Genomic DNA, 55,462 nt, shown 5'->3' with positions numbered 1-55,462 from the left:
GGCTCTTCAATGCGCGTGATCGTTCTTGGCGCCGGCTTGCTCGGCGTGACCTCGGCATATTTCCTTTCACAGCTCGGCCACGACGTGACCGTTATCGACCGCCAGGGCACGCCCGGCGCCGAAACCAGCTTTGCCAACGGCGGGCAGATCTCGGTGAGCCACGCCGAGCCCTGGGCCAACCCCAGCGCGCCGCTCAAGGTGCTGCAGTGGCTGGGCCAGGAAGATGCACCGCTGCTGTTCCGCATCCGCGCCGACATGCGCCAGTGGCTCTGGGGCCTGTCCTTCCTGCGCAACTGCACACCTGCACGCACGCGCCACAACATCGAGCAGATTGTGAGCCTGGGCACCTACAGCCGCGACGTGCTGCAGCAGTTGCGCGCCGCCACCAGCATCCAGTACGACCAGCGCACACAAGGCATCCTGCACTTCTATACCAACGCCAAGGAGTTCGACGGCGCCCTGGCCCCGGCCGAGCAGATGCGCGCCTTAGGCTGCGAGCGCCAGGTCATCAGTGCTGACGAAGCGGTGCGCATCGAACCGGCGCTGGCTCACATTCGCCCACAGCTTGCGGGCGCCACCTTCACGGCCGAGGATGAATCGGGCGATGCCAACCAGTTCACACGCGAACTCGCCAAACTGTGCGAAGCGGCGGGCGTGCAGTTCCGCATGGGCCACCACGTCACCGCGCTGCGCGAGGCAGGTGGCCACATCGACCATGTGGAAGTGACCAACGCCGAAGGCCGCTTCGAGCGCGTGCGCGGCGATGCCTTCGTGCTGGCCATGGGTTCGTTCAGCCCGCTGTTGGCGCAGCCGCTGGGCATCCGCCTGCCCATCTACCCGGCCAAGGGGTACTCGGTGACCATGCCGGTCAAGGATGCGAGCATGGCGCACCAGGTGAGCCTGACGGATGACGAGTTCAAGCTCGTGTTCTCACGCTACACCAGCGAGCGCGGCGGCGATCGGCTGCGCATCGCAGGCACGGCCGAGCTCAACGGCTACGACCGCAACCTGAACACGGTGCGCTGCGAAGCCATCGTGCGGCGCGTGGAGCAACTTTTCCCCGGCGCGGGCGATGCGACGCAGGCGCAGTTCTGGACCGGCCTGCGCCCCGCCACGCCAAGCAACGTGCCGCTGATCGGCAAGACAAAACTCAACAACCTGTTCCTCAACACCGGCCACGGCACGCTGGGCTGGACACACGCCTGCGGCTCGGGCAAGGCCTTGGCCGACATCGTCAGCGGCCGGATGCCCGAGGTGGACTTTGCGTTCCAGGGTTTGCAGGGGCGCGCACCGGGTGCAGCGCTGCGGCCCTCGCGCACCACGGCCTGACACCGAAGCGCGAGGCGCGGCTCAGGGGCGCTGCGGACTCACGCCACCGTCACGGTGACGGCGTGGTCACGCCAACTGGCGTTGTTGTAGCCGCCCACGTTCTCCTCGCGCTGTTCGGCCTGCACATTGCCCGCCGTGTCGGTGGCGCGGCTGGTCAGCACGTGGGTGCCCGCCTCCAGGCGCACCGGCAGCACAAACTGTCGCCATGCGAAGGGGCCCAGGTCCGGGCCGATGAGCTTGGCCGCCTGCCAGGTCTTGCCCCCATCGGCCGAGACCTCCACGCCCCTGACACCCCGCGTGCCACCAAAGGCCACGCCGTGCACCTGCGCCATACCGGCCTTGAGCGGGCCCTTGTCCGACAGGGGGCTGTTGATCCACGACTTGACGCCCATCTCCCACACCGAAGGCTGGTCGGGGCTGGCCTTGGAGCCTGGGGGCGACATGCGGTAGCCGTGCTGCATGATGCGCGCCTGCGACTGCGCGCTGGCGAAAGCCACACGCTTGACGTACTTGATGTTGTTGACGCCCTGGTAGCCCGGCACCACCAGCCGCAGCGGCCCGCCATGCGCCAGCGACAGGGGCTCGCCATTCATCTCCCACGCCAGCAGCGCGTCGTCCAGCGCCTTCACAGGCACTGAGCGCTCTACCAGCACGGAGAGCGGGTCCACACCCTCGGGCAGCTTCTCGCCGCCCGTGCCGGTGAGGTACACCGCGCCATCGGCCAGCCCACCCAGCGCAGCCACCACGTTGCGCAGCGGCACGCCGCTCCAGACCACGCAGCCTGCTGCCCCCACGGACCAGGGCGTGCCGCTGGGCTTGCTGGGGAAAAAGCCGCGCCCATTGCCCGAGCACTGCAGCACCGTGGCCACGGTTTCCACGCCCAGGGTCTTGAGTTCGGCCAACGCGACGCTGCGCGGGCTCTTGACCCCTTCGATGGCCACGCTCCAGGCATCGCGGTTGTCCAGAATCGCCGCGTCGGGCGCAGGCAGGTTGTTGCGCACATACAGGTGGTTCGATGGCGTAACGACGCTGGTGCCGAACGCCGAGCGCCGGGTCTCCAGCGTGTTGCTGCTGTGCACGATCAGCGCTTCGGGCGACTTCCAGCCCACATAGGCGGGCAGCGGCTTGGCGGGAGATGTCGCCCGTGCACCGCCCGTCCATCCGGCCAGCCCCAAGGCACTCAGGGCGGCGGCGCTTCCCGCGAGCATGTGGCGGCGCGGCAAGGTCATGGAATCTTTCATGGAAACGTCTCCGAGGGTGAAGGAAGGCGGCGCCGACCATCGGCACCGAGCCAGCATTCTGTGTGGCCGTTGTTTCGCGTTGCACATCACATTGCGTTAACAAAAGTAACAAATACAAAACACCAGAAACATTTACACGCATGTCAAAGGGCATGGGCATATTCACCGTTTTCAGAGGCAAAAAACCGCAGCGTTGATGAACACCACCCTTTCCAAAAAATCCTCCCCCCATTCCTTGGTAGTGTTGTTTTGCTGGCTGTGCATGGCACCCGGTGCGGCACAGGCAGAACTCACCGCCATCGTGGCGGTGGAGCCCACCGCGCGCAAAGCCGCCCATTCCATCTTGCGCACGGCGGCCGAAGCGGGCCTGTCCAAGGCCGCCGGGCAAACGGTGGCCCTGTCCACCAGCGACGACCTGGCCGATGTGATGCGCGCCACCCGCAGCGCGGGCTATGACATCTTCATCGGACCGGCCCAGGTGGCAGCCTCGGCCCTGCAACGCGGCTACGAGCTGGTGGGCTCCACCCAAAAGTCCGACAAATACCTGCTGGTGGGGCTGACGCAGATCGCCGCCGTGCCCGCAATGAAAGGCCGCAGGCTCTACCTGCCCCAGCAGGATTCGCTTTATGCCTACATGGCGCGCGGCATGCTCAACGAGGCGGGGCTGTCATTCCAGGACCTGCGTGCCGTGCAGTACGAGAAATTTCCCCAGGCGGGCCTCACGGCGCTGACCCTGGGCATCGCCGACGCCACTGTGGTGCGCGAGGACGACTGGGCGGAATGGTCTGCCGCGCACCCTGGCATCGCACGCATACTGGCCACCTCGCAACCCGTGCCCGGCGGGTTCTCCATCGTGGTGAAGAAGGCCCTGCCCGCCGATGCACGCACCCGGCTGGCCCAGTGGTTTGGCACTGTGCCGCCTTCCATCGGCCTACCGCCTGTCACCGTGCAGCCCGAAGCCGCTGAATACCGCCGCGTGGCGGAGCTGGGCCTCTTCACCCCCACCGCCCTGCCGGGGGTGAGCCGAATCACCGCGCGCGAGGCGCAAACCCTCATGGCCCAAGGCGCCACGCTGGTGGACACGCGCACCGAAAAGGAATTCAAGGCCAAGCGCATCCGGGGCGCCGTGTTCGCGGCCTATGTGGAGAAAAGCCTCAAGGACGTGGCGTTCGACGCCGCGCAGGATGACTTCCAGGCGCTGGACAAGCTGCCTAGCCTGGACAAGGCCAAACCCGTGATCTTTGCCTGCAACGGCGCCGAATGCTGGAAGTCGTACAAGGCCGCCAAGGTCGCTGCCGCCAAGGGATTCAAGTCGGTGCACTGGCTGCGCGGAGGGCTGCCCGAGTGGGATGCCGCCGGGCTGCCCACCGAGGGCGGTTGAGCGCCCTGCGCCGCGTGGGACACAGGGTGTAACGCCCCTTCCGTACAATTGCTTGCTTCTCAACGCCCAAGGGCTCGCAAGGCGCCCTTTGTATGGAAATAGCAATACTGTTCGCCCTCATCTTCCTCAACGGCCTGTTTGCCATGTCAGAGATTGCTCTGGTCACGGCCCGCAAGGTGCGGTTGCAAAAGTTGATTGATGAGGGCGATAGCGGCGCCGCCGCTGCCGTGAAGCTGGGCGAAGACCCCACGCGTTTTCTCTCCACCATCCAGATCGGCATTACATCGATCGGGGTGCTGAACGGCATTGTGGGCGAGGCTGCGCTGGCTGCGCCGCTGGCCGCATGGCTCGCTTCGCTGGGCGTGCCCATGCCCTACGGCAACTACGCGGCCACCGGCCTGGTGGTGGTGTTGATCACCTACTTCTCCATCGTGGTGGGCGAGTTGGTGCCCAAGCGCATCGGCCAGTCGTACCCCGAAACCTTTGCCCGCCTGGTGGCACGGCCCATCAATTTCCTGGCGCTGGCGACCAAGCCGTTCGTGCTGCTGCTGTCTACCTCCACCCGCACGCTGCTGCGCCTCTTGGGCGTGAAGGAAACCAGCGGCAGCCCCGTGACCGAGGAAGAAATCCACGCCATGCTGATGGAGGGCACCACGGCCGGCGTGATCGAGTCGCACGAGCACACCATGGTGCGCAACGTGTTCCGGCTGGACGACCGCCAGATCGGCTCGCTGATGGTGCCGCGCGGCGATGTGGTGTGCCTTGATATCGACGCCCCCTTTGAAGAGACGCTGCAGCGCATCGAAGAGTCCGACCACGCGCGTTTTCCTGTGGTGCGGGGCGGCATGGACAACATCCTGGGTGTGCTCAACGCGCGCCAGTGGATGACGCGCGCCCTGCGCGACAAAGCCCAGGGCCTCACCCAGCAAGGGCTGCAGACCGCGCTGTACGTGCCCGAAACCATCACGGGCATGGAGCTTTTGGATAACTTCCGCCTGTCGGACGTGCACATGGCCTTCGTCATCGACGAATACGGCGAGGTGCAGGGCATCGTCACGCTGCAGGACTTGATCGAGGCGATCACCGGCGAATTCCAGCCGCGCGACCCCGAGACCTCCTGGGCCTTGCAGCGCGAAGACGGCAGTTGGCTGCTGGACGGCCACATCCCCGTGCCCGAGCTGAAAGACCGCCTGAACCTGGAGGCAGTGCCCGAAGAAGAGCGCGGCCGCTACCACACCCTGAGCGGCATGATCATGCTGCTGACGGGCCGCCTGCCCAAAGTGACCGACACGGTGCAGTGGGAGGACTGGAAGCTCGAGGTGGTGGACATGGATGGCAAGACCATCGACAAGATCCTGGCCACACCGTTGACGCCCGAAGAAAAGGCCGAGGCAGGGGACAGCCCGGCAGCCTGATCGGCTCTGCCGTTCAGCCCTGCGGCCCGCCGTCCACAAAAACGGTGAGCACGCCGGTATAGCCGTACAGATGGTGGTGGGCGATCTCGCCGCCTGCAAAAAAACCCGCCAGCGGCACGTCGCCCAGGGCATGGCGCACGATCTGCAGCTCGGCGCTGGGGCCGCCAAAATGCGGGCCGCCCCGGCCTGAGCAGCTCACGTAGATCGCGCCACAAATGCGCTGCTGCGCAGTCTGCAGTGGCACACCCAGGGCCGCCACACCCGGCGCAGCGGCCACACCGCCCCGTGCGCCCGGCGGCACCTCTGGCACGGGCTCCAATTCATCGGGCGACAGTTCCTCGCGGATTTCGGCGCAGATGCGCATGAGGTCGGCACGCGCCGCCGCCACGTTGCGCTGGCAGAACGCCAGGTGCATGCCCGGCTCCACCTGGTCGGCCAGGGCCACGCCCCGGCGCGCGCCATCGAGCCCCACGATGTGGCGCACGCGCGTGTCGGTGCCAAAGTGGCCCGTGCGGCGCTGCCCATGGGGCTGCTCGCCCGCGTTGACCAACCCGGCCAGCGTGGCGCGCACCTTTTGCAAGGCGGGCTGCGGGTCGCCCCCGTCAAGCGACACCTGCAGCGTGTCGAGCAGCACATCCAACGCGGGCTCGCCGTCGAGCGCCAGCACCACGTTGTCTTGTGCAGCGGTGACGCTGTGCAGCGCCCCCACGGGCTGGCAGCCCTGCGTAACGCGCGAGACCAGCGCCACCTCGGGGCCAAACGCCACGCCCGACAGGCCGCCGTCAAACACCCCGCTGGCGGCGCCCTGCCCGGCGATGTTGCCGTCGCCACCCACGGCAAACTGCACGCTGGCCGTGCGGCTGGCACAGAGGCCGCCAAACAGGTAGCCGGTGTCGGTGCGTTCAGCCATCTCGGCCAGCAGTTCGGCCAGATCGGGCGTGTGGCCGTCGGCATGCACCAGGGCCGTGTGGGCCACGAAGCCCGTGCCGGGCTGGGGTGCATGTGTGGGCAGCGGCGCCACGCCCGAGAACACGCGGTACTGGTCGGCAGGCACGTCGAGCAGCATCACCGACAGCGCGGGTTCGTCAAAGTATTCGGCGTTGTTGGCCGACACGCCTACGCCCACGGTGCCGCTCCAGTCGGTCACCTCGGACAGCTCACCGCTCAGGTAGTCGAGCAGGGCCTGTGCATCGTTGGCGTAGTGGTCGGTGATGTAGAGCAGGCCCAGCGTGGGCGCCGAGGCGTATTCGGGCTGGGCCATCTGGGAGCGCAACTGCACCAGCACCAACGCGGCCGCCATCTGCCACTGCGGGTGGGTGGCGTGGCCGGTGGGAAATAACTTCATGGTGGGATCCTCCATGCTGGGGCGGTGTGCGCCCGGCAGCAGGCGTGCGCGCTCAGCCCGCTCGCTTGCGGGCCGTGGTGGCGCTGCGTGTGCTGCCGCTGGTTTTCTTGGCGGCGGGTTTGGCCGCTGCGGTTTTGCGGGCCGCGGGCTTCTTGGCGGCAGCGGCTTTTTTGGGCGCGGCTACCGACGGGGCTGCGCGCTTGGCGCCGCCCTGCATGGTCTGCATGCCTTTGGCGGCGAACTGGCTGGCCATGCCGGTCGCCGTCTTGAGGGCTTCCTTGGCCAGGCCTGTGGCCATGTTCTTGGTGGTGTCGATGGCTGTTTGTTTGGCCGCGTCCTTCATGGCGTTGGCGGCGATCTGCTGGAACTGGCCGGTGAGCGCCCCCCACCACTGCATCGGGTCTACCAAGGCGGGCTCGGCCGCGGCCTTGGTTTTTGCCTTGGGTTTGGCCTTGACGGGCGCGGGGGTGTCATCGCTTTCCGCTTGCGCAGCGTCGTCGCCAGCGCTGGCGCGGCCCGTCACGCGGGCAGCAGCCCCGGCGACGGCTTCGGCCGCGCCGCTCACGGTGTCTGCCGCCTTTTGCACACCGCTCATCACGGTGTCTGCGGTTTTGAGCTTGAAGGCGTTGGCCACGTCGCCCATGCTGAAGTTCATGCCTTTGAGCGTGGCCAGGGTCATCTTTTGCACTTCCAGCGCCTGGATGGTGGCGGCCAGCGCGCGCGAGTTCTGTTCCAGCCAGAACTGCACGGCCTTGAGCTCCTCGATGCGCTTTTCCAGCTCTTCCACGCTGATGGTGGGCGCTACCCAGTTGGAGAGGTTGGGCAACTGCGGAATGCTGCTGGACGCCCCCTTGGCCAGGCTCTGTAGAAAGTCAAAACCGGGGACGAGTTTGCCGAAACCGAAGTTGGATGTATCGCTCATGGCCGCTCCGCAAGAGATAGGTCTGTGGTGAGGCCACAGCTTACCCCAATGCCGTTGCAGCCGCGCGGGGCAATGCCTCAGTGTTTGTGCTCATGCGCCTTGGCTGCGGCGCCCGGCGCGGCGGTGGCCACGGGCACGCTCAGCTCCAGCTTGCTTTCGGCGCCCTTGGCGTCCTGGAACACCAAAGTCACAGGCACCGCGCTGCCCTTGGCCAGGGGCGCCTTCAGGTCGAGCAGCATGACGTGGTAGCCGCCGGGCTTGAGCTCCACGGTCTTGCCTGCGGGCAGCTCCAGCGCTGGCACGGCGCGCATCTTCATGACGTCGCCTTCCATCTTCATTTCGTGCACTTCGGCCACACCGGCGGCGGGCGATTCGACGCGCACCAGGCGGGCGCCGTCCTGGGCGGTGAGGCGCATGAAGGCGCCGGTGGCCTTCTGGCCCTGCACGCTGGCGCGGGCCCAGGCGCCTTCGGCCTTGACGGCGGCGGTCTGCGCCCAAGCAGGAGCGCTGGCCAGGGCGGCGGCCAGCGTGGAGACGAGGGTGGCGGTGCGAAGCAGTTGGTTCATGGGTGTCTTTCAGGTTTCAAGGAAAAGAGGAAGAAAAAGGGGCAGCAGGAGTAACAGGGGAAACAGGCACGTGGGCCTGACTGTCAATGATTGTGGGCCGCTGCGCCACCGGCGGGCAGAATCTCCAGCGCCGCCGCAGGGGACTTCAGGTCGGACAGTTTCTGGCCCGCCTTGGGCACCTCGACCCAGTCGTTGCTGCCTTCGGCGCAGGCCTGGCGCACGGGCCAGTACACGGTGCCGGCCTGCTCGGGCGCCTGGGCCACGAGCACGAATTCGTCGTAGTGCGCACTGGGCAGCATGTCTTGCGCGGTCTTGGCCGTCCAGGTGATGCGGACCACGTCTTCGGTGATGCTGCGGCCGTGGCTGGTGTACGGCTGGGCCAGTTTTTCGCGCTGCACATCGAGCGTCCAGCCCGGTTTGGGCATGGGGCGCGCGCCGCGCATGCCCGCCGGGATGTCCACCGCAACCTGCCGCGTGGGCGACGCCCCGCAGCCGTGGCCGACCTTGAAGCTGGCCTTGTAGCTGGCGCCCGCCGGGGCAACCTGGTATTCGAGCACCACATGGGCAGATGCAGGCATAAAAGCGATGCCAGCGCTTATCCATAAAGCGCAAGCAGCTATCTTTTTCATAGTATTCAGAGACATGGTGTGTTGTCCTTTCAAAGGCTTACCTTCAGCTCAGCCATGTAGGTGCGCTGGGGATAGGGGTGGAAGTTCCAGAACTGGTAGTTGTTGAGGTTGTCGATGCCCACGGCGGCGCTCACCTGCTTGGTGACCTGGTAGCGCACGCGCACGTCGGTGGTGAAGTAGCGGCTCACGCCCTGGTAGACCGCGCCGTTCGGGTCGGTGTTGTCGAGCGTGCCGTACTGCTTGCCGCTGTAGCGCGCACCCAGGGTGTACGACCACTTGTCGTCCGGCCGGTACGTGGCCACGGCGCTGGCGCGCCACTGCGGAATGCGTGGCTGCCACTTGCCCACGCTGGCGGGGAACTTGTCGTTTTTCGTGATCCTGGAATCCGTCCAGGTCAGGCTGCTGCCCAGGTCCAGGCCCCGCATGAGCACGTTGGCCGCCTGGTAGGACAGCTCGATGCCCTTGGTACGGATCGCGTCCACGTTCTGGATGTTGGTCACGTTGGGCGTAACGAGCACATTGGTCTGCGAATACAGCGCGTCGTGGGTGCGCTCGAAGAACGCGGTCAGGCGCAGCAGGCCCTCGCCGCCCCATCCCGCCATGTCCCGCTCGGCCGTCAGCTCAGTGGTCCAGCTCTTTTCGGGCCTCAGGTTCGGGTCGTTGTTGACGAGCGTGCCACTGCCGCTGATGCCGCCCTGGTACAGCTCGGCCACGGTGGGCATGCGCACCGCGCGGCCGGTCGATGCCTTGAGCACCCACTGCTCGCTGGCCTGGTAGGCCAGTGCGGCCTTGGGCGACACATGGTTCTCCGTGCGCTCGGGGTGGCTCAGGGTGGTGGTGGCATTGCCGGTCTGGCCGTTGCTGGCGCTCCAGCGCTCGGCGCGGGCGCCGAGCACGGCTTTCCATCGCGGTGCGATCTTCCAGGTGTCCTGCGCCCACAGGCCGATGAGCTGCGTGTCGCCCTGAAAGGCCTGCCTGCGGGCACCGGCGTCGCCGCTCATCCAGTGGCTGGTGGCGTTCTCGACGGTGCGCAGTTGGTAGCTGTCGCGCTGCAGGCCGAAGTCCACGATGTGCGTGCCCTGCGTACCACCGGGCCGCCAGGTGCCTTTGGCGGCCAGCGTGTTCCAGCCCGTGCCCTTGTTGTTGACGATGCGGCCCGCGCCGCCGTTCAAAGCGGCGGGCAGCGCCACGGTGGCTGCGCGCAGGGTGTCGGTCTGGTAGTCATACAGGCTGGCCGCCACCTCCCAATCAAACACGCCCTGGGTGCGGCTTTTGACCGAAAACCCGTGCATGAAGTGCGTGATGTTCTCGTTGGAGACATTGAAGTCGGTCGGCGCCAGCGCAAACGAGCGGCCGTTGATGTTGACCGTGCCGCCGTACACCGCGTTTCCATTGGCGTCGCGCAGGTAGCTGCTGGGGCGGCCTTCGGACTCGTTGTGCCACCAGCCCAAGGTGTACGCGGCCCGCACGGTGGGCGAGAAGTCGTAGGCCAACTTGGCCTTGATGTGGTCTTGCTGCGTGTGGTACTGCGTGGCCGTGCCCAGCAGGTACCAGGGCTGGTTGCTGCGGTTGTTGCCCGGCACCGCACCCGTGACCGGCGTGCCCGCATTGCCCACGGTGCCCGCAGAAACCAGGCGCGTGGGGAAGGTGAGCGGCTGGCCTTCGCTGTCCGTCTTGTTGAAGTTCAAAAACCACGACCAGTCGCCGTTCTTGTTGCCCACCGAGGCGCTCACCTGCTTGCCTGCGTAGCTGGTATTGGTGCCATACAGGTCGAACGGCTGGTGCTGGTAGCTGACCTGCCCATGCGCCTCAAACTTGCTGGGCATGCGCGTGACGTAGTCCACCACCGCGCCCACCGAGTTGCCTGCATAGGCGGCGGAGAACGGACCGTAGAGCACGTCCACGCGCTCAATCTCCTCGGGGGTGACCAGCATCCAGCGCGGCGCGTTGGTGGGGCCGTTGCCCAGGTAATTGCTCAGCAGAATGCCGTCGGCAAACACCATGGACCGCGCCGGGTTGCCCGTGCCCGAGGCGCGCGTGGACAACACGGCGTGGTTGTAGTCGCCGATGTAGCGCTTGCGCACCAGCAGGCTGGGCAGGTACTTGAGCGCGTCTTCGCTGTCGGTGGCGTTGATCGAATGTTCAATCTGCTCGCGCGTCACGCCCTCGATGGTGGTGGGGATCTGCGTGGGCAGCGAGGTGGGCTGGCCGCCGGTGATGGTGACCACGCCCAACGCCTTGACGGGCGCGTTGGCACTGTCGGCAGTCTGGGCGAATGCGGGCACGGCCCCGGTGAACGTGAGTGTGAGGGCGAAGGGAAAGGCACTGGCCAAGGCCAGCACCATGCGGCTTTTGCGCATGGGAACTCCTGAATTTCAAGCCAAATAGGCCACTAGCGCTTGATGAATAAGCGCAAACAGCTATCAAATAGATAGCAATTTCAGGAGAGGTGCGGGGGCCCGCGCGGGGGCAGCGGCGCGGCAGTGCGCGCAGCGATGTGCGCGGCGGGGATGGGGCGCAGCGCGTGCGCCAGGGGGTGGACCACAGGCGGCGCGGCCTGTGGCGTGGGAGGCGGTGCGCCCACATGCGCGCACAGCGGGCAGTCGAGCGTGTGGCCCTGCATTTCCTGCACGCCGTCGTCGGTCGTGACCAGCACCTTGATGGCGCCCGAGCCCGAACAGATCAGCTCCATCGCCTGCGGGTTGACCAACGGCGACGCCACGGCCACACCGATGGACAACACAAACCACGCCAGCACAAGGCGGGCGAGCCAGCGAAGGCTGCGGAGGGTTTGCAGGGATGCACACATGAAGATCTGATTGTAGGTGGCCCCACCCCCACGACCTTGACCAGGGTCATCTGCGCGACGGATGCCGCGCCCACCGCCGCCTACGATGTGCGCTGAACCCCAACACCTCGGAGACTCCACCATGCTCGCACTCTGCGGCTTTTCGGCCAGCAACTACTACAACAAGGTCAAGCTCGCCCTGCTCGAAAAGGGCCTGCCCTTTACCGAAGAACTGGCCTGGATCGGCGAAACGGACCGCAGTGCAACGCCCTTGGGCAAGGTGCCCTACCTGCGCACGCCAGACGGCCCGCTGTGCGAATCGGCCGTGATGGCCGACTACATCGAAGCGGCCCACCCCGAGCCCGCGCTGATCCCCGCCAACCCCTACCAGGCCGCCAAGGTGCGCGAGTTGATCACCTTTCTGGAGCTGCATCTGGAGCTGGTGGCGCGCAACCTTTACCCGCAGGCTTTCTTTGGCGGCACGGTGAGCGAAACCACCCGCGAGAAGATCGGTGCACAACTCACAAAGAATGTCGCCGCCTTCGGCCAACTGGCGAAGTTCAGCCCCTATGTAGCGGGCGACAGCTTCACGATGGCCGACTGCGCCGCCATCGTGCACCTGCCGCTGGTCAGCGCGGCCACAAAGGCCGTCTACGGCCGGGACTACCTGGCCGACCTGCCGGTGCGCGAATACCTCACCCGCATGGGCGAGCGCGCGCACGTGCAGCGCGTGAACGCCGACCGCAAAACCAGCACGGCGGAAATGATGGCGCGGCCGAAGAAGTGAGCCCTTCGCCCTGAGCGGTGGTGCCAGGTTCGTGCGCTGCGGGGCGCGCACCCACTGAGAACCCTTCAGGGTCGCAGGGCGTCTTTGAGAAAGTCCACCGTCGCCCGAACCCGGCGCGGCATGTGCTTACGCTCTGGGTACAGCAGCCACACTGCGCTGTCGAACTGCCCCGCCGACGCTTCGAGCCCTGGGAACAGATCAACAAGCCGGCCACTGGCGATGTCGGCATCAACCAACCAGTCCGCCAGGAGTGCCGGCCCTATGCCCTGCAGGACGGCCTGGCGCAACGCGCTGGACGAGGAGGCCACAAACCATCCGCCGACAGAAACGGTTTCTTGCGGCACGGCCTCGGCCCCTGGTGAGCCGGGGTCCTGGCGAAAGTGCCAGCTGGAGCGAAAACCCGGCATCGGGAAACGCAGGCACTGGCAGTCGGCCAAGTCTGCGGGCACTCGCGGCGTGCCGTGCGACTTCAGGTAGTCGGGGCTGGCAACCACGCGATAGCGCACTGGCCTCAGTTGCAAACCCACCAATGAACCATTGACCGAAGGCCCCAGCCTCAGCGCCAGGTCCACACGCTGGGCCACCAGGTCCACCACAGCGTCGGTGAACAACAGATCAAAGTCCAGGCCAGGGTGGGCTTGGTGCAGCGTCGGCATCAAGGGAACGATCACCGCCTCGCCAAAGCCCACGGAGGCGGTGATGCGAACCGTGCCGCGTAACTCTCCGGTGCGTTCGCGCACGGCATCGGAAGCATCGTCCAGATCTGCCAGCAGCGGGACGATGCGGCCCAAGTAGTTTGCACCCGCGTCCGTCAGCGACACCTGGCGCGTGGTGCGGTTCAGCAGCCGCGCGCCAAGCTCGTTCTCCAGGGTGGCAACCGCGCGCGTGATGGCCGAGGGCGCGACATCGAGCGACCGAGCAGCCGCGGCGAAGCTTCCTCGCCGGACAACTTCCGCAAACGCCTTGAGCTGTTGGATGTCCATAAGGATGGAGCTTACCGCGCGCCAATGCTGGATCGTCATTGCGAAAAACGCAATGGTCTGCTGCAGCACCAAGGCTGTTCGCGACGCCGTTTGATTTGGACACTGGCATCGCAGCAGAACAAGCCTGTGCGCCCCCATGCACTCGATTGTTCGGCTCGCCAACACCTCATCACATCCCGAATGGAGCCTCTCAATGACCCAATCCGTCCACGAACCACGTCTCTTGCGCCTGGATGCCAGTGCCCGCCATGCTGACTCCGTCAGCCGGAAGATCGCCGATGCTGTGCAGGCGCGCTGGAAAAAGCGGCACCCCCATGGCGTGGTGATCCACCGCGATCTGTCCCGTGATCCGATGGAGCACATCCAACAAGCGACGATTACCGGCTTTTACACCCCTGACTCAGACATGACGCCAGACCTGATCCGGGCCACCGCGCTGTCGGACACGGTGATCGAAGAACTGATGTCGGCCGACCTCGTGCTCATCGCATCGCCGATGTACAACTTCACGGTGCCGTCGGCACTCAAAGCCTGGATCGATCAGATCATGCGCGTCAACCGCACGTTCGCTTTCCGCGACGGGCAGTTTGAAGGGCTGGTCACGGCCCCGCGTGCCATCCTCGCACTGGCCTATGGTGCCCATGGCTACCAGGGACCAATGGCTTCGATGGATTTTCTGCGGCCGTATCTCGTCAGCCTGCTCGGCTTCATGGGCATTGGCCGTGTCGAGGTGGTCACGGCCGAAGCCACAACCATGCCACAGGCGGCCTCTGAACTGGACAAGGCACTGCAGCAGGTCGAAGCCTTGTTCGCACTCTCATCCGACAACATCGATTTGCCGCTCGATGCTCGTCGTGCAAACGCCGGTTTGACAAACACCTGAGCCTAGCCACCCCACTCCACAAACCCTCCCTCTTTGAGGAAATTACATGTCGAACGTCACCTTTCTGGGTTTGGGCGCCATGGGGCAACGAATGGCCGCCCGCTTGCTCAGCGCTGGTCACCATGTGACTGTCTGGAACCGCAGCCCTGCCCCCGTCCAAGCCCTGGTCGATCAAGGCGCAACCGCGGCGCGCACACCACGTGAAGCGGCGAAAGGCGCCGAATTCGTGATCAGCATGGTCACTGACGACGACGCAGCGCGCTCCATCTGGACGGATGCAACAACGGGTGCACTGGCTGGCATGGGTTCGCAGGCCATGGCCATCGAGGCGAGCACCGTGACGCCAACCTGGATCGCCGAGCTCGCGCTCGCCGCCAAGGCCAAAGGCATCGCCTTCATTGACGCGCCGGTGGCGGGCTCCCGCCCGCAGGCAGAGGCCGGTCAGCTCATCTTCATGGTCGGCGGCGAGGCGGCTGAGGTTGAGCACGCAAGGCCCCTGCTTTTGGCGATGGGCTCGGCCATTCACGCGGTCGGTCCGGTGGGGCACGGCGCAAGGCTCAAGCTGGCGGTGAACACCTTGTTCGCAACCCAGGTGGTCGCCATGGCCGAGCAACTGCGTGCCCTGGCCGCTGGGGGCGTGGACACCACGCTGGCCCTGAACGCGCTCAAGACCATGCCAGTGCTCAGCCCTGCAGCCATCGGCGCGGGCACGGGGATGCTGGCGAACACCTTTGCGCCCATGTTTCCGGTAGACCTTGTGCGCAAGGACATGGGGTACGCAGAGGCAACCGCGCAAGCCAACGGTCTTTCGCTGCCACTCGTCGCCGCTGTGGCTGAGCGTTTGAACACGGCCCATGCGGCAGGCCTGGGTGCCGAGAATCTCACAGCCGTTTTCAAGCTGTACCACTGATTCTTCAGGTGGCCCCGCCGCATGGCGGTCGCCCCCTCGGTTGTATGGGCACTTTCGTCATCAAAGGCCCCGCCGCAGCCCTTCCCCGCTGCTATCCTGTGCGGCATGCGCAGCCTTTTTCACCTCGCCTTTCACGTCACCGACCTCGATGCCGCCCGCCGCTTCTACGGCGGCGTGCTGGGCTGCCAGGAAGGCCGCAGCACCGATACCTGGGTGGACTTCGATTTCTTCGGCCATCAGATTTCGCTGCACCTGGGCACGCCGTTTGCCAGCGCCCGCACCGGCCACGTGGGCGACCACCTGGTGCCCATGCCGCACTTCGGCGCCATCCTGGAGCTGCCCGACTGGCATGCGCTGGCCGTGCGCCTGAAGGCTGCGGGCACGGCCTTTGTGCTGGAGCCCCAGGCGCGCTTTGAAGGCCAGCCCGGCGAGCAATGGACGATGTTCTTCCACGACCCGAGCGGCAACCCGATCGAGATCAAGGGCTTTCGCTCGCTGGACACGGTGTACGCGGCCTGAGCCGCCCGCATCCCGCAGCCGAGGCAGCCGAAGGCTCAGCGCCGCTGCAGCAGAGGCATCGAGCCCAGCGCGAACACCGAATTGGGCACCCCCACCCGCGCCATCAGGGGCCGTGGCTTGGGTGTGAGCCGAGGCTTGGATGTGGCGGCAGGCGCGGCGTCTTCCGGCGGCCCCCCTTTTTCAAGCTGCTGGGCCACCAGGTCTTGCAGGGTTACCGACTGCAGGTATTCCATCACGCGCAGATTGAAGGTGGACCACAGTTCGCCCGTCATGGATTTGACCTGCGCGGCCTGGCTCGCACCCAGGTTCTGCAGATCGTCGGCCTTGAGGTTTTCGACCGCCAGGATGATTTCCGCCACCGACACCTGCTCCGCCCGGCGGGCCAGCGTATAGCCGCCGCCTGGGCCGCGCGTGCTGTCCACCAGCCCGGCACGGCGCAGGGCGCTGAACAGTTGCTCCAGGTACGACAGTGAAGTGCCCTGGCGCGCGCTGATGGTGGACAGGGCCACCGGCCGCATCTTCTGGCGCAGGGCAAGGTCGGTCATTGCCGACACGGCAAGTTGTCCTCTGGTAGTGATACGCATCGTTGCTACTCCTTGTGCACGCTGACAGTTCCTCACCATGTGCGAATTTGCCACGGAAAGGGGCCAAGACTTCAATGTAGAGATTTTGACACTTCGCGTATATTCGTTTTATTGAGTTTTATTGCTCGTTTTTTTCGAAGTGTTTCACGGGGCCATACTATGAACTTCAAGCACCTTCGCTATTTCTGGACCGTGGCCAAGGCGGGCGGCGTGATGCGTGCTGGCGAGCAGTTGCACACCACGCCCCAGACGCTGTCTGGGCAGATCAAGCAACTGGAAGAGTGGCTGGGCCACGACCTGTTCAGAAAACGGGGCCGGGGCCTGGAGCTGACCAGCGAAGGCCGGGTCGCCCTGGGGTATGCCGATCAGATCTTTGCCCTGGGCGACGAGTTGGAGAAATCCATCCGCCTGTCGCGCGGCCAGGAAAAGCCGCTGGCGTTCCGCGTGGGGGTGGCCGATTCCATCGCCAAGTCGGTCGCTTACCACTTGCTGGAGCCTGCGTTGGGAATGCCGCAGCGAGTGCACATGATCTGCCACGAGGGGAAGTTTCCCGAGCTGATCGCCCAATTGAGCCTGCACAAACTCGACCTGGTACTCGCGGACGAGCCGGTGTCCAAGAAGATCGGCGTGAAGGCCTTCAACCACCCGCTGGGAACCAGTGGCATGAGCTTTTTGTGCGCCCCCGGCCTGCGCGCCCAATTGGAAGGGCCGTTTCCCCAGTGCCTGCACGGCGCGCCCATGCTGATCCAGGGGCCCATGTCGTCCGTTCGGCAGCAACTGGACCATTGGCTCAACAAGCACCACCTGCAGCCCCGTTTGGTTGGTGAATTCGACGACAGCGCGCTCATGAACGCCTTTGGCCGCGAGGGCCGGGGCGTTTTCACATCTCCCACGGTGCTGGACGAGGAAACCACGGCCCAGTTTGGGGTGGAAGTGATTGGCCGGTCGACGGAATTGGTGGAGGAGTTTTTCGCGATTTCGGTGGAGAGGCGCATCAGCCACCCTTGCGTGGCTGCGATCACCAAGGCGGCGCGGGCCGATCTGTTCGCTGAGTGAAGAAGGGGGAACAGAGCCCCCTTTCCTTCTCAACACCGATCTACCCCGGAGAAACCTGCACCTGGCGCGCGTAGGGCAGCGGGGCCACGGCGCCATAGCCCTGCACGGCGAGTGCCGCAGCGGCATTCGCATAACGCGCCGCCGTAAACACATCGTCGCCCTGTGCCAGGCGGGCCAGCAGGTTGCCACAGAAGCAGTCGCCCGCGCCCGTGGCGTCCACCGGGGTCACGCGCACACCGGCAATACGTTCCATACGACGGCCGTTGCTCACCAGCGCGCCGTCGGCACCGAGCTTGAGCACCACGGTGGCTGCGCCGCGTGCATGGCCCCAGTTGACGATGGCACCGGGGTCGCTCAGGCTGGTCAGTGCCTGCATGTCCTCCAGGCTGGGCATAAAGATGTCGCACAACGCCACGGCATGCGCAATGCAGGCCTGGGCCCGCGCCAGCGGCCACAGTTTGAGGCGCAGGTTGGAATCGAACGCCACCAGAGCGTCGGCCTCGCACGCCATGCGCATCGCCTCAAAGGCTGTATCGCAGGCCTGTGGCGAAATGGCGAGCGAAATGCCCGACACGTGCAGGATACGCGTGGACTGCAGCACCGCAGCGGGCTCGCCGGCCAGCCATTGCGGCGTCATGCGGCTCGCAGCGGAGCCTGCGCGCAGATAGCTGAACTCATGCCCGGCAGCCCCATGCGAGACGAAATAAACGCCAGTGGGGTGCTCGCCATCGCTCTGCACGCCGCGGGTGTCCACACCTTCGGCGCGCCACAGGTCGGTCAGCGCCCGGCCGAAGCTGTCCTGCCCAATGCGCGTGAGGTAGGCCACGCGTGCACCGGCCCGTGCCGCCGCGATGGCCGCATTGCTGGTGTCGCCGCCAAAACCGCGCAGGTACTGCGCCTGGCCGGGGTGGATCTGGTTGAACTCGACCATGGCCTCGCCCAGCGCGACCACGTCGAAGATCTTGCCCACGGAGGGGTTGGCGCACTCAGGCGCGGAGCTTGTAGGCTGTGACATCGATCTCGACCTTGGCGTCGATCATGAGGCGCGACTCCACCGTGGAGCGGGCGGGCCGGTGCTCGCCGAAGCACTCCATGTACACCCGGTTGAAGCTGCCAAAGTCGCGCGCATCAGCCAGCCAGACGCTGACCTTGGCCACGTCGGCCAGGGTGCAGTCCGCCAGCGCCAGGGCATCCTTGACGCGCTGGAACACCTGGCGAGTCTGGGCTTCGATGCCGCCCACAATGACCTGGCCCTGGTCGTCCGTAGGCACCTGGCCCGAGACAAACACAAAGTCGCCAGCACGCGTGGCGGGCGACAGGGGCCGCGCCTGCCGATCGGATGCAACCGGTGACTGGCCCAGCAGTTCAACATGACTCATACAAGCTCCTTATGTAAATAATTTACACATCAAATCAGAAAAAACCCGTTTGACTTTCAAAAAACGTAGATTTACGATGAATCGTGTAATGTTATTACTTATGGAGCCACGATGCAATCCTCATCTATCTGTGACCGATTGACGCCAGCCACACCTCTTCAGGTCGCCCGGCGCAATGTTCTCGGCCTGGCAGCGAGCGCTGCCGTGCTCGTGGCCCTGGGGTCGGGTCAGCCCGCCCTGGCGGCCCCCGCCAAGGGTGGCGCCGCCAACCTGGCCATGGTCGGCGAGCCCCAGGGGCTGGACCCCATGGTGAGCACGGCCGACCTGGTCGGCACCATCATGCAGCACGTCTATGAGCCGCTGTACACCTTCGACGCCAACTGGGCCGTGGCGCCCATGCTGGCCGAGGGCCTGCCTACGGTGTCCAAGGACGGCCTGACCTACACCATCGCCCTGCGCAAAGAGGTCAAGCTGCACAACGGCCGCGACCTGAATGCCGAGGACGTGGTGGCCTCGCTGCAGCGCTGGATGGAGCTGTCGCCGCGCGGCAAGGCCGTGGGCAAGGAAGTGGCCTCGCTCACCGCCAAGGGCCCGCTGTCGGTGGAGCTCACCCTCAAGGCGCCCTATGCGCCGCTGCTGGCCCAGTTGGCCCTGCCCAGCGGCATGGCCGCCATCATGGCCAAGGAGAGTATCGCGCCGCAGCTCAAGGAGTTCATCGGCACCGGCCCCTACAAGTTCAAGGAGCGCCGCCCCGACCAGTTCACGGTGCTGGTGCGCCACGACACCTACAGCGCCCGCAAGGAGGCGCCGAGCGGCTACGCCGGCCGCCGCGAAGCCCTGCTCGACGAACTGCGTTTCGTACCCGTTCCCAATGCCAACACCCGCGTGGAGGGCGCGCTGTCGGGGCAGTTTCAGTATGCCGACCTGCTGCCCGTAGAAGCGGCCAGCCGCATCGACAAGGGCGCCCCGGCCGTGGTGCCCATCGTGACGAAGAATTTCGGTTTTCCTTACATCGTCTTCAACACCAAGGAAGGCGTGCTCGCCGCGCAGCCGCTGCGCCGCGCGGTGCAGACCGCCGTGGGCTCGGGCGAGCTGCTGGCGGCGGGCTTCGGCGACAACCGCTTCTTCGTGGTGGAGCCCAACTTCTTCCCCAAGGGCACCCCCTACTACTCGGACGCGGGCAGCAAGCTGTACAACGAGCGCAACCCCCAGGCCGCCAAAGACCAGGCCGCCAAGGCTGGCTACAACGGTCAGCCGGTGCGCATCATGGCAAGCCGCCAATACGAGTTCCACTACAACATGGCGCTGGTGATGGCCGAGCAGCTCAAAAAAGCCGGCTTCAAGACCGAGCTGCAGGTGGTGGACTGGGCGACCCTGGTGCAGCGTCGCAACGACCCCAAGCTGTGGGACGTGTATTTCACCCACTCGGGACTGTTCCCCGAGCCCATGCTCTCGCCGCCGCAGTTGGGCGACGGCGCACCGGGCTGGTGGGATTCCCCGGCCAAGAAGGCCACGCTCGCTGCCTTCAACCAGGAGACCAATGTCGCCAAACGCGGCCCACTGTGGGGCGCCGTGCAGCAGGTGGTGTACAACGAAGTGCCCTTTATCGAGGTGGGCAAGTTCAACAGCCTCTCGGCCCGTTCGGCCAAGCTGGAAGGCTACACCCCGGCGATCTGGCCGTTCTTCTGGAACACCGGTCTTGCCAAGTAGTCCACCGCAGTAAGAAGGTTCGTTGCCATGCGTTTTCTGATGACCCGCCTGGGCGGCGCCCTGGTGGTGCTGGCCCTCGTCGCGGTGCTGGTGTTCGCGCTCACGCGCCTGGCCTCGGGCGACCCGGTGGCGTTGCTGCTGGGCGACCAGGCCACCGCCGCTGACATCGCTGCAGCCCGCGTGCAGTACGGCCTGGACAAGCCCTTGCCGACGCAGTTCGCGCTGTGGGTGGGTGAGCTGATGCAGGGCAACCTGGGCCAGTCGATCTTCCTGCAGCGCCCAGTGGCGCAGGCACTGCTCGAACGCGCCGAGCCCACGCTGTTCCTGGCGCTGTTCGCGGTGGGCATCGCGGCGCTGATCGGCATCCCGTGCGGCATGGCGGCCGCCATCTGGCGCGGCAGCCCCGGCGACCAGGCCCTGAGCGGCGTGGCCATGCTGGGCGCCAGCGTGCCCAGCTTCTGGCTCGGGCTGATCCTGATCCAGCTGTTCGCGGTCAAGCTCGGCTGGTTCCCGGCCTCGGGCTATGGCGACCCGGCATCGCCGCTGGCCGAGCGCCTGTCGCACCTGCTGCTGCCCGCGCTGGTGCTGGGGCTGCTCAACTCAGCGCTGATCATCCGCTTCACGCGCGCCTCGATGCTCGACATCCTGGGTGAGGACTATGTGCGCACCGCGCGCGCCAAAGGCCTGGCCGAGCGCACGGTGATGGTCAAGCACGTGCTGCGCAACGCGCTGGTGCCCATCGTCACGGTGCTGGGCCTCACGCTGGCACTGATGATCGGCGGCACGGTGGTGACCGAGACGGTATTCAACCTGCCCGGCGTGGGCAACCTGGTGGTGCGTGCCGTGCTGCGCCGCGACTACCCGGTGATCCAGGGCACGCTGCTGGTGATCGCGGCGATCTATGTGTTCATCAACCTGGCCATCGACTTCCTGTACACGCTGGTCGACCCGCGCATCCGACTGGAGGGCCAATGACATGGTGCAACGCCTGATTCACAATTTCACGGACTACTGGCTGCCGCTGGCGCGCCGTCTGTTCTCGCGCAAGGTAGTGCTGGCCTCGGCCATTTTGCTGGCGCTGGTGGTCGCGGTGGCCACCGTGTTCCCCTGGGTGTCGGATGCTGACCCCAATGCCATCTCCATCAGCGAGCGGCTGAACGCGCCCTCGGCCGCGCACTGGGCGGGCACCGACGAGCTGGGGCGCGACGTGATGCTGCGCATCGTGCACGGCGCGCGCTATTCGTTACTGATCGGCGGGCTCACCGCAGCGGGGGCCGTGCTGTTCGGCACGCTGCTGGGCATGTTCGCGGGCTTCTTCCGGCGCCTCGATGCGCCGCTGATGCGCGTGGTGGACGCGATGATGTCCTTCCCCGACATCCTGCTGGGCATTGCCCTGGTGTCCATCCTGGGCGCATCGCTGTGGAACGTGATGCTGGCGCTGGTCATCGTCTACACGCCGCGCGTGGCGCGGGTGGTGCGGGCCAGCACCCTGGTGCTGCGAGAGCTGCTGTTCGTGGATGCAGCGCGGGCGCTGGGCGTGCGCACGCCGCTCATTCTGCTCAGGCACATCCTGCCCAACCTGGTCTCGCCCATCCTGGTGCAGGTGACCTTTATCTTCGCCTACGCCATCCTGGCTGAGGCAGGCCTGTCCTTCCTGGGCGTGGGCGTGCCGCCGGACATCCCCACCTGGGGCACCATGATCGCGGGCAGCCTGGAATCAGCCGACCGCGCGTTCTGGACGATTCTCTACCCAGGCCTGGCCATCGTGTTCACCGCCCTGTCGCTGCAGATGCTGGGCGACGGCGTGCGCGACCTGCTCGACCCCAAGCTCAAGAAGGCCACATGAGCTTTCTCCATCCCACGCAAGCGCCCGCCCCTGGTGAGCGCATTACGAAGGTACCTACCCCATGAACACCCCCACGGCCGCTCCGCGCCTCGAAGTGCAGGGCCTGTCCACCTCGTTCGCCACCGACGCCGGCCGCATCCAGAGCGTGGCCGATGTGTCCTTTGCCATCCACCCGGGCCAGACGCTGGCGCTGGTCGGTGAATCGGGCTCGGGCAAGTCCGTCACCAGCCTCACGCTGATGGGCCTGCACGCCAAGACCTCGCAGGCCCAGGTCAGCGGCCAGGCCTGGTTCACCCGGCGCGACGGCCGGCGCGTGGACCTGCTGACCCTGCCCGAAGCCGAGCGCCGGGCGCTGCGCGGCAACGAGATCGCGATGATTTTCCAAGAGCCCATGACCAGCCTGAACCCAGTGCTGACCGTGGGCGAGCAGATTGCCGAATCGGTGCGCCTGCACCTCAAGCTCGACCGCAAGGCCGCCCTGGCCCATGCCCAGCGCATGCTGGAGCTGGTGGAGATTCCGGCCGCGAAACAGCGTGTGCACGAGTACCCCCACCAGCTATCGGGCGGCATGCGCCAGCGCGTGATGATCGCGCTGGCCATGGCCTGCAACCCCACGCTGCTGATCGCCGACGAGCCGACCACGGCGCTGGACGTGACCATCCAGGCGCAAATCCTGGCGCTCATGGGCCGACTGCAGAAGGAGACGGGCATGAGCATGCTGTTCGTGACCCACAACCTGGGTGTGGTGGCGCAATACGCCGACGCGGTGGCGGTGATGTACGCAGGCCGCATCGTCGAGTCGGCCCCTGTGAACGATCTGTTTGCGCAGCCTGAGCACCCCTACACACGTGGCCTGCTGGCCTGCCTGCCCGGCGTGGCCAGACGCCATGCAGTCGCGGTGGTCGGGCAGCGCCCGCGCCTGGTGGCCATACCGGGTCAGGTGTCGAGCCCGCTCGCACCGCCGCCGGGCTGCGCCTTCGCGCCACGCTGCGAGCGCCGCATCGCGGCCTGCGACGCACTCATGCCAGCCTTGTCCGCACAAGACATCGCAGGCGCAAACCGCCGGGTGCGCTGCATCCGCGTGGACCAGGAGACATACAAAGAGGTGGCCGCATGAGCGCCGTTGCCAACGAGGCCCTTATCGAGGTGCGCGGCCTGCGCAAGTATTTCGGCAGCGGCGCGCACCCGGTGCGCGCGGTGGATGACGTGAGCTTTGCCATTCGGCGCGGCGAGACGCTGGGCCTGGTGGGAGAGTCGGGCTCGGGCAAGAGCACCATCGGTCGGCTGCTGACCCGCCTGGTGGACCCGACGGCAGGTCAGATGCTGTATCACGGCGACGGCGCAGAGACCCAGGATCTGGCGAGCATGGGCCAGGGCCAGTTCCGCCCTCTGCGCTCGAAGATTCAGATCATCTTCCAGGACCCGTATGCCAGCCTGAACCCGCGCATGCGCATCCGCGAGGTGCTGGGCGAGGCGCTCGACACACACAAGCAGGCACGTGGCGCGGAACGCCTGCCGCGCATCCACGAGCTGCTCACGCAGGTGGGCCTGCGACCCGAGCATGCAGACCGTTTCCCCCACGAGTTCTCGGGCGGGCAGCGCCAGCGCATCGGCATTGCACGCGCGCTGGCTGTTCAGCCGAACTTCATCGTGGCGGACGAGCCGCTGTCGGCGCTGGACGTATCGATACAGGCGCAGGTGGTGAACCTGCTGGGCGACCTCAAGGAGCAGCTGGGCCTGACCTTGCTGTTCATCTCGCACGACCTGGACGTGGTGGAGTACCTGTGCGACCGCGTGGTGGTGCTGTACCTGGGCCGCGTGATGGAGATCGCGCCCACCAGCGCGTTGTATGCACAGCCGGCCCACCCCTACACCCGCGCCCTGCTGGCGGCCGCGCCGATCCCCGACCCGGCGCAGCGGCGTACCATCCCCCTGCTGCAGGGCGACCTGCCCAGCCCCGCCAATCCGCCGTCCGGCTGCGTGTTCCGCACGCGCTGCCCCCACGCAATCGTCGAATGTGCCAGCACCGACATGGCCTTGCGCCCCGTGGGCACCGAGCACTGGAAGGCCTGCTGGCGCGACGACATCTGACCGGCTCTGCCCCGCTGCGCCCCACCAACACGACGAGACGACATGACAGACACCACCGCTGACTTCACCCTGGACGCCACCAGCAAGAGTTTCCCCATCGCGGCTGCGCCCTGCCGCGCGAGCGAGATCCGCGCGCGCGGCTGGAATGTACTGGCCGACGACTTGGCGTTCCCCCTCGCAGTACTCAGCCGCACGGCGCTGGTGCACAACCTGGCCTGGATGCAGGATTTTGCAGAGCGCAAGGGCATCGCCCTGGCGCCACACGGCAAGACCACCATGTCGCCCCAGCTCTTCGCGCAGCAGCTGGCCAGCGGCGCCTGGGGCCTGACCTTCGCCACGGCTTTCCAGATTGCTGTGGGGGTGGAGGCCGGTGCGCGCCGCGTCATCATCGCCAACCAGGTGGTCTGCGATGCCGACCTGGACGCGCTCGATGCACTATTGGCGCGCCATGCGGATCTCACGGTGTGGTTCCTCGTCGATTCGCTGGCGCAGCTTGCGCTGGTCGAGGACTGGAAACAACGCCGGGGCTGCGCCCGTGTGTTCAACGTGCTGCTGGAGATGGGCATACCCGGCCAGCGCACCGGCTGCCGCACGCTGGACGAGGCGCTGGCCCTGGCGCGAGCCCTGGCAGCCTCGAAGGCCGTGCAGTTCGATGGCATCGAATGCTATGAAGGCGGCGTGGCCCGCTGCGACAACGAGCACGACGCCCGCGAGGTCACCGCACTGGTGCGCCGCGTGAAGGACGTCGCACGTGCTTGCGATGGGGAGCATCTGTTCGCTCGGGACCGCATCCTGCTCACGGCGGGCGGCTCGGCCGTGTTCGACCTGGTAGTGCCGCTGCTGCAGGCCCAGGGCCTGTCGCGCCCCGTGGAGGGTGTGCTGCGTTCGGGCTGCTACGTGACGCACGACCACGGCAACTACGCTCGCTTTCTCAAGAACGTGGAACAACGCGAAGGGCTCGACGCCTCGCTGCGCCCGGCCCTCACGGTCTGGGCCATGGTGCAGTCTGTGCCGGAACCAGGCCTGGCCCTGCTCACCTGCGGACGCCGCGATATTTCCTACGACCTGGAGATGCCTATCCCCGTACAGCTGGCGCGGCGAGGCGAGCGCGTGGCGGCGGCTGCCCCTGTCGGCTGGAGCGTGAGCGCACTGAACGACCAGCACGCCTACCTGCGCTTCGACGCTGCGGCAGGCGAAGGCAATGCACCGCGCGTTGGGGACCGCGTGGCGCTCGGTATTTCCCACCCCTGCACCACCTTCGACAAATGGCGCTGGATGCCACTGGTGGAAGACGATGGTGCCGTCACGGGCGCCATCAGTACCCGGTTCTGACACAGGAGACGACACATGACCAACAGCCTGCCGCCCTCCCTGCCCCCGAGCACCGCACCCAGCTTGCTGCAGCAACTGCGCGAACGGCAAGGCACGCTGCCCGAGGCTCAGCGCAGCGTAGTGCGCGCGGTGCTTGATGACCCGCGCGCCGCCGTGGCAGCCACGGTGGAACAACTGGCCCAGCAAGCCGGTGTCTCCATGCCCACTATCGTGCGCACCTGTCGCAGCTTCGGCTACGACTCGGTGCGCGAGTTCATGCTCGCGCTGGCGCAGGACCTGGCCGTCTCGGGCTCCCATCTGCACCGCAGCGTGCTGGCCGACGACACGGCCCAGGATGTCTCCAGCAAGATCATCCATGCGGCCGTTTCCTCACTGACCGAGCTGGGCCGTCGCATCGACGTGGACGTGATCGACCAGGTGGCCGCCAAGCTCGCCAAGGCGCAACGTATCGATTGCTATTCGGTCGGCTCGGCATCGACTTTCACTGCCAGTGAACTCCAGAGCAGACTGTTCCGCCTGGGCCTCACTGCCAATGCAATCTTCGACGCGCACCAGCAACTGGTCTCGGCCAGCACCCTTGGCCCCGAGGGCGTGGCCTTCGTGATCTCGCATGTGGGGCGCATGCCTTACACGTTGGAAGCGGCCCGGTTCGCGCGGTCGCAAGGCGCCACTGTGGTGGCCCTGACCCAGCCGGGCACGCCGCTGGCCGATATGGCCGATCTGGTGCTGGCGGTTTCGGTGCCGCAAGACGCTGTGATGCGCGTCGGCACCGAAGCCTACCTGGCCCACTTGGTGGTGATCGAGATTCTGATGGTGCGCCTGGCCCAACAACTCGGACCGGTGGCCACGCGCGGACTGCTGCAATTCAAGCAACTCCTGCATCAGCACGGGTTCGACAGTGCCGAATATTCAGGCGCCTTGGACCACGGGCCCGGTTTGCCCAAACCGGGCCAGAAAGAGCATTGATGAAACAACAACAGCCCGCAACGCTGCTGAAGAACGGAACGATCATCGATGGCACGGACCGCCCCGGATGGACAGGCGACCTGCTTCTGGCGGGCGACCGCATCGTGGCGCTGGCCGCTCCCGGCACCATCGACCCCGCGCTGCTCGCCGGAATGGCAATGGAAAGCATCGACTGCACGGGCCGCGTGATCGCACCCGGTTTCATCGACGTCCACACACATGACGACGCCGCCGCTATCGATGCGCCCGACATGTTGCCCAAGCTCTCGCAAGGCGTGACCACGGTGATCGTGGGCAACTGTGGTATCTCGCTGGCGCCCATGGTGACTGACGCTCCAGCCGCGCCGCTGTCCCTGCTGGGCAAACGCCAGTTCCGCCACGCCAGCATGGCCGACTACGCCCAGGCCGTGGACGCAGCGCAGCCCGGTGTGAATGTAGCAGCGCTGCTGGGCCACACGGCTTTGCGCATGCGCCAACTGCCCGAGCTGGGCCGCGCGGCCACGGCCGACGAGCGCGCAGCCATGGCGGCTGATATGCAGGAGGCCATGGATGCGGGCGCACTGGGCCTGTCGTCTGGCGTGTTCTACAAGGAGGCCTACGCGGCGGACCTTATCGAGCTGACCGAACTGGCCAGCGTGGCGGCCCGCAATGGCGGCGTGTACGCCACCCACATCCGTGACGAGCTCGCCGGTATCTTGCCCGCGCTTCAGGAGGCGGCGCTCACAGCCCGGCAGGCCGGCCTGCCGTTGGTACTCTCACACCACAAATGCGCTGGCGCCTCTAACTGGGGTCGGACGCGCGAGACACTACCGTTGATCGAATCACTGGCCCAGGGCCAGCCCATCGGCCTCGACGTGTACCCCTACACCGCAGGCTCGACGGTGCTGCGCACCGACCTGGTGGACGGTGTGATCGACATCCTGATCACTGGCAGCCAGCCCCACCCCGAGATGGTGGGCCGTTATCTCAAAGACATTGCTAGGGAATGGAACGTGACCGAGCAGGCTGCGTGTGACCGGCTGCAGCCCGGCGGCGCCTGCTACTTCCAGATGCGCGAAGACGATGTGGAGCGCGTCATTGCGCATCCGCTGGCCATGATCGGCTCAGACGGACTACCCCATGACGAGCGCCCGCACCCGCGCCTTTGGGGCGCCTTCCCGCGCGTTCTGGCGTGCTACTGGCGCGAGAAGGGTCTGCTGCGGCTGGAGGAAGCCATTCACAAAATGACCGGTCTGTCCGCCCAGCGTTTTCGCATCGGCGAGCGCGGGCGGCTGGAAGTTGGCTACATGGCGGATGTGGTGGTGTTCGACCCGACACGCGTGCGCGACACCGCGAGCTACGAAAAACCCGTGCAGTTCAGCGAAGGCATCGAACAAGTCTGGGTCAATGGTGTGCTGAGCTACACCGCCGCCGACCGCGCGACCGGAGCGCGCGCCGGACGCTTCATCCGCAGGCAGACCCAGGTCTAAACAAAGCGTCCGCGACGCCTATCGAAGACCTGCCAGGGGGATATCTCTGGATGGTCACGGCTTGACCCCGAAAGCCATGACCCACACACCGCATGCCTCCATGCTGAATGGCATGGGCTGGCGGAGACTCATCGGCCCACAAGGCATGAATCATGGCGCCACCGTCCTCGTGATGATGGCTGGCAGCGTGGTACGGAAACCTCAAGCAGTAGCCAGAGCAAGTCCATAGTCTGCACAAACAAAAACGCCCACTATTGAGTGGGCGTTTGCTGCAAGCGTATACCGCTACATATTGGTTGCGCGAGAAGGATTTGAACCTCCGACCTTTGGGTTATGAGCCCAACGAGCTACCAGACTGCTCCATCGCGCGGTAAGAAATAAATTATACCCTATTATTCAGCTGCTGCCGAATTATTTTCGGTTTCTGCAGCACGATCGACCAATTCGACCAATGCCATGGGCGCGTTGTCGCCCACGCGGAAGCCCATCTTCAGGATGCGGGTGTAACCACCAGGACGCACCTTGAAACGAGGCCCCAGGTCGTTGAACAACTTGGTCACGCTGTCACGGTCGCGCAGGCGGTTGAAAGCCAGGCGGCGGTTGGCCACGGAGTCTTCCTTGGCCAGAGTGATCATGGGCTCGATCACGCGGCGCAGTTCCTTGGCCTTGGGAACCGTGGTCTTGATGACTTCGTGCTCGATGAGCGAGTTCATCATGTTTTGCAGCATCGCGAGGCGGTGCGAGCTGGTGCGATTGAGTTTGCGAAGGCCGTGTCCGTGACGCATGGTGCTTTCTTTCTACTGTCTATGTAATTAAATCAGGCAGCCGTGTCAGGTACTGCCCGAGGCACTGTTCCTCTGACGGAACAAGACTCCCCTGAGGAGAGTCAAAAAATGAGATCCCTTTTCAGAGAGCTCATGATTATAGCTTAGCGCTTGTCCAAACCGGCTGGTGGCCAGTTTTCGAGCTTCATACCCAGCGTGAGACCACGCGAGGCAAGCACTTCCTTGATTTCGTTGAGCGACTTGCGGCCCAGGTTAGGCGTCTTGAGCAGCTCGTTCTCGGTGCGCTGGATCAGGTCACCGATGTAGTAGATGTTCTCGGCCTTCAGGCAGTTGGCGGAACGCACGGTCAACTCCAGCTCGTCCACAGGACGCAGCAGAATCGGGTCGAACGTTGCATTGCCACGTGGACCTGCAGGTGCGTCAAACGCAGCCAGCTCGCCACCTTCCAGCTGTGCGAACACAGCCAGTTGTTCCACCAAGATCTTGGCGGATGCGCGCACTGCGTCTTCCGCCGTGATGGCACCATTGGTCTCAATCTCGACAACCAGCTTGTCCAGGTCGGTACGCTGCTCCACACGGGCGCTTTCCACGGTGTAGCTCACGCGCTTCACGGGGGAGAACGAGGCGTCCAGCACGATGCGGCCGATCGACTTGGTCGATTCGTCGGCATAGCGGCGCAGGTTGCCTGGCACATAGCCACGGCCCTTTTCCACCTTGATCTGCATGTCCAACTTGCCGCCTTGCGACAGATTGGCAATCACATGGTCAGGGTTGACGATTTCCACGTCGTGGGGCGTCTGGATGTCGCGCGCGGTCACCACGCCTTCACCATCCTTGCGCAGGCTCAACGTGACTTCGTCGCGGTTGTGCAGCTTAAAGACTACGCCCTTCAAGTTCAGGAGAATGTTGACCACATCTTCTTGAACGCCGTCAATGGACGAGTACTCGTGCAGAACGCCTGCAATGGTGACTTCCGTCGCTGCGTAACCCACCATGGACGAGAGCAGGACGCGCCGGATGGCATTGCCCAGCGTGTGGCCATAGCCACGCTCGAACGGCTCCAGCGCGACCTTGGCACGGTTGTGGCCAAGCTGCTCGACATTGATCGCCTTGGGTTTCAGCAAATTGGTTTGCATTCAGACTTCCTCTCAATACCCCCAGCTCGTTACACCGGTAAGGCTGGTGAAGCGCCTAAACCGCGATGCCTCGCGGTTCAGGGACGGTTTTCTCGAAATACTCTTCTATACCGAGCGATTAGCGCGAGTACAACTCAACGATCAAGGATTCGTTGATGTCAGCACCGAACTCATCGCGGTCTGGCACCTTCTTGAAGATGCCTTCGGCCTTGTCGGCGTTCACGTCGACCCATGCAGGCATGCCCACTTGAGCTGCCAATTGCAGGGCTTCCACGATACGGGCTTGCTTCTTGGACTTTTCACGCACGGCCACCACGTCACCCGTCTTCACGAGGTACGAAGCGATGTTCACGGACTTACCGTTCACCGTGATCGCCTTGTGCGACACCAGTTGACGCGCTTCAGCGCGGGTCGAACCGAAGCCCATGCGATACACCACGTTGTCGAGACGGGATTCGAGCAGGAACAGCAGGTTTGCGCCGGTGTTGCCCTTCTTGCCTTCGGCGGCTTCGAAGTAGCGGCGGAATTGCTTTTCGAGCACGCCGTACATGCGCTTGACCTTCTGCTTTTCACGCAGTTGCAGACCGTAGTCAGAGGTACGGGCACCCGAGGTGCGGCCGTGCTGACCAGGCTTGGAGTCGAACTTGGACTTGTCTGCGATCGAGCGACGTGCGCTCTTCAGGAACAGGTCCGTGCCTTCACGGCGGGAGAGTTTGGCCTTGGGGCCGAGGTAACGTGCCACTTGAGCTTCCTTTTTGTCATCTACCGCAAACCATTGCGGGAGCCGCCTGAGGCGCTTTCGCGTTCACAGGCGGCGGTGGGCTTAGAGAGATTAGATACGACGACGCTTTTGAGGGCGGCAGCCGTTGTGTGGCACCGGGGTCACGTCGGAGATTGACGTGATGCGGATGCCCAGTGCGCCCAGAGCGCGCACCGACGATTCACGGCCAGGACCAGGGCCCTTGATTTCGACGTCAAGGTTCTTGATACCTTGATCGATGGCAGCGCGACCGGCCACTTCCGAAGCCACCTGGGCTGCGAAGGGAGTGGACTTGCGCGAGCCCTTGAAACCTTGGCCACCGGACGAAGCCCAGGACAAGGCGTTGCCTTGGCGGTCGGTGATCGTGATGATGGTGTTGTTGAACGAGGCGTGCACGTGTGCAATACCGTCCGAAACGTTCTTCCGGACTTTCTTGCGAACGCGCTGTGCCGCGTTATTGGCAGGAGACTTGGCCATGATGATCTTTCAATCTTTATTTCTTCAGTGCAGCTGCACCCTTGCGCGGACCCTTGCGAGTGCGTGCATTGGTACGGGTGCGCTGACCACGCATTGGCAGACCGCGGCGATGGCGGAAGCCCCGATAGCAGCCGATGTCCATCAAACGCTTGATGTTCATCGTGGTTTCGCGGCGCAGGTCACCTTCAATGGTGAACTGCTCGATTTGCTCGCGAATTTTTTCCAGATCGCCATCCGTCAGATCTTTGATCTTCTTGGAGTAAGCGATACCAGTTGCTTCGCAAATCTTGCGAGCGCGGGTGCGACCAATGCCAAAAATGGCGGTCAAACCGATTTCCGCGTGCTTGTGCGGCGGAATGTTAATGCCAGCGATACGTGCCATATGCGTCCTCTAATACTTTCCAATCAACCTTGGCGCTGCTTGTGACGCAGATCCGTGCAGATCACGCGCACCACACCCTTGCGGCGGATGATCTTGCAGTTGCGGCAGATTTTTTTGACCGAAGCCGAAACTCTCATTGCATTCTCCTAAAACTTTTCCATCCGTCCCGGCTGCTTCGCACGGAACACAATTTGTGCCCGCGAAAAATCGTGGGGCGCCAACTCAATCGATATCCAGTCTTTGCAAGCGGCACCGCATTGCGGCCACCGCTTTCCGTTATTCATCAACCGCCCGCGTTGCCTTTAAAGTTGGCTTTCTTGAGCAGTGATTCATACTGTTGCGACATCATGTAGTTCTGAACCTGGGCCATGAAGTCCATGGTCACCACCACGATGATCAGCAGCGAGGTCCCACCGAAGTAGAACGGAACGTTGTACTTCAAGATCAGGAATTCTGGCAGCAAGCACACGAAGGTGATGTACACAGCGCCTGCCAAAGTCAGGCGAACCAGGATCTTGTCGATGTAACGTGCGGTCTGTTCACCTGGGCGAATGCCCGGAATGAACGCACCACTCTTCTTCAGGTTATCTGCAGTTTCACGGCTGTTGAACACCAGGGCCGTGTAAAAGAAGCAGAAGAAGATGATCGCTGCGGCGTAGAACATCACATAAATGGGCTGACCAGGGGTCAGAGCACCAGAGATGTCCTTCAGCCAACGCATCGATTCACCCGCGCTGAACCAGTTCACCACCGTTGCAGGCAACAGGATGATCGACGAGGCAAAGATCGGAGGAATCACGCCAGCCATGTTCAGTTTCAGGGGCAAGTGCGACGACTGACCGCCGTACACCTTATTCCCGACCTGCCGGCGAGCGTAGTTCACCAAAATCTTCCGCTGACCACGCTCCACGAACACCACGAAGTAAGTCACCAGACCGACCACGAGGACGATGAAGATGGCAGCCAGGATGCTCATGGCGCCGGTACGAACCAACTCCAGCAACCCACCAATCGAACTTGGCAAACCAGCAGCGATACCCGCGAAAATGAGAATCGAGATACCGTTGCCCAAACCACGTTCGGTGATCTGCTCACCCAACCACATCAGGAACATCGTTCCGGCTGTCAGGCTGACTACGGCCGTCATGCGGAACCCAAAACCGGGGCTCAACACCAGGCCAGCAGAGCTTTCCAACGCGACCGCAATACCCAACGACTGGAACAGGGCCAGGCCCAACGTCCCATAGCGGGTGTATTGGGTGATCTTCCTGCGCCCGGCTTCGCCTTCCTTCTTCAACTGCTCGAACGTGGGAACCACGTAGGTCATCAGCTGCATGATGATCGAAGCCGAGATGTACGGCATGATCCCCAGAGCGAAAACCGTGAAGCGCGAAAGCGCACCACCCGAAAACATGTTGAACAGGTTCAGGATCCCGCCTTGCTGGCCGCTGAACAACTGCTGGAGTTGGGCTGGATCGATACCGGGCACGGGAATATGCGCCCCGATGCGATACACGACCAGCGCAAGCAACAGAAAAACCAGTCGACGACGCAGGTCGCCGAACTTGCCGGTCTTTGCAATTTGAGCCGCGCTAGTAGCCACAGATGCCTTCCTTCAGAACCACACTCAGGCGACGCTGCCGCCAACAGCTTCAATCGCTGCCTTGGCACCAGCCGTAGCGCCCACACCATTGAGCTTGACAGCCTTGGTCAGGGAACCGCTCTTGATGACCTTGACCACCTTGGCCAGTTCACCAATCACGCCAGCTTGCTTGAGCGCCAGAACGTCGACTTCGGCCAGACCGAGTTGATCGAGAGCCGTCAGCGTCACTTCTGCATTGAACTTGAGCAGGTGCGACTTGAAGCCGCGCTTGGGCAAGCGACGTTGCAGAGGCATTTGACCGCCTTCGAAGCCGACCTTGTGGTAGCCACCGGAGCGGGACTTCTGACCCTTGTGACCACGGCCAGCGGTCTTGCCCAGGCCAGAGCCGATACCACGGCCTACGCGGCGCTTGGCATGCTTGGCGCCGTCTGCGGGCTTGATGCTATTGAGTTCCATGATCTATCTCTCAGAGGACTTTGACCAGATAGCTGATCTTGTTAATCATGCCGCGCACTTCGGGCGTGTCCTGCAGCTCGCTCACGCTATTGAGCTTGCGCAGACCCAGGCCGCGAACGGTGGCGCGGTGCGATTCCTTGGTGCCAATCGGGCTGCGCACCAGTTGAATCTTGACGGTTTGTTGCGTAGTCATAGTCAACTTCCAATCAGGCGAAGATGTCTTCAACCGCTTTGCCACGCTTGGCAGCCACTTGCGAAGGCGTCGTGGAATTCACCAGAGCGTCGAAAGTAGCGCGAACCATGTTGTACGGGTTGGAAGAACCATGGCTCTTGGCCACGATGTCGGTCACGCCCAGCACTTCAAAGACTGCACGCATAGGACCGCCAGCGATGATACCGGTACCCTTGGGAGCGGGAGCCATCATCACAACAGCAGCGCCATGGTGGCCCGTGACGTTGTGGTGGATGGTGCCGTTCTTCAGCGAAACCTTGACCATGTTGCGACGGGCTTCTTCCATTGCCTTCTGCACCGCAGCAGGCACTTCCTTGGACTTGCCCTTGCCCATGCCAACGCGGCCGTCACCGTCGCCAACCACCGTCAGAGCGGCGAAACCGAGAATACGGCCACCCTTCACGACTTTGGTCACGCGGTTGACCGCGATCATTTTTTCGCGCAGACCGTCGTCCTGACCTTCGCTCTGCACTTTGGGTTGAAATTTAGCCATTTTTTATTCCGCTCCGCTTAGAACTGCAAGCCAGCTTCACGGGCTGCGTCGGCCAGGGCCTTAACGCGACCGTGGTAGGCAAAGCCTGCGCGATCAAATGCAACCTTCTCGACGCCCGCTGCCTTCGCCTTTTCAGCGATGCGCTTGCCGATGATCTGGGCTGCAGCGGCATTGCCACCCTTGCCCGAGCCGCCGAGCGACTTGCGCACGTCGGCTTCTGCCGTCGATGCACTTGCCAGCACCTTGCTGCCGTCGCCGGAGATCACACTGGCGTAGATATGGAGGTTCGTACGGTTCACGGTGAGACGGGCCACGCCTTGCTGTGCAATGCGGATGCGGGTCTGGCGCGAACGACGAAGACGCTGCTCTTTCTTGGTCAACATGTTGCAGCTCCTTATTTCTTCTTGGTCTCTTTGATCGTGATCTTTTCGTCCGAATAACGGATGCCCTTGCCCTTGTAAGGCTCGGGAGGACGAACGGCACGAATCTCGGCAGCGATCTGACCGACGCGCTGGCGATCGGCACCCTTGATCACCACTTCCGTGGGTGTAGGGGTGGCAACCGTGATGCCGGCGGGCATTTCGATGTTGACCGGGTGCGAATAGCCGACAGCGAGGTTCAGCTTGGCGCCAGAGGCCGCAGCCTTGTAACCCACACCAACCAGGCTCAGCTTCTTTTCAAAGCCCTTGCTGACACCGACCACCATGTTGTTGACCAACTGGCGAATCGTGCCGCTCATGGCGTTTGCTTCGCGGGACTCATTGGCAGGCTCAAAGCTGAGCTTGCCGTCGTTGCTCGACACCTTCACCAGCACGTTTTGTGCAAGCGACAGGGTGCCACCAGAACCCTTGACGGAGATCTGGTCTTGTTTCACGGACACATCCACACCTGCGGGGATGGTCACGGGCATTTTTCCTACTCGGGACATTTCAGTTTCTCCTCAATGCCGCGGGTTAGGCCACATAGCAGAGCACTTCGCCACCGACACCGGTAGCACGCGCCTTGCGATCGGTCATCACGCCCTTGGGCGTCGTGACAATTGCCACACCCAGACCGTTCATGACTTGTGGAATGGAATCACGGCCTTTGTAGACACGCAGACCAGGGCGGCTGACGCGCTCGATGCGCTCAATCACGGGGCGGCCTGCGTAGTACTTCAGGGCAATTTCGAGTTCCGACTTGCCAGCTTCGGTTTTCACCTGGAAGCCGTCGATATAACCTTCGTCCTTCAGCACCTGGGCGATGGCGATCTTCACTTTGGAAGAAGGCACCAGAACCGTGGCCTTGGAGACCATCTGTGCATTACGGATGCGGGTCAGCAAGTCAGCGATGGGATCACTCATGCTCATGTTTAATCTCTCCTGCCTGCTTACCAGCTGGCCTTGGTGACACCGGGGATGTCGCCTGCAAAAGCCAGTTCGCGGATCTTGGCGCGAGCCAGACCGAATTGACGGAAGGTGCCACGTGGACGACCGGTGATTTCGCAACGGTTGCGCTGGCGCGTGGGATTGGCATTGCGAGGAAGCTTCTGCAGGCCGAGACGGGCCGCATCACGCTCTTCATCACTACGCTTGGCATCGCCAGCGATTGCCTTCAGTTCCGCATATTTCGTTGCGTACTTGGCTGCCAGTTTTTCGCGCTTCAGTTCGCGCTGGATCAAAGCTACTTTAGCCATGCTTCGCCTCAGTTCTTGAACGGGAAACGGAAACCAGCGAGAAGCGCCTTGGCTTCTTCGTCGGAGCTGGCCGTCGTGGTGATGCTGATATTGAGACCGCGCAAGGCGTCAACCTTGTCGTACTCGATTTCAGGGAAAATGATCTGTTCCTTGACGCCGATGTTGTAGTTGCCACGGCCGTCGAAAGCACGACCGGAGATACCACGGAAGTCACGGACGCGGGGCAGTGCCACGGTCACGAAACGGTCCAGGAACTCATACATCTGCACGCCGCGCAGCGTGACCATGCAACCGATGGCCTGGCCTTCGCGGATCTTGAAACCGGCGATAGCCTTCTTGGCCTTGGTCACCACAGGCTTCTGACCAGCGATCTTGGTCAGATCAGCCACAGCGTTGTCCATCACCTTCTTGTCCGAGACTGCTTCGCTCACGCCCATGTTCAGCGTGATCTTGGTCAGACGAGGAACCTGCATCGGCGAGGTGTAACCGAACTGCTTGATCAGCTCGGGGGCGATCTTGTCGCGGTAAATTTCTTGGAGTCGTGCCATGTTTACCCCTTAGGCCGCCTTGATTTCAGCGCCGCTGGACTTGAACACGCGAACGCGTGAACCGTCAGCCTGCACCTTGATGCCCACGCGATCAGCCTTGCCGGTGGCGGCATTGAAGATGGCCACGTTGGACTGGTGAATAGGCATTGCCTTTTCGATGATGCCGCCAGTCGTGCCCTTCATGGGGTTTGGCTTGGCGTGCTTCTTGACCAGGTTGATACCGTCGATGACGAGGTGGGAATCATCCTTGCGCAGCGACACCGTGCCACGCTTGCCCTTGTCACGGCCGGTCAGCACGATGACTTCGTCGCCCTTGCGAATCTTGTTCATGGCGCGTCCTTAGAGAACTTCAGGAGCCAGGGACACGATCTTCATGAACTTCTCGGTACGCAGTTCACGCGTCACGGGTCCAAAGATGCGGGTGCCGATGGGCTCCAACTTTGCATTCAGCAACACTGCAGCGTTGCCATCGAATTTGACGAGCGAGCCATCGCCACGACGAATACCTTTCGCCGTACGGACGACCACCGCACTGTAAACCTCGCCTTTTTTGACGCGGCCACGTGGAGCAGCTTCCTTGATGCTCACCTTGATGATGTCACCAACGCTTGCATAGCGACGCTTGGAACCACCCAGCACCTTGATGCAAAGGACGGACTTAGCGCCGGTATTGTCGGCAACCTCTAACCGAGATTCTGTCTGGATCATTTCAATATTCCCAACTTGCACCAGAAGACAACAGCCCCAGAGAACTTCTCAAGGGCTGCAGATCAGCCAGTCAGTCTTGGGCCCGTCGTCCGCACCGCAAACCATTTGCAGCACTTCCCGCTGGGCAGAAACTTCACGCTTTGAACGCGAAGCCCTCGATTATGGCAAGTGACTTCCGCAAAGTCAAGCACTCCATCACGAAGGAATGTGCAAATACTGCTGCGCCAGTGCCAAAAAGGCATCCAGCTGAGGATCTGCGTCTAGCTCCTCGCGCAGGATGGCCGCCACCGCTGGGGCCAGTTCGACGGCCTTGCGCGCATCCAAAAACAGCAGCCGAGAGCGGCGGGCCAGCACATCCTCCACGGTGCATGCGTATTCATGCCGCGCTGCAAAGCGCACCATGGCCTCCGTCAGGCCTGCGCCCAAGTCCACTTGCGCCCCGGCGATGCCAAGAACAGCAGCCGCTTCGCTGCCATAGGAGTGCAGGCCCTGAACATCGCTGATGCGGTGCCGCACTGGCCCCTCTGGGGCGCCCACCAAAGGCAGGTGATTGGTCGCGCCGGCCGGTTTTTCAGGGAGCAAACCCGTGGTGAAGCATTTTTGCAACACATCTTCAGCCATGGCCCGGTAGGTTGTCCATTTGCCGCCCGTCACAGTGATCAGGCCGCTGCGACTGGCCAGCACCGTGTGTTCGCGGCTGATTTTTTTGGTGTTGTCGCCGTCATCGTCCTGCGGCTTCACCAGGGGGCGCAAACCCACCCAGATACTGCGGATGTCTTCGACCTTGGGCGCGCGGGTGAGATAGCGGGCAGATTCCTCCAGGATGAACCGGACTTCCTCGCGGAAAGGCTCTGGCTCCCGCACGATGTCTTGGCGCGGACTGTCGGTTGTGCCCAGGATGAGCTTGCCAAGCCATGGCACCGCGAACAAAACCCGGCCGTCAGCCGTCTTGGGCACCATCAACGCGTGGTCAGAAGGCAAAAACTCGCGGTCCACCACGATGTGCACCCCCTGACTGGGCGCCACGATAGGCTTGACGGGGCGACCGATCGCCTCGCCATCCATCTGGCGCAGGGTGTCCACCCACACGCCGGTCGCGTTCACCACCGTGCGCGCACGGACCGTGAACTGCTGCTCCGTGGCGGCATCCTCACACACAAAACCAGCCACCTTGCCCGCTTCATCATGAATAAGGGCACGCGCGGGGCAGTAGTTGATCACCAGCGCCCCCAGGCTGGCCGCCGTACGCGCCAGAGCCAAGGCCAGCCGGGCATCGTCGAACTGCCCGTCCCAATACTTCACGCCGCCCTTGAGCCCCTCGGCACGGGCCGTCGGCAGGCATTCGAGGGTGCGGGCACGCCCCAGAAACTCGGTAGACCCCAGCCCGGCCTTGCCCGCCAGGGCGTCGTACATCATGAGCCCGATGCCATAGAAAGGCGTCTCCCAGAATCGGTACGACGGCATCACGAACGGCAAGGGCTGCGCCAGATGGGGCGCGTTGTGCAGCAAGGTGGTGCGCTCGTGCAGCGCCTCGCGCACCAGCGCAATATTGCCCTGCGCCAGGTAGCGGACACCGCCGTGCACCAGCTTGGTGGCGCGCGATGAAGTCCCCTTGGCAAAATCATGCGAATCCACCAGCACCACGCTAAAGCCGCGCGCTGCCGCATCCAGCGCAACCCCGAGCCCCGTCGCTCCCCCGCCGATCACGGCAAGGTCATAGTGGTGCGGCTGGGCCAGACGAGCCAACAGGTCGGCGCGTCGCGTAGGCAGGGGGGCGGAAGCTGTGGTCATGGGGGTGATTGTCCATGGGTGGAGCAGAAACCAAGGGTTTACCCTTTAATTCTTGGTGCATCCAAAGTGAATACCGCCGCCCCTGGCACAAAAACCGAAGAGGGCGGCATGGAGCGAAAAAGGCAGCCAGAGACCTTGTGAGCTCTGGCTGCCAACGGGTTGTCAAAACACGGTGATCACGGAATCAACGCGTCTTGCCGTCCTTCCAAGCCTGCAGCAGCTTGTCATAGGCGATGGTTTCGCCCCTGGGCTTTTCGTTGGCCAGCTTCTTCCAGGGGGCCTGCTTGTCGCTCAGCCACTTGTTGGGGTCTTCTTTCTTGTTGAGCTTGGGCGCGCAGTGGGCCATGCCCGCACGCTCCAGGCGCGCCATCACCTGGTCCATCTCGTCGGCCAGGGTGTCCATGGCGCCTTGCGGAGTCTTTTCACCCGTCACAGCCTGGGCCACGTTCTTCCACCACAGTTGGGCCAGCTTAGGGTAGTCGGGCACGTTGGTGCCGGTGGGCGACCATGCCACGCGGGCGGGGCTGCGGTAGAACTCGACCAAACCGCCCAGCTTGGGGGCCATGTCGGTCATGGCCTTGGACTGGATGTCGCTTTCGCGGATCGGGGTCAGGCCGACGATGGTCTTCTTGAGCGACGTGGTCTTGGCCGTCACGAATTGCGCATACAGCCAGGCGGCGGCCGTCTTGTTCGCGTCGTGGTTCTTGAAGAAGGTCCACGAGCCCACGTCCTGGTAGCCGTTTTGCATGCCCTGCTTCCAATACGGGCCGTTGGGGCCGGGGGCCATGCGCCACTTGGGCGTGCCGTCGGCGTTCACCACGGGCAGACCGGGCTTGGTCATGTCGGCCGTAAAGGCGGTGTACCAGAAGATCTGCTGTGCGATCTGGCCCTGGGCGGGCACGGGGCCGGCTTCACCGAAGGTCATGCCCGTGGCTTCCTTGGGCGCGTACTTCTTCATCCAGTCCACGTACTTGGTGAGGGCGTAGACGGCGGCAGGCGAATTGGTGGCGCCGCCACGGGCCACCGAGGCGCCAACGGGCGTGCACTTGTCGTCGGCCACGCGGATGCCCCACTCGTCGATCGGCAGGCCGTTGGGCGCGCCGATGTCAGCCGTACCCGCCATGGACAGCCAGGCATCGGTGAAGCGCCAGCCCAGCGATGGGTCCTTCTTGCCGTAGTCCATGTGGCCATAGATGGCCTTGCCGTCGATGGTCTTCACGTCGTTGGTGAAGAACTCGGCGATGTCTTCGTAGGCGCTCCAGTTCAGCGGCACACCCAGGTCGTAGCCGTACTTGGCCTTGAACTTGTCTTTGATGTCCTTGCGGTCGAACAGGTCGGCGCGGAACCAATACAGGTTGGCGAACTGCTGGTCGGGCAGTTGGTAGAGCTTGCCATCGGGGCCAGTGGTGAACTTGGTGCCGATGTAGTCCTTCAGGTCGATGCCGGGGTTGGTCCACTCCTTGCCTGCGCCGCCCATGTAGTCGGTCAGGCTCATGATCTTGCCGTAGCGGTAGTGCGTGCCGATGAGGTCGGAGTCAGAAATCCAGCCGTCATAGATCGACTTGCCCGACTGCATGGAGGTCTGCAGCTTCTCGACCACGTCGCCTTCCTGGATCAGGTCGTGCTTCACCTTGATGCCGGTGATTTCCTCAAACGCCTTGGCCAGCGTTTTGGATTCGTACTCGTGGGTGGTGATGGTTTCGGACACCACAGAGATCTCCTTCACGCCCTTGGCCTGGAGCTTCTTGGCGGCATCGATGAACCACTTCATCTCGGCCATCTGCTGGTCCTTGCTCAGCGTGGACGGCTGGAATTCGCTGTCGATCCACTTCTTGGCCTCGGCCTCGCCGGCCCATGCGGCCTGTCCGATCGCCAGAGCCGCGGCGGCGAAAGCGATCGCCTTGAACTGCACCTTCATTGCTGTCTCCTCTCAGATTGAGACCCCCATTGGTAGAGCGACACCAGCCCAGGGGGGAACCAGGCCAGGCCTATGAAGCCATCAAAAACAGTAGCTGCTAGCGCTTGTTAAACAATGGTTTGATAATCTTTTTGCATTGAAAGCGCCATGTATCAAACGCAAGCAGCTATCTTTTTCATATCACCCCTTGCGCAGGATCAACGCCAGGAGCGCCATCGACAACACAAAACTGATCCAAACCGATGGCTCGTTTTGCAGGCTGAACCACTGGGCCAGCTTGCCGCTGATGCCTACAAAAATCAGGTTCACATAGGCCGCCGACAGCAAGCCAATGAAGAGTCGGTCACCGCGTGTGGTCTCTAGTGGCAAAAAGCCCTTGCGCATGACCGTGGGCGACTTGAGCTCCCACACCGTCATAACCACCAGCATCAGCACGATGCAGATAAAAAACACGGCCACCGGCAATGTCCAGGCCATCCAGTCAAACATGGCGCATCCTCCTCAAACACGGCCCATCGCGAATCCCTTCGCGATGTAGTGCCGAACAAACCAGATCACGATGGCGCCCGGCACGATGGTCAGCACGCCAGCAGCGGCCAGCGTGGCCCAGTCCATGCCCGAGGCGCTCACGGTGCGCGTCATGGTCGCCACGATGGGCTTGGCATTCACGCTGGTCAGCGTGCGCGCCAGCAGAAGCTCGACCCAGCTGAACATGAAGCAAAAGAACGCCGCCACACCCACACCTGCCTTGATCAGCGGCAGGAAGATCGCTACGAAGAAGCGCGGAAAGCTGTAGCCGTCGATGTAGGCCGTCTCGTCGATCTCGCGCGGGATGCCGCTCATGAAGCCTTCCAGAATCCACACCGCCAACGGCACGTTGAACAGCAGGTGCGCCAACGCCACGGCAATGTGCGTGTCCATGAGCCCCACGGTGGTGTAGAGCTGAAAGAACGGCAGCAAAAACACGGCGGGCGGCGTCATGCGGTTGGTCAGCAGCCAGAAGAACACATGCTTGTCGCCCAGAAACTGGTAGCGGCTGAACGCGTAGGCCGCAGGCAGCGCCACGGTGAGCGAGATCACCGTGTTGATCGCCACGTAGATCAGGCTGTTGATGTAGCCCGAGTACCACGACGGATCGGTGAAGATGGTTTTGTAGTTGGCCCAGGTGAAATGCTGCGGAAAGAACGAGAAGCTCGACAGAATTTCTTCGTTCGTCTTGAAGCTCATGTTGACCATCCAGTAGATGGGCAGCAATGCAAACACCAGGTACGCGATCAGGAACAGCGTGCGCTTTTGGAAGCGTTTTTCACTCATGGCCGGCCCCTTCGTTGCTGGCGGTGCCCACGCGCTGCATCCAGTTGTAGAGGATGAAACACAGCAGCAGGATGATGAAGAAATAGATCAGCGAGAAGGCTGCGGCAGGGCCCAGATCGAACTGGCCGACCGCCTTCGTCGTGAGGTACTGCGACAGGAACGTGGTCGCATTGCCCGGCCCGCCGCCCGTGAGCACAAAGGGTTCGGTGTAGATCATGAAGCTGTCCATGAAGCGCAGCAGCACCGCGATCATCAGCACGCCGCGCATCTTGGGCAGCTGGATATAGCGAAACACCGCGAACTTGCTCGCACCATCGATGCGGGCGGCCTGGTAGTAGGCGTCGGGGATGGAGCGCAACCCCGCAAAGGCCAGCAGCGCGACCAGCGGCGTCCAGTGCCACACGTCCATCAGCAGCACCGTGAGCCAGGCCTGCGTGGCATTGCCGGTGTAGCTGTATTCGATGCCCATCTCCTGCAGCATGCGGCCCATCAGGCCGATATCGGCCCGGCCGTAAATCTGCCAGATGGTGCCCACCACGTTCCATGGGATCAACAGCGACAGCGCCACCACCACCAGCACGGCGGACGACTTCCAGCCCTGCGCAGGCATGGACAGCGCCAGCAAGATGCCCAGCGGGATCTCCACCGCCAGCACGGCCAGCGAGAAGGTGAGCTGGCGCCACAGTGCCGCGTGCAGTTCTTCGTCGCGCATCATGGCGGAAAACCACTCGGTGCCGACGAAGACGCGGCGCTCGGGCGAGATGATGTCCTGCACCGAGTAGTTGACCACCGTCATCAGCGGCAGGATGGCCGAGAAGGCCACGCACAAAATCACGGGCAGGATCAGGAACCAGGCTTTCTGGTTCACCGGTTTGGTGGTTGCGCTCATGCCAGCAACTCCTCATTCTTGTAAAAGCAGGTGTGGCTGCCCAGCACCTGCAGCCAGACCGTGTCGCCCGCCGAAGGCAGGCGCGTTTCAGGGGTAAAACGCGCCTTGAGCGTGTGTTCACCCACCTTGGCGGTCAGCATCAGGTAGGTGCCGATGTCCTGCACCTGCAACACCGTGCAGGCAATGGCCCCCGGCTGTTCGGCCGATGCCAGCGCCAGATACTCCGGCCGCACCCCCACTTGCAACGGACCCGCTGGCAAGGCGCGCTCTGCGGGTGCCAACACACGGTGGCCCGCGATGCTGAGATGCCCGCCATCCGCCTGCGCAGGCAAAAAATTCATGCCCGGCGAGCCGATGAAGTGGCCCACGAACACATGCTGGGGCCGCTCGAACAGCGCATCGGCCGAGCCCACCTGCACGACACGGCCACGCGTCATCACCACCACCTGGTCGGCAAAGGTCAGCGCCTCCACCTGGTCGTGGGTCACGTAGATCAGCGTGAGCTTGAGTTCGTGGTGAATCTGCTTGAGCTTGCGCCGCAATTGCCACTTGAGGTGCGGGTCGATCACGGTGAGCGGCTCGTCGAACAGCACCGCCGCCACGTCGGCGCGCACCAGGCCCCGGCCCAGCGATATCTTTTGCTTGGCGTCAGCCGCCAGGCCCGCCGCGCGCTGGTTGAGCTGGCCGCTCATCTCCAGCATCTCGGCAATCACGCCCACGCGCTGCTTGATCTGGTCCTCAGGCACCTTGCGGTTGCGCAGCGGGAACGCCAGGTTCTCGGCCACCGTCATGGTGTCGTAGATCACGGGGAACTGGAACACCTGCGCAATGTTGCGTTCCTGCGGGCTGGCGCGCGTCACGTCGCGGCCATCAAACAGCACCTTGCCATGCGAGGGCACGAGCAGCCCCGACATGATATTGAGCATGGTGGTCTTGCCACAGCCCGAGGGGCCGAGCAGCGCATAGGCACCACCGTCCTCGAACTCCATCTTCAGAGGCAGCAGCGCGTAGTCGCTGTCCTGCTGCGGGTTCGGCTTGTACGAATGCGCCAAGTCCAGGCTGATGCGGGCCATCTCAGCGCCCTCCTTGTACGGTGAGGTGTCGCACGGGTGCCCAAGCCAGCCGGCCATCGGCACCAAACACATAGGCCTGGGCCGGGTCCAGATGCAGCGTAAGGGCCGCCCCCAATTCAAAGTAATGCACCCCGGTGAGCTGCGCCACCAGATCACCCCAAGGCGTGGAGGCATGCACAAAGGTGTCGGAGCCCGAAATCTCGGCCAGCTCCACCACACCGGCCACACTCACATCGCCGGGGCGCGCCTGCACGCGCAGCGCGCTGGCACGCACGCCCACCGTCAGCCCGCCCGTCGCTACCACACCCTGCGGCAGGGGGAGCGTCAGCTCTGCGCCCCCTTGCAGGCGCACGCCCTGTGCAGTGGCCGAAGCCGCCACCAGGTTCATCGGTGGGTCGCTAAAGGCGCGCGCCACCCGCAGCGAGTTGGGCGCATGGAACACCTCGGCCGTAGGGCCGTACTGCAGCAACTGGCCTTCGTCCAGCACCGCCGTGTAACCACCCAACAGCAGGGCCTCGGCTGGCTCGGTGGTCGCATACACCACGGTGGATTGGCCGACGGCGAACAATTGGGTCAATTCCTCGCGCAACTCCTCGCGCAGCTTGTAGTCCAGGTTCACCAGGGGTTCGTCCAGCAGCATCAGCGGCGCGCCCTTGGCCAAGGCACGCGCCAGGGCCACGCGCTGCTGCTGCCCGCCCGATAGCTCTGCGGGATAGCGGTCCAGGAACATGTCGATGTGCAAGCGGCTGGCGATCTCACGCACCCGGGCGTCAATGTTCTTTTCGCCGCGCAGCTTCAGGGGCGACGCAATATTGGCCGCCACCTTCATCGAGGGGTAGTTGATGAACTGTTGGTACACCATGGCCACGTTGCGATCGCGCACGGGCATGCCAGTCACGTCGACACCGTCCACCATGACCCGGCCGGCGGAGGGCGTATCCAGCCCGGCCATGATGCGCATGAGGCTGGTCTTGCCCGCCTGCGTGGCGCCCAGCAATACCGTCACGGCACCGCTCTGGAGCGCCAGACTCATGTCATACAGCCAGGTCTGCGCCCCCACCTTCTTGCTGATGCTGTCCAATGCCAGCTGCATCACGCAACCTTTCGTTTGTCACCCCGAAGGGGCTCGTGAATCCTGCGCCGCTGCGGTTTTAGCCGCAGCAGGCCCTCTCGCTTTTCGATTGCGTTCATTTTTGTTCGTTTTTGATCATATTAAATCAAGGTTTACCCTTAACAGGTTCCTTTTTGTTCGATTTAAAGTATCTATCACCCCCTGTTTTCCAAAATCGCGTGAATACGAACCCCCGACAACTGCTGCTTCTTGAAGAAGTCCGCGCACGCAAGTCCGCCACGGTGGAGCAACTCGCTGACACCCTGGGCGTGACGCTGCAGACCGTGCGCCGCGACGTGCAGCGCCTGGCCGAGTCCGGCCTGCTCACGCGTTTTCACGGCGGCGTGCGTGTGCCCAGCTCCACGGTGGAGAACATTGCCCACACCCAACGCGAAACGCTCAATGCCGAAGGCAAGGCGCGCATTGCGCGCGCCGTGGCAAATCAAGTGCCCAACGACTGTTCGCTGATCCTGAACATCGGCACCACCACCGAAGCCATCGCCAAGGCGCTGCTGCACCACCGCGGCCTGCGCGTGATCACCAACAACCTGAACGTGGCCGCCATCCTGAGCAGCAACCCCGATTGCGAGGTGATCGTGGCCGGCGGCGTGGTGCGCACGCGCGACCGGGGCATCGTGGGCGAGGCAGCGGTGGACTTCATCCGCCAGTTCCGGGTAGACATCGCGCTCATCGGCATCTCGGGCGTCGAGACCGATGGCTCGCTGCGCGACTTCGACTACCGCGAGGTAAAAGTGGCGCAAACCATCATCGAACAATCGCGCGAAGTCTGGCTGGCCGCCGACCACAGCAAGTTCAACCGCCCGGCCATGGTGCAACTGGCCACGCTGGCGCAGATCGACCGCCTGTTCACCGATGCACCGCCGCCCGAGCCCTTCCCCGCCCTGCTGCAGGATGCCGAGGTGATCTGCACCGTGGCGGCCTGACCCCTTGATACCTTCTCACCATGACCTACCTGCTCGCACTCGACCAAGGCACCTCCAGCTCCCGCAGCATCGTTTTTGACGAAAGCGGCCACATCGTGGCCCAGGCACAACGGGAGCTGCCGCAGATCTACCCCCAGCCCGGCTGGGTGGAGCATGACCCGATGGAGATCTGGCGCACCCAGTTAGCCACCGCACGCGATGCGCTGTCCAAGGCGGGCATCGCCGCGAATGCCGTGCGCGCGGTGGGCATCACCAACCAGCGCGAAACCACGGTGCTGTGGAACCGCAAGACCGGCCAGCCCGTGCACCACGCCATCGTCTGGCAAGACCGGCGCGCCGAGCCCGCCTGCGCCCAACTGCGCGAACAAGGCCACGCGCCCACCATCCAGGCCAAGACGGGCCTGTTGGTGGACGCCTACTTCTCGGGCACCAAGCTGCAGTGGCTGCTGGACCACGTGCCCGGCGCGCGCGATGCGGCCGAGCGCGGCGAGCTGGCCTTTGGCACGGTGGACAGCTGGCTGATGTGGAAGCTCACCCACGGCCAGGTGCATGTGACGGACGTGAGCAACGCCTCGCGCACCATGCTGTTCAACGTGCACACCAACCAGTGGGACGACGATCTGCTGGCGTTGCTGCGCATCCCCAAGGCGCTGATGCCCGAGGTGCTGCCATCAAGCGCGCACTTCGGCGACATAGCCCCTGACCTTCTGGGCCACAGCATCCGCATCGGTGGCGTGGCGGGCGACCAGCAAAGCGCCCTGTTCGGCCAGGCCTGCTTCACGGCGGGCATGGCCAAGAACACCTACGGCACGGGTTGCTTCATGCTCATGCACACGGGCACCACGTTCCAGACCAGCCAGAACGGTTTGCTCACCACCAGCGCGGCGCAGACCAGCACGCAGACCGAGTTCGCCATGGAAGGCAGCGTCTTCGTGGGCGGCGCGGTGGTGCAGTGGCTGCGCGACGGCCTGCGCGCCATCTCCACCAGCGGCGAGGTTGAATCGCTCGCGCAAAGCGTGCCCGACTCGGGCGGCGTGATGATGGTGCCCGCCTTCACAGGCCTGGGCGCACCCTACTGGCAGCCCGACGCGCGCGGCACCATCACGGGCCTCACACGCGGCTCCACCCTGGGCCACATCGCCCGCGCAGCGCTCGAAAGCATTGCCTACCAAAGCGCCGCTCTGCTCCTGGCCATGAGCCGCGACGCCGTGGCCGCTGGCGGCGCCCCGGTGAGCGAGTTGCGCGTAGACGGCGGCGCCAGCATCAACGACCTGCTGATGCAGTTCCAGGCCGACCTGCTGGGCATTCCAGTGGTGCGCCCGGCGGTCATCGAGACCACGGCGCTAGGCGCGGCGTACCTGGCGGGCCTGTCGAGCGGCGTGTATGCCAGCACCAGCGAGTTGTCGCACCTGTGGCGCGCCGACCGGCGCTTCGTGCCCACGCTCAGCAACGCGCGCGCGCAAGAGCTCATGGCCCGCTGGGAGCACGCCGTGCGGCAAGCCACCGCAGCCTAGCGCAGCGCGCCATGGTCTGGCGGCGCTACCATCGTGGCCCTTGTTTGCCACTTTGCCTGCACACACCATCATGAGCCAGACCACCGCCTCCCCTGCCCTTCCCGTGATCGCCTTCATCGGCGGCGGCAACATGGCCAGCGCCATCATTGGCGGGCTGATCCACCAGGGCCACCCCGCCAGCCAGATCGAGGTGGTCGAGCCCTGGGCCGAGGCCCGCGAGGCGCTGCGCAAGAATCACGGGATCGAGGCCCAGCCCGAAGCAGGCCCTGCCCTGCAGCGCGCCGACATCGTGGTGTGGGCCGTCAAGCCCCAGACCTTCAAAGACGCAGCCGCGCAGGCCAAGGCCCACACCCAGCACGCCCTGCACCTGAGCGTGGCGGCGGGCATCCGCTCGGACAGCATCGCCCAGTGGCTGGGCACCGAGCGCATCGTGCGCACCATGCCCAACACACCCGCCCTGGTGGGCAAGGGCATGAGCGCTCTGTACGCCCGCCCCGCAGTGGGCGCAGCCGAGCGTGCACAGATCGAGGCCATCATGGCGTCCACCGGCGATTTCCTGTGGGTGACCAGCGAAAAGCAGCTCGACGCCGTGACCGCACTCTCAGGCTCGGGTCCAGCCTATGTCTTTTACTTCCTCGAAGCCATGACACGCGCTGGCACCGGCATGGGGCTGACCCAGCAGCAGGCCCACCAATTGGCCGTGGGCACCTTCGTGGGCGCCTCGGAGCTGGCCCGCCGCTCCGACGAACCCCCGGCCGTGCTGCGCCAGCGCGTCACGTCCAAGGGCGGCACCACCTATGCGGCCCTGCAGTCGATGGAGGCAGATGGAGTGAGCGCCGCCTTCGAGCGCGCCATGGAGGCAGCCCGCCACCGGGCTGATGAACTGGGCGAGGAGTTTGGGGGGTAAACGCTGAGGCGCTGGGGTTGACTCCTTAGCCGCGAACACGGGGGCGGTATCTCGTCCCCAGCCATGCCACCAAAACCGCCATCAGGGCCAACGCCCATGGGTTGTTGACAGGGATGCCTACTGCATCAGCCCCCACTGCAGCGAGTGCTGGCACGAAGGGGTCGCGGATGCGGCCCGTCGCAGGGTCGGAATCTCCCACGCCGTTGTCCGTCACGGTGTAGACCACTGTTCGGCGGTCAGTGCTGAGGGTGGCGCCCGACCAGGCAAACCAGGTGGACGTGGGCGCACCCGCGGTGGCGGGACCGAACTTCCAGAACTGGACTCCGGCAGGCAGGGGGTCGGGATAGACCAGCGTGATGGTGGCACCGCCCGAACAACCCGTGGCCAGAAACTCGAAACCGCCATGGGGCAGCGAGCGACCTGCAGGGGCGCTGCTGGGTGTCATGAAGCTGGTGTTACTGGGGTTCAGCGTACAGCTGGCCCCACCGCCCGACAGCGTGGCCATGGCTGTTCCCGTCATGCCAGCCACCGAGCCTGATGCCGACACCTGCGCGCTGATGGCGAAGGTGCGGCTGACCTGCGCAGCTGCCAGATAGCTGCCGTTGCCCGCCTGGTCGGCATTGATGGTGCAATTACCCGCGGTCACGAAGGTCAGCGCGCCGATGCTGGTGATGGTGCAAACACCAGTGGTGGACGATGTGAACGTCGGGGTCAGGCCGGAGTCGGATGTGGCCGTGAGGGTGGGCGGTGTGGCGAAGCTCTGCGTCCCAGGATTGTTGAAAGTGATGGTCTGGGTGGCCTTGGGTGTAACGGAGTTGGAGGCAGCCGAGGCCGGGCCGGTGCCTGCGGCGTTGTCTGCCGTTACGGTGAAGGTATAGGCCTGGCCATTGGTCAGCCCCGTGACGACGATGGGTGACGACGCGCCGTTGACCGGAGCAACATCCGCCGGGTTCACGGTCACCGTGTAACCCGTGATGGAGGAGCCGCCGTTGCTTGCGGGCGCAGTGAACGCCACGGAGGCCTGGGTATCGCCCGCCGTGGCCACGGGTGACGTAGGTGCGCCCGGAACGACCGGACTCACCGTGAACGAACGCGAGACCTGGGGAGCTGGCAAAAAGTTGCTATTGCCCGCCTGGTCGGCGTTGATGGTGCAGGTGCCCGCCGTGACAAAGGTCAGCGTCCCACCGGAGGTGATGGTGCAGACCCCTGTAGTGGACGAGGTGAAGGTCACCGTCAAGCCCGATGTGGACGACGCGCCACCGCCGAGAGCAGACAGATTGGGACTCGTTCCGTAGCTTTGCGCGCCAGGGTTGGCGAAGGTGATGGTTTGTGGCGATGCTGGTGTCACCGAATTGGATGCTGCCGACGCCGCCCCCGTCCCCGCGCTGTTGGTGGCGGTGACGGTGAATGTGTAGGAAACCCCATTGGTCAACCCGGTCACGGTGACTGGCGAACTGGAGCCGGTCGCGGTGGCCCCGCCCGGATTGGCGGTGACGGTGTAGCCCGACGCGATGATGGGCGAGCCACCGGTGCTGGCCGGCGCCGAAAACGCGACCGTCGCCTGCGTGTCGCCCGCCGTGGCCGTGCCGATGGTGGGCGCGCCGGGTGCGACGGCGTTCACGGCGAAGGTGCGCGTGACGGTGGGTGCTGCGTTCCAGGCGACGTTGCCCGCTTGGTCGGCATCGATGGTGCAAGAGCCCGCCGTGACGAAGGTGAGCGCGCCGCCGCTGGTGGTGGTGCAGACCCCGGTGGTCGATGAGGTGAAGGTCACCGTCAGCGCCGAACTGGCGGATGCGCTGAGGGTCGGGCTGGTGCCGTAGTTCTGCGCGCCGGGGTTGGCGAAGGTGATGGTCTGGTTGCCCTTGGGCGTGGCGGAGTTGGATGCGCCTGATGCGGAACTGGTGCCAACGCTATTGGTCGCCGTGACCGTGAAGGTGTAGGGCGTTCCATTGGTGAGGCCCGTCACGGTGATGGTGCAGGCCGCAGGACCGGCGCAGGTGCCAGTGGCTGGGCCCGGATTGGCAGAGGCCGTGTAGGTGGTGATGGCGGAGCCGCCATTGCTGCCCGGTGCGGTGAAGGTCACGCTCGCCTGCGCATCGCCCGCAGTGGCCGTGCCGATGATGGGGGCGCCAGGTGCGGTGGGCATGGCGACAGTGTGCGTGCTGCCGCTGTTGTAAGCAGCCACCCCATTGCCTGCCGCATCGGCCACGTTGGTCGACCCATTCAGGTTGAGCTTGAGCGTACCATTGCCGCTGATACCTGTGATGCTTACAGTGATCGAGGAACCCGTGCTGGCGGACACGCTAGCAATGCCACCGGAGGCCGTGCCTGAAACCTGCAAAGTGAAGTCGCCGATAGACACGTTGGTGACCGATTCGCTGAAGTTGACCGTAAAGGCCATGCTGGTGTCACCGCTGCCGGGCGAGCCGCTCACGACGATGCTGCTGACCGACGGGGCCACGTTGTCCACCGTGGCGTTGGTGGAGTCGCTGGTGGAGGTGGCGTTGCCCGCGTTGTCGATGGCGGTCACGGCCACGTTGCGGTTGGTGTTGCTGATGGCACCTGCCACGATGGTATAGCTGGCCGTCCAGGTACCGCTGGTGTTGCTGGCCGCTACCGCAGCGCCGCCGCCAAACTGCGTGAAGTTCACCGTCACGTCGCTGATGGTGTCGCTGTTGTTGTCGCCGCTGGCCGTGTTGTTCCAGGTGGCGGTGACGGTGTCGCCGATCTTGTAAGCGCCGCCAATACCGCTGCCGCCCGAGATGCTGATGCGCGCATCGGTGACTGTGGGGGCGATGTTGTCCACTGTGGCATTGGTGGCGTCGGCTGCGGTAGTGGAGCTACTAGCGTTGGTGGCGGTGACGCTCACATTGCGGGCGGTGGCGTCGATTGCGCCCGATGTGATGGTGTAGGTCGCCGTCCAGGTGTTGCTGCTGTTGGAGGCCGCCACCGCCGCACCGCCGCCAAACTGGCTGAAGTTCATGGTCACGCCAGTAATGCCGCTGTTGTTGTCGCCCAAGGCTGTGCTGTTCCAACTGGCTGTGACGGTGTCGCCGATCTTGTAAGAGCCGCCGGTGCCGCTGGCGCCGGATATGCTGATGTTGGCGTTGGTTACGGTCGGTGCTTGTGGAGTGCTGTCACCCTTGAACTCGTCCAGGTAAGTACCGGAAAAATCTGCCGAAGTCACACGAACTTCATCGACATCCAGATTGCCGAACATCAAAGTGGCGAAGCCCCCCCCGGCAACTGTCTGTGTATTGCCCACCAACGTGCCGTTGCGATAGCCTCCCACAGTCACTGTGGCCAGCCCGAAGGCGTTGTTAACAAACAGGCTGGAAAAAGTGAAACGGACACCATCCTGTCGAACGATAGTAAATCGCTCGGTTACCCCACCATTTGGAGAAGTGGAAAAAAGGCCTATCGATGCCGAGTCGCCTACGCCGCCTTGGCTGTCCCACTCTATGTCACCGCCATCCCCATCTGTCGTGAAGGTGTAGACAAAGTTCACACCACCTAACGAGCGTGAGAATGACGTTACAGCGCCCGAGTTGGCGTTGAAATCATCAGTGAACGATGCGGCCTGCGCCCCGCCAATGGCGGTCCACAACATGGCCATACCCGTCAGCCACCGCGCCAACCATCGCCAAGTGCTCGCCCTCTTTCCGCACTCAGAAGAAACTCGAGGGGTCCGAACACGCGGGGCCACAGGGCCGCTGCTGAAAACAGGTCGAAACGCAGAAAAAACCATGGTCTTCATCCAATGTCCAAAACTGGGGGTTGTTTGAGGTGATGGTGAACGAGGGCGCTGGTGGCGCAACGCGCCGAAGCACGGCCTACGGGCGCACATAGAAACAAACTGGCGCGAGCAATACGAACCACGATAAGTGTAATGTTTTGTATCGAATAGCGTTGCCTTTGCCAGAGGACCGACGGAGGCGAAAGGCGATCCGCAATCTGACGCCCCTGATTTCTGCAGTCTGACCCGCCCCCTGTGTGTGGTACGTAAGGGAGAGGGGGTGAAAACCGAGCCGTTGACCTATCATGGTCGGTTTTCTTGCTGCGAGCCCTACCCGTGAATTTCATCCCCAATGAAGACCGAGCTGCCGACGGCACTTACCTCGCCCGCGTCCTGCGCGAGCAGCGCATCAGCATTCGGGGCGCACGCACGCACAATCTCAAGAACATCGATCTCGACATCCCGCGCAACCAGTTGGTGGTGGTCACGGGGCTGTCGGGCTCGGGCAAGTCGAGCCTGGCGTTCGACACCTTGTATGCCGAGGGCCAGCGGCGGTATGTGGAGAGCCTGTCGGCCTATGCGCGGCAGTTTCTGGGGCGGCTGGACAAGCCCGATGTGGACCTGATCGAGGGCCTCTCGCCCGCCATCAGCATCGAGCAGAAGGCCACCAGCCACAACCCGCGATCCACCGTGGGCACGGTGACCGAGATCCATGACTACCTGCGCCTGCTCTACGCCCGCGCGGGCACGCCGTTTTGCCCCGACCACGGCCTGCCGCTGGCCGCGCAGACGGTGAGCCAGATGGTGGACGCGGTGCTGGCCCTGCCCGAGGACACCAAGCTCATGCTGTTGGCCCCCGTAGCGCGCGAGAAGAAAGGCGAGTTCACCGAGCTGTTCACGCAGATGCAGGCGCTGGGCTATATCCGCTTTCGGGTGGATGGGCAGATCTATGAGCACGAGAGCCTGCCCGCGCTCAAGAAGACCGAGAAGCACAACATCGACGTGGTGATCGACCGCATCAAGGTGCGGCCTGACATGCAGCAGCGCCTGGCCGAGAGCATCGAGGCGGTGCTGCGCGTGGGTGGGCACGAGGGCAATGGCCGCGTGCTGGCGTTGGAGATGGACACGGGGCAAGAGCACCTGTTCAGCAGCAAATTTGCCTGCCCGGTGTGCAGCTATTCGCTGCCCGAGCTGGAGCCGCGCCTGTTTTCCTTCAACTCGCCCATGGGCGCCTGCCCGGCGTGCGACGGTATTGGCCAGCGCGAGGTGTTCGATGCGGCGCGTGTGGTGGCCTTCCCCACGCTGAGCCTGGCCAGCGGCGCCATCAAGGGCTGGGACCGGCGCAACGGCTACTACTTTGCGATGCTGGAGAGCCTGGCCAAGCACTACGCGTTCGACATCGAGGCGCCGTTCGAGTCGCTGCCCGTGCCGGTGCAGCAAGCCATTTTGCAGGGCTCGGGTGATGAAGAAATTGCCTTCAGCTACATCCTCGACAGTGGCGCGCAAAAAGGCAAGGCCATCACCAAGAAACATGCGTTCGAGGGCATCCTGCCCAACATGGCCCGCCGCTACCGCGAGACGGACTCGGTGGTGGTGCGCGAGGACCTGGCCCGCTACCGCAGCACCCAGCCCTGCCCTGAATGCCACGGCGTGCGCCTGCGCCGCGAGGCCCGTCATGTGAAGGTGGGCGAGGGCGAGCAGGCCCGCGCCATCTACGAGGTGAGCCACGCCACGCTGAGCGATGCGCATGCGTGGTTCAAGGCGCTGCAGCTCACCGGTGCCAAGGCCGAGATTGCGGACAAGGTGGTGCGCGAGATCACCACACGCCTGCAATTCTTGAACGACGTGGGCCTGAGTTATCTGAGCCTGGACCGCAGCGCCGAGACCCTCTCCGGCGGCGAGGCGCAGCGCATTCGCCTGGCTTCACAAATTGGCTCGGGTCTGACGGGGGTGATGTACGTGCTCGACGAGCCCAGCATCGGCCTGCACCAGCGCGACAACGATCGTCTCATCGCCACGCTGCAGCACCTGCGCGACATCGGCAACAGCGTGATCGTGGTGGAGCACGACGAAGACATGATGCGCGCCGCCGACCATGTGATCGACATGGGCCCTGGCGCGGGCGTGCACGGCGGGCGCGTGATGGCGCAGGGCACCTATGACGAAGTGCGCGGCAATACGCAGTCGCTCACGGGCCAGTACCTCTCGGGCGTGCGATCGATTGCCGTGCCCAAGCGCCGTACACCCTGGCTGCCGGTGCTGGAGCAACCGGCCGCGCCGGTGGCAGAGGCCAAAACCAAGTCGCGCTTTCCGCAGACCGAGGCCAGCAAGCGCCGCGCAGAGCGTTTGGCAGAGCACCATGCGCGCCAGGGCGCCGTGCAGGCGCTGCGTGTGGTGGGCGCCACGGGCAACAACCTCAAGGGCGTGACGGTGGATTTCCCCGTGGGGCTACTCACCTGCGTGACGGGCGTGTCTGGCTCGGGCAAGAGCACGCTGGTCAACGACACGCTGTATGCCGCCGTGGCGCGGCAGGTTCACCGCGCGCATGAAGAACCGGCTGCGCACGAAGAGATCGTGGGCATCGAGTATTTCGACAAGGTCATCAATGTGGACCAGAGCCCCATTGGCCGCACGCCGCGCAGCAACCCAGCCACTTACACCGGCCTGTTCACCCCCATCCGCGAGCTGATGGCCGAGACCAACACCGCCAAGGAGCGCGGCTACGGCCCAGGGCGTTTCAGCTTCAACGTGTCGCAATCCTCGGGCGGGGGCCGCTGCGAGGCCTGCCAGGGCGACGGCGTGGTGAAGGTGGAGATGCACTTTTTGCCCGACGTGTACGTGCCCTGCGACATCTGCCACGGCCAGCGCTACAACCGCGA

At 64.1% G+C, this 55,462-nt stretch carries 56 protein-coding genes and 1 tRNA gene; 20 read left to right on the top strand and 37 right to left on the bottom strand.

Translation table 11 applies throughout. From position 1 onward, the window contains the following. The first annotated feature begins 9 nt into the window (after positions 1-9). Positions 10-1,329, top strand: a complete 1,320-nt coding sequence (locus tag Q0105_RS21120) for a D-amino acid dehydrogenase (protein WP_298214812.1) — start codon at positions 10-12, stop codon at positions 1,327-1,329. A 38-nt stretch (positions 1,330-1,367) separates the two neighbouring features. On the opposite strand, the gene Q0105_RS21115 is transcribed toward Q0105_RS21120, so the two are convergent. Beyond that, entirely contained in the window at positions 1,368-2,570 is a 1,203-nt protein-coding gene (locus tag Q0105_RS21115; protein WP_298214810.1) for a sulfite oxidase, read from the bottom strand. 196 nt (positions 2,571-2,766) lie between these two features. Here Q0105_RS21115 and Q0105_RS21110 point away from each other — a divergent pair, with 196 nt between their 5' ends. Further along, complete coding sequence (locus tag Q0105_RS21110; protein WP_298214808.1) at positions 2,767-3,951, top strand: rhodanese-like domain-containing protein; 1,185 nt, start codon at positions 2,767-2,769, stop codon at positions 3,949-3,951. 92 nt (positions 3,952-4,043) lie between these two features. Then, entirely contained in the window at positions 4,044-5,366 is a 1,323-nt protein-coding gene (locus Q0105_RS21105; RefSeq protein WP_298214806.1) for a hemolysin family protein, read from the top strand. 13 nt (positions 5,367-5,379) lie between these two features. On the opposite strand, the gene Q0105_RS21100 is transcribed toward Q0105_RS21105, so the two are convergent. The 6 genes from Q0105_RS21100 to Q0105_RS21075 form a co-directional block, all read right to left on the bottom strand. After that, positions 5,380-6,711 (bottom strand): FIST N-terminal domain-containing protein, encoded by a 1,332-nt coding sequence (locus tag Q0105_RS21100; RefSeq protein WP_298214804.1) that lies wholly within the window; start codon positions 6,709-6,711, stop codon positions 5,380-5,382. Positions 6,712-6,763: 52 nt separating this feature from the next. Next, the gene (locus Q0105_RS21095) at positions 6,764-7,633 is read right to left on the bottom strand and encodes a PhaM family polyhydroxyalkanoate granule multifunctional regulatory protein (protein WP_298214802.1); all 870 of its coding nucleotides are present in this window, start codon (positions 7,631-7,633) and stop codon (positions 6,764-6,766) included. A 77-nt stretch (positions 7,634-7,710) separates the two neighbouring features. Continuing rightward, on the bottom strand, positions 7,711-8,199 hold the full coding sequence (locus tag Q0105_RS21090; RefSeq protein ID WP_298214800.1) for a copper chaperone PCu(A)C: 489 nt from the start codon (positions 8,197-8,199) through the stop codon (positions 7,711-7,713). A gap of 83 nt (positions 8,200-8,282) precedes the next feature. After that, a complete protein-coding gene (locus Q0105_RS21085) occupies positions 8,283-8,777 on the bottom strand; it encodes a YcnI family protein (RefSeq protein ID WP_298214798.1) in 495 nt (164 codons plus the stop codon). 80 nt (positions 8,778-8,857) lie between these two features. Continuing rightward, positions 8,858-11,188 carry a TonB-dependent receptor gene (locus Q0105_RS21080; RefSeq protein ID WP_298214796.1) on the bottom strand — a complete coding sequence of 777 codons (2,331 nt, stop codon included), beginning with the start codon at positions 11,186-11,188 and terminating at the stop codon, positions 8,858-8,860. Positions 11,189-11,268: 80 nt separating this feature from the next. Then, positions 11,269-11,637, bottom strand: a complete 369-nt coding sequence (locus Q0105_RS21075) for a DUF2946 family protein (RefSeq protein ID WP_298214794.1) — start codon at positions 11,635-11,637, stop codon at positions 11,269-11,271. A gap of 121 nt (positions 11,638-11,758) precedes the next feature. On the opposite strand from Q0105_RS21075, the gene Q0105_RS21070 reads away from it, so the two are divergent. Beyond that, on the top strand, positions 11,759-12,403 hold the full coding sequence (locus Q0105_RS21070) for a glutathione S-transferase (RefSeq protein WP_298214792.1): 645 nt from the start codon (positions 11,759-11,761) through the stop codon (positions 12,401-12,403). A 65-nt stretch (positions 12,404-12,468) separates the two neighbouring features. Here Q0105_RS21070 and Q0105_RS21065 read toward each other — a convergent pair whose 3' ends face one another. Next, a complete protein-coding gene (locus Q0105_RS21065; RefSeq protein WP_298214790.1) occupies positions 12,469-13,425 on the bottom strand; it encodes a LysR family transcriptional regulator in 957 nt (318 codons plus the stop codon). A 154-nt stretch (positions 13,426-13,579) separates the two neighbouring features. Between Q0105_RS21065 and Q0105_RS21060 the strand changes: the two genes are divergently transcribed. From Q0105_RS21060 to Q0105_RS21050, 3 genes are all read left to right on the top strand, one after another. Beyond that, entirely contained in the window at positions 13,580-14,269 is a 690-nt protein-coding gene (locus Q0105_RS21060; RefSeq protein ID WP_298214788.1) for an NAD(P)H-dependent oxidoreductase, read from the top strand. A gap of 46 nt (positions 14,270-14,315) precedes the next feature. Further along, positions 14,316-15,179: an NAD(P)-dependent oxidoreductase gene (locus tag Q0105_RS21055; protein WP_298214786.1), complete on the top strand. Its 864-nt coding sequence runs from the start codon at positions 14,316-14,318 to the stop codon at positions 15,177-15,179. Positions 15,180-15,284: 105 nt separating this feature from the next. After that, a complete protein-coding gene (locus Q0105_RS21050; protein WP_298214784.1) occupies positions 15,285-15,698 on the top strand; it encodes a VOC family protein in 414 nt (137 codons plus the stop codon). Positions 15,699-15,733: 35 nt separating this feature from the next. Here the strand turns inward: Q0105_RS21050 and Q0105_RS21045 are convergent, their stop codons facing one another. After that, positions 15,734-16,282 (bottom strand): Rrf2 family transcriptional regulator, encoded by a 549-nt coding sequence (locus Q0105_RS21045; RefSeq protein WP_298214782.1) that lies wholly within the window; start codon positions 16,280-16,282, stop codon positions 15,734-15,736. Positions 16,283-16,441: 159 nt separating this feature from the next. Between Q0105_RS21045 and nhaR the strand changes: the two genes are divergently transcribed. Beyond that, complete coding sequence (nhaR, locus tag Q0105_RS21040) at positions 16,442-17,338, top strand: transcriptional activator NhaR (protein WP_298214780.1); 897 nt, start codon at positions 16,442-16,444, stop codon at positions 17,336-17,338. A 40-nt stretch (positions 17,339-17,378) separates the two neighbouring features. Here nhaR and Q0105_RS21035 read toward each other — a convergent pair whose 3' ends face one another. Further along, complete coding sequence (locus tag Q0105_RS21035; protein ID WP_298214778.1) at positions 17,379-18,353, bottom strand: sugar kinase; 975 nt, start codon at positions 18,351-18,353, stop codon at positions 17,379-17,381. Continuing rightward, on the bottom strand, positions 18,325-18,717 hold the full coding sequence (locus Q0105_RS21030) for a RidA family protein (RefSeq protein ID WP_298214776.1): 393 nt from the start codon (positions 18,715-18,717) through the stop codon (positions 18,325-18,327). Before Q0105_RS21030 ends, Q0105_RS21035 begins: the two co-directional genes overlap by 29 nt. 111 nt (positions 18,718-18,828) lie before the next feature. Here Q0105_RS21030 and Q0105_RS21025 point away from each other — a divergent pair, with 111 nt between their 5' ends. The 8 genes from Q0105_RS21025 to Q0105_RS20990 all read left to right on the top strand — a co-directional run bounded on the left by Q0105_RS21025 (position 18,829) and on the right by Q0105_RS20990 (position 28,131). Next, positions 18,829-20,427 (top strand): ABC transporter substrate-binding protein, encoded by a 1,599-nt coding sequence (locus Q0105_RS21025; RefSeq protein WP_298214774.1) that lies wholly within the window; start codon positions 18,829-18,831, stop codon positions 20,425-20,427. 27 nt (positions 20,428-20,454) lie between these two features. Continuing rightward, the gene (locus tag Q0105_RS21020) at positions 20,455-21,402 is read left to right on the top strand and encodes an ABC transporter permease (RefSeq protein WP_298214772.1); all 948 of its coding nucleotides are present in this window, start codon (positions 20,455-20,457) and stop codon (positions 21,400-21,402) included. A gap of 1 nt (position 21,403) precedes the next feature. After that, positions 21,404-22,273 carry an ABC transporter permease gene (locus Q0105_RS21015; protein ID WP_298214770.1) on the top strand — a complete coding sequence of 290 codons (870 nt, stop codon included), beginning with the start codon at positions 21,404-21,406 and terminating at the stop codon, positions 22,271-22,273. A 61-nt stretch (positions 22,274-22,334) separates the two neighbouring features. Further along, entirely contained in the window at positions 22,335-23,390 is a 1,056-nt protein-coding gene (locus Q0105_RS21010; protein ID WP_298214768.1) for an ABC transporter ATP-binding protein, read from the top strand. Further along, complete coding sequence (locus tag Q0105_RS21005) at positions 23,387-24,364, top strand: oligopeptide/dipeptide ABC transporter ATP-binding protein (RefSeq protein WP_298214766.1); 978 nt, start codon at positions 23,387-23,389, stop codon at positions 24,362-24,364. Before Q0105_RS21010 ends, Q0105_RS21005 begins: the two co-directional genes overlap by 4 nt. A 42-nt stretch (positions 24,365-24,406) precedes the next feature. After that, entirely contained in the window at positions 24,407-25,696 is a 1,290-nt protein-coding gene (locus Q0105_RS21000; protein WP_298214764.1) for an amino acid deaminase, read from the top strand. Between the two features lie 15 nt (positions 25,697-25,711). Then, positions 25,712-26,662, top strand: coding sequence for a MurR/RpiR family transcriptional regulator (locus Q0105_RS20995; protein WP_298214762.1), 951 nt, complete (start codon positions 25,712-25,714; stop codon positions 26,660-26,662). Further along, positions 26,662-28,131, top strand: coding sequence for a D-aminoacylase (locus tag Q0105_RS20990; protein ID WP_298214760.1), 1,470 nt, complete (start codon positions 26,662-26,664; stop codon positions 28,129-28,131). The genes Q0105_RS20995 and Q0105_RS20990 overlap by 1 nt, the downstream gene beginning before the upstream one ends. Positions 28,132-28,424: 293 nt before the next feature. Here the strand turns inward: Q0105_RS20990 and Q0105_RS20985 are convergent. The 25 genes from Q0105_RS20985 to Q0105_RS20865 all read right to left on the bottom strand — a co-directional run bounded on the left by Q0105_RS20985 (position 28,425) and on the right by Q0105_RS20865 (position 45,464). Beyond that, a tRNA-Met gene (locus Q0105_RS20985) sits at positions 28,425-28,501 on the bottom strand. 22 nt (positions 28,502-28,523) lie between these two features. Then, positions 28,524-28,916: a 50S ribosomal protein L17 gene (gene rplQ / locus Q0105_RS20980; RefSeq protein ID WP_008906513.1), complete on the bottom strand. Its 393-nt coding sequence runs from the start codon at positions 28,914-28,916 to the stop codon at positions 28,524-28,526. Between the two features lie 143 nt (positions 28,917-29,059). Continuing rightward, the gene (gene rpoA, locus Q0105_RS20975) at positions 29,060-30,052 is read right to left on the bottom strand and encodes a DNA-directed RNA polymerase subunit alpha (RefSeq protein WP_100408937.1); all 993 of its coding nucleotides are present in this window, start codon (positions 30,050-30,052) and stop codon (positions 29,060-29,062) included. Between the two features lie 118 nt (positions 30,053-30,170). Next, positions 30,171-30,794: a 30S ribosomal protein S4 gene (gene rpsD / locus Q0105_RS20970; RefSeq protein ID WP_298214755.1), complete on the bottom strand. Its 624-nt coding sequence runs from the start codon at positions 30,792-30,794 to the stop codon at positions 30,171-30,173. A gap of 90 nt (positions 30,795-30,884) precedes the next feature. Further along, a complete protein-coding gene (rpsK, locus tag Q0105_RS20965) occupies positions 30,885-31,289 on the bottom strand; it encodes a 30S ribosomal protein S11 (protein ID WP_005793662.1) in 405 nt (134 codons plus the stop codon). 16 nt (positions 31,290-31,305) lie between these two features. Beyond that, positions 31,306-31,671: a 30S ribosomal protein S13 gene (rpsM, locus tag Q0105_RS20960; protein ID WP_008906516.1), complete on the bottom strand. Its 366-nt coding sequence runs from the start codon at positions 31,669-31,671 to the stop codon at positions 31,306-31,308. A 23-nt stretch (positions 31,672-31,694) separates the two neighbouring features. After that, complete coding sequence (rpmJ, locus tag Q0105_RS20955) at positions 31,695-31,808, bottom strand: 50S ribosomal protein L36 (RefSeq protein ID WP_005793651.1); 114 nt, start codon at positions 31,806-31,808, stop codon at positions 31,695-31,697. 146 nt (positions 31,809-31,954) lie between these two features. Further along, positions 31,955-33,274, bottom strand: a complete 1,320-nt coding sequence (secY, locus tag Q0105_RS20950; RefSeq protein ID WP_055395679.1) for a preprotein translocase subunit SecY — start codon at positions 33,272-33,274, stop codon at positions 31,955-31,957. A gap of 24 nt (positions 33,275-33,298) precedes the next feature. Further along, on the bottom strand, positions 33,299-33,730 hold the full coding sequence (gene rplO / locus Q0105_RS20945) for a 50S ribosomal protein L15 (protein WP_298214748.1): 432 nt from the start codon (positions 33,728-33,730) through the stop codon (positions 33,299-33,301). Between the two features lie 10 nt (positions 33,731-33,740). Then, on the bottom strand, positions 33,741-33,923 hold the full coding sequence (rpmD, locus tag Q0105_RS20940; RefSeq protein WP_100133813.1) for a 50S ribosomal protein L30: 183 nt from the start codon (positions 33,921-33,923) through the stop codon (positions 33,741-33,743). 13 nt (positions 33,924-33,936) lie between these two features. Beyond that, positions 33,937-34,455 (bottom strand): 30S ribosomal protein S5, encoded by a 519-nt coding sequence (rpsE, locus tag Q0105_RS20935; RefSeq protein WP_298214745.1) that lies wholly within the window; start codon positions 34,453-34,455, stop codon positions 33,937-33,939. Between the two features lie 17 nt (positions 34,456-34,472). Further along, a complete protein-coding gene (gene rplR, locus Q0105_RS20930; RefSeq protein ID WP_005793639.1) occupies positions 34,473-34,838 on the bottom strand; it encodes a 50S ribosomal protein L18 in 366 nt (121 codons plus the stop codon). 11 nt (positions 34,839-34,849) lie between these two features. Further along, entirely contained in the window at positions 34,850-35,383 is a 534-nt protein-coding gene (rplF, locus tag Q0105_RS20925) for a 50S ribosomal protein L6 (RefSeq protein ID WP_298214743.1), read from the bottom strand. A gap of 25 nt (positions 35,384-35,408) precedes the next feature. Next, entirely contained in the window at positions 35,409-35,804 is a 396-nt protein-coding gene (rpsH, locus tag Q0105_RS20920; protein WP_005793636.1) for a 30S ribosomal protein S8, read from the bottom strand. A 20-nt stretch (positions 35,805-35,824) separates the two neighbouring features. Continuing rightward, positions 35,825-36,130 (bottom strand): 30S ribosomal protein S14, encoded by a 306-nt coding sequence (rpsN, locus tag Q0105_RS20915; protein ID WP_007861712.1) that lies wholly within the window; start codon positions 36,128-36,130, stop codon positions 35,825-35,827. Positions 36,131-36,138: 8 nt separating this feature from the next. Then, complete coding sequence (gene rplE, locus Q0105_RS20910; RefSeq protein ID WP_298214737.1) at positions 36,139-36,678, bottom strand: 50S ribosomal protein L5; 540 nt, start codon at positions 36,676-36,678, stop codon at positions 36,139-36,141. A gap of 9 nt (positions 36,679-36,687) precedes the next feature. After that, positions 36,688-37,008, bottom strand: coding sequence for a 50S ribosomal protein L24 (gene rplX / locus Q0105_RS20905; RefSeq protein WP_108618710.1), 321 nt, complete (start codon positions 37,006-37,008; stop codon positions 36,688-36,690). Positions 37,009-37,017: 9 nt separating this feature from the next. Continuing rightward, positions 37,018-37,386 (bottom strand): 50S ribosomal protein L14, encoded by a 369-nt coding sequence (gene rplN, locus Q0105_RS20900; protein ID WP_007861702.1) that lies wholly within the window; start codon positions 37,384-37,386, stop codon positions 37,018-37,020. A gap of 195 nt (positions 37,387-37,581) precedes the next feature. Further along, entirely contained in the window at positions 37,582-39,177 is a 1,596-nt protein-coding gene (locus tag Q0105_RS20895) for a glycerol-3-phosphate dehydrogenase/oxidase (protein ID WP_298214731.1), read from the bottom strand. 184 nt (positions 39,178-39,361) lie between these two features. Then, positions 39,362-41,095, bottom strand: coding sequence for an ABC transporter substrate-binding protein (locus Q0105_RS20890; RefSeq protein ID WP_298214729.1), 1,734 nt, complete (start codon positions 41,093-41,095; stop codon positions 39,362-39,364). Positions 41,096-41,275: 180 nt separating this feature from the next. Continuing rightward, positions 41,276-41,584 (bottom strand): DUF2160 domain-containing protein, encoded by a 309-nt coding sequence (locus Q0105_RS20885; protein ID WP_298214727.1) that lies wholly within the window; start codon positions 41,582-41,584, stop codon positions 41,276-41,278. A gap of 12 nt (positions 41,585-41,596) precedes the next feature. Beyond that, positions 41,597-42,409, bottom strand: coding sequence for a carbohydrate ABC transporter permease (locus Q0105_RS20880; protein ID WP_298214726.1), 813 nt, complete (start codon positions 42,407-42,409; stop codon positions 41,597-41,599). Next, positions 42,402-43,298 (bottom strand): sugar ABC transporter permease, encoded by an 897-nt coding sequence (locus Q0105_RS20875; protein WP_298214724.1) that lies wholly within the window; start codon positions 43,296-43,298, stop codon positions 42,402-42,404. The genes Q0105_RS20880 and Q0105_RS20875 overlap by 8 nt, the downstream gene beginning before the upstream one ends. Continuing rightward, on the bottom strand, positions 43,295-44,371 hold the full coding sequence (locus Q0105_RS20870) for an ABC transporter ATP-binding protein (RefSeq protein WP_298214722.1): 1,077 nt from the start codon (positions 44,369-44,371) through the stop codon (positions 43,295-43,297). The genes Q0105_RS20875 and Q0105_RS20870 overlap by 4 nt, the downstream gene beginning before the upstream one ends. Position 44,372: 1 nt before the next feature. Further along, positions 44,373-45,464, bottom strand: a complete 1,092-nt coding sequence (locus Q0105_RS20865; protein WP_298214720.1) for an ABC transporter ATP-binding protein — start codon at positions 45,462-45,464, stop codon at positions 44,373-44,375. A 197-nt stretch (positions 45,465-45,661) separates the two neighbouring features. Here Q0105_RS20865 and Q0105_RS20860 point away from each other — a divergent pair, with 197 nt between their 5' ends. From Q0105_RS20860 to proC, 3 genes are all read left to right on the top strand, one after another. Then, the gene (locus Q0105_RS20860; RefSeq protein ID WP_298214718.1) at positions 45,662-46,426 is read left to right on the top strand and encodes a DeoR/GlpR family DNA-binding transcription regulator; all 765 of its coding nucleotides are present in this window, start codon (positions 45,662-45,664) and stop codon (positions 46,424-46,426) included. A gap of 20 nt (positions 46,427-46,446) precedes the next feature. Next, positions 46,447-47,940: a glycerol kinase GlpK gene (glpK, locus tag Q0105_RS20855; RefSeq protein WP_298214716.1), complete on the top strand. Its 1,494-nt coding sequence runs from the start codon at positions 46,447-46,449 to the stop codon at positions 47,938-47,940. Between the two features lie 70 nt (positions 47,941-48,010). After that, positions 48,011-48,847, top strand: a complete 837-nt coding sequence (gene proC, locus Q0105_RS20850) for a pyrroline-5-carboxylate reductase (RefSeq protein WP_298214715.1) — start codon at positions 48,011-48,013, stop codon at positions 48,845-48,847. A gap of 25 nt (positions 48,848-48,872) precedes the next feature. On the opposite strand, the gene Q0105_RS20845 is transcribed toward proC, so the two are convergent. After that, positions 48,873-52,034 carry a fibronectin type III domain-containing protein gene (locus Q0105_RS20845; protein WP_298214713.1) on the bottom strand — a complete coding sequence of 1,054 codons (3,162 nt, stop codon included), beginning with the start codon at positions 52,032-52,034 and terminating at the stop codon, positions 48,873-48,875. 894 nt (positions 52,035-52,928) lie between these two features. Between Q0105_RS20845 and uvrA the strand changes: the two genes are divergently transcribed. Further along, on the top strand, positions 52,929-55,462 hold a 2,534-nt coding region (gene uvrA / locus Q0105_RS20840; RefSeq protein ID WP_298214958.1), incomplete at its 3' end, for an excinuclease ABC subunit UvrA.

The organism is Acidovorax sp., from assembly GCF_027492855.1.
GTDB lineage: Bacteria > Pseudomonadota > Gammaproteobacteria > Burkholderiales > Burkholderiaceae_C > Acidovorax.
This window is presented reverse-complemented; position numbering and strand designations above follow the sequence as displayed.

Excerpts from the sequence above, each read along its gene's own strand:
- rplN (WP_007861702.1), bottom strand. The coding sequence starts at position 37,386 with ATGATCCAGACAGAATCTCGGTTAGAGGTTGCCGACAATACCGGCGCT.
- Q0105_RS21120 (WP_298214812.1), top strand. The coding sequence starts at position 10 with ATGCGCGTGATCGTTCTTGGCGCCGGCTTGCTCGGCGTGACCTCGGCA.
- Q0105_RS21080 (WP_298214796.1), bottom strand. The coding sequence starts at position 11,188 with ATGCGCAAAAGCCGCATGGTGCTGGCCTTGGCCAGTGCCTTTCCCTTC.
- rplR (WP_005793639.1), bottom strand. The coding sequence starts at position 34,838 with ATGTTGACCAAGAAAGAGCAGCGTCTTCGTCGTTCGCGCCAGACCCGC.
- Q0105_RS21010 (WP_298214768.1), top strand. The coding sequence starts at position 22,335 with ATGAACACCCCCACGGCCGCTCCGCGCCTCGAAGTGCAGGGCCTGTCC.
- rpoA (WP_100408937.1), bottom strand. The coding sequence starts at position 30,052 with ATGCAAACCAATTTGCTGAAACCCAAGGCGATCAATGTCGAGCAGCTT.
- Q0105_RS20880 (WP_298214726.1), bottom strand. The coding sequence starts at position 42,409 with ATGAGTGAAAAACGCTTCCAAAAGCGCACGCTGTTCCTGATCGCGTAC.
- Q0105_RS21100 (WP_298214804.1), bottom strand. The coding sequence starts at position 6,711 with ATGAAGTTATTTCCCACCGGCCACGCCACCCACCCGCAGTGGCAGATG.
- Q0105_RS21085 (WP_298214798.1), bottom strand. The coding sequence starts at position 8,777 with ATGCCTGCATCTGCCCATGTGGTGCTCGAATACCAGGTTGCCCCGGCG.
- Q0105_RS21055 (WP_298214786.1), top strand. The coding sequence starts at position 14,316 with ATGTCGAACGTCACCTTTCTGGGTTTGGGCGCCATGGGGCAACGAATG.
- rpmD (WP_100133813.1), bottom strand. The coding sequence starts at position 33,923 with ATGACTACGCAACAAACCGTCAAGATTCAACTGGTGCGCAGCCCGATT.
- Q0105_RS20895 (WP_298214731.1), bottom strand. The coding sequence starts at position 39,177 with ATGACCACAGCTTCCGCCCCCCTGCCTACGCGACGCGCCGACCTGTTG.
- Q0105_RS21020 (WP_298214772.1), top strand. The coding sequence starts at position 20,455 with ATGCGTTTTCTGATGACCCGCCTGGGCGGCGCCCTGGTGGTGCTGGCC.
- Q0105_RS21095 (WP_298214802.1), bottom strand. The coding sequence starts at position 7,633 with ATGAGCGATACATCCAACTTCGGTTTCGGCAAACTCGTCCCCGGTTTT.
- Q0105_RS21105 (WP_298214806.1), top strand. The coding sequence starts at position 4,044 with ATGGAAATAGCAATACTGTTCGCCCTCATCTTCCTCAACGGCCTGTTT.
- Q0105_RS21030 (WP_298214776.1), bottom strand. The coding sequence starts at position 18,717 with ATGAGTCATGTTGAACTGCTGGGCCAGTCACCGGTTGCATCCGATCGG.
- Q0105_RS21065 (WP_298214790.1), bottom strand. The coding sequence starts at position 13,425 with ATGACGATCCAGCATTGGCGCGCGGTAAGCTCCATCCTTATGGACATC.
- Q0105_RS21035 (WP_298214778.1), bottom strand. The coding sequence starts at position 18,353 with ATGTCACAGCCTACAAGCTCCGCGCCTGAGTGCGCCAACCCCTCCGTG.
- Q0105_RS21075 (WP_298214794.1), bottom strand. The coding sequence starts at position 11,637 with ATGTGTGCATCCCTGCAAACCCTCCGCAGCCTTCGCTGGCTCGCCCGC.
- Q0105_RS21060 (WP_298214788.1), top strand. The coding sequence starts at position 13,580 with ATGACCCAATCCGTCCACGAACCACGTCTCTTGCGCCTGGATGCCAGT.
- rpsH (WP_005793636.1), bottom strand. The coding sequence starts at position 35,804 with ATGAGCATGAGTGATCCCATCGCTGACTTGCTGACCCGCATCCGTAAT.
- Q0105_RS20890 (WP_298214729.1), bottom strand. The coding sequence starts at position 41,095 with ATGAAGGTGCAGTTCAAGGCGATCGCTTTCGCCGCCGCGGCTCTGGCG.
- rplE (WP_298214737.1), bottom strand. The coding sequence starts at position 36,678 with ATGGCACGACTCCAAGAAATTTACCGCGACAAGATCGCCCCCGAGCTG.
- glpK (WP_298214716.1), top strand. The coding sequence starts at position 46,447 with ATGACCTACCTGCTCGCACTCGACCAAGGCACCTCCAGCTCCCGCAGC.
- Q0105_RS20865 (WP_298214720.1), bottom strand. The coding sequence starts at position 45,464 with ATGCAGCTGGCATTGGACAGCATCAGCAAGAAGGTGGGGGCGCAGACC.
- rplF (WP_298214743.1), bottom strand. The coding sequence starts at position 35,383 with ATGTCCCGAGTAGGAAAAATGCCCGTGACCATCCCCGCAGGTGTGGAT.
- proC (WP_298214715.1), top strand. The coding sequence starts at position 48,011 with ATGAGCCAGACCACCGCCTCCCCTGCCCTTCCCGTGATCGCCTTCATC.
- rpsK (WP_005793662.1), bottom strand. The coding sequence starts at position 31,289 with ATGGCCAAGTCTCCTGCCAATAACGCGGCACAGCGCGTTCGCAAGAAA.
- Q0105_RS20870 (WP_298214722.1), bottom strand. The coding sequence starts at position 44,371 with ATGGCCCGCATCAGCCTGGACTTGGCGCATTCGTACAAGCCGAACCCG.
- Q0105_RS21070 (WP_298214792.1), top strand. The coding sequence starts at position 11,759 with ATGCTCGCACTCTGCGGCTTTTCGGCCAGCAACTACTACAACAAGGTC.
- Q0105_RS21000 (WP_298214764.1), top strand. The coding sequence starts at position 24,407 with ATGACAGACACCACCGCTGACTTCACCCTGGACGCCACCAGCAAGAGT.
- rpsN (WP_007861712.1), bottom strand. The coding sequence starts at position 36,130 with ATGGCTAAAGTAGCTTTGATCCAGCGCGAACTGAAGCGCGAAAAACTG.
- nhaR (WP_298214780.1), top strand. The coding sequence starts at position 16,442 with ATGAACTTCAAGCACCTTCGCTATTTCTGGACCGTGGCCAAGGCGGGC.
- Q0105_RS21110 (WP_298214808.1), top strand. The coding sequence starts at position 2,767 with ATGAACACCACCCTTTCCAAAAAATCCTCCCCCCATTCCTTGGTAGTG.
- Q0105_RS20990 (WP_298214760.1), top strand. The coding sequence starts at position 26,662 with ATGAAACAACAACAGCCCGCAACGCTGCTGAAGAACGGAACGATCATC.
- Q0105_RS20875 (WP_298214724.1), bottom strand. The coding sequence starts at position 43,298 with ATGAGCGCAACCACCAAACCGGTGAACCAGAAAGCCTGGTTCCTGATC.
- Q0105_RS21025 (WP_298214774.1), top strand. The coding sequence starts at position 18,829 with ATGCAATCCTCATCTATCTGTGACCGATTGACGCCAGCCACACCTCTT.
- rplX (WP_108618710.1), bottom strand. The coding sequence starts at position 37,008 with ATGAACAAGATTCGCAAGGGCGACGAAGTCATCGTGCTGACCGGCCGT.
- rpsE (WP_298214745.1), bottom strand. The coding sequence starts at position 34,455 with ATGGCTAAATTTCAACCCAAAGTGCAGAGCGAAGGTCAGGACGACGGT.
- rplQ (WP_008906513.1), bottom strand. The coding sequence starts at position 28,916 with ATGCGTCACGGACACGGCCTTCGCAAACTCAATCGCACCAGCTCGCAC.
- Q0105_RS21115 (WP_298214810.1), bottom strand. The coding sequence starts at position 2,570 with ATGAAAGATTCCATGACCTTGCCGCGCCGCCACATGCTCGCGGGAAGC.
- rpsM (WP_008906516.1), bottom strand. The coding sequence starts at position 31,671 with ATGGCACGTATCGCTGGCATTAACATTCCGCCGCACAAGCACGCGGAA.
- Q0105_RS21090 (WP_298214800.1), bottom strand. The coding sequence starts at position 8,199 with ATGAACCAACTGCTTCGCACCGCCACCCTCGTCTCCACGCTGGCCGCC.
- Q0105_RS20995 (WP_298214762.1), top strand. The coding sequence starts at position 25,712 with ATGACCAACAGCCTGCCGCCCTCCCTGCCCCCGAGCACCGCACCCAGC.
- Q0105_RS21050 (WP_298214784.1), top strand. The coding sequence starts at position 15,285 with ATGCGCAGCCTTTTTCACCTCGCCTTTCACGTCACCGACCTCGATGCC.
- rplO (WP_298214748.1), bottom strand. The coding sequence starts at position 33,730 with ATGGAACTCAATAGCATCAAGCCCGCAGACGGCGCCAAGCATGCCAAG.
- Q0105_RS21005 (WP_298214766.1), top strand. The coding sequence starts at position 23,387 with ATGAGCGCCGTTGCCAACGAGGCCCTTATCGAGGTGCGCGGCCTGCGC.
- Q0105_RS21015 (WP_298214770.1), top strand. The coding sequence starts at position 21,404 with ATGGTGCAACGCCTGATTCACAATTTCACGGACTACTGGCTGCCGCTG.
- Q0105_RS20885 (WP_298214727.1), bottom strand. The coding sequence starts at position 41,584 with ATGTTTGACTGGATGGCCTGGACATTGCCGGTGGCCGTGTTTTTTATC.
- Q0105_RS21045 (WP_298214782.1), bottom strand. The coding sequence starts at position 16,282 with ATGCGTATCACTACCAGAGGACAACTTGCCGTGTCGGCAATGACCGAC.
- rpmJ (WP_005793651.1), bottom strand. The coding sequence starts at position 31,808 with ATGAGAGTTTCGGCTTCGGTCAAAAAAATCTGCCGCAACTGCAAGATC.